Source organism: Pelagicoccus mobilis (assembly GCF_016595505.1).
GTDB lineage: Bacteria > Verrucomicrobiota > Verrucomicrobiia > Opitutales > Opitutaceae > Pelagicoccus > Pelagicoccus mobilis.
Genome location: NZ_JAENIL010000002.1, coordinates 115,343 through 173,013, shown reverse-complemented (window position 1 = coordinate 173,013; position 57,671 = coordinate 115,343). Strand labels below are relative to the sequence as shown.

At 51.9% G+C, this 57,671-nt stretch carries 33 protein-coding genes (2 of these 33 running past the window's edge); 13 read left to right on the top strand and 20 right to left on the bottom strand.

Annotated elements, in window-relative coordinates; all coding sequences use genetic code 11:
- A protein-coding gene (locus JIN87_RS01415) for a hypothetical protein (RefSeq protein ID WP_200353719.1) crosses the window boundary here: on the bottom strand, positions 1-948 show its 5' end (the start). It extends 1,017 nt beyond the left edge of the window; only the first 948 of its 1,965 coding nucleotides appear in the window; its start codon is at positions 946-948; its stop codon lies beyond the left edge, outside the window.
- A gap of 55 nt (positions 949-1,003) precedes the next feature.
- On the opposite strand from JIN87_RS01415, the gene JIN87_RS01410 reads away from it, so the two are divergent.
- The gene (locus JIN87_RS01410; protein ID WP_200353718.1) at positions 1,004-2,869 is read left to right on the top strand and encodes a sodium:solute symporter family transporter; all 1,866 of its coding nucleotides are present in this window, start codon (positions 1,004-1,006) and stop codon (positions 2,867-2,869) included.
- 118 nt (positions 2,870-2,987) lie between these two features.
- Positions 2,988-3,998 (top strand): nucleoside hydrolase, encoded by a 1,011-nt coding sequence (locus JIN87_RS01405; RefSeq protein WP_200353717.1) that lies wholly within the window; start codon positions 2,988-2,990, stop codon positions 3,996-3,998.
- A gap of 13 nt (positions 3,999-4,011) precedes the next feature.
- Here JIN87_RS01405 and JIN87_RS01400 read toward each other — a convergent pair whose 3' ends face one another.
- From JIN87_RS01400 to JIN87_RS01385, 4 genes are all read right to left on the bottom strand, one after another.
- Positions 4,012-4,776 carry an SDR family NAD(P)-dependent oxidoreductase gene (locus JIN87_RS01400; RefSeq protein WP_200353716.1) on the bottom strand — a complete coding sequence of 255 codons (765 nt, stop codon included), beginning with the start codon at positions 4,774-4,776 and terminating at the stop codon, positions 4,012-4,014.
- 79 nt (positions 4,777-4,855) lie between these two features.
- Complete coding sequence (gene manD, locus JIN87_RS01395; protein ID WP_200353715.1) at positions 4,856-6,067, bottom strand: D-mannonate dehydratase ManD; 1,212 nt, start codon at positions 6,065-6,067, stop codon at positions 4,856-4,858.
- Between the two features lie 90 nt (positions 6,068-6,157).
- Positions 6,158-9,151: an alpha-mannosidase gene (locus JIN87_RS01390; RefSeq protein ID WP_200353714.1), complete on the bottom strand. Its 2,994-nt coding sequence runs from the start codon at positions 9,149-9,151 to the stop codon at positions 6,158-6,160.
- A gap of 85 nt (positions 9,152-9,236) precedes the next feature.
- On the bottom strand, positions 9,237-10,943 hold the full coding sequence (locus JIN87_RS01385) for an ADP-ribosylglycohydrolase family protein (protein WP_200353713.1): 1,707 nt from the start codon (positions 10,941-10,943) through the stop codon (positions 9,237-9,239).
- A 121-nt stretch (positions 10,944-11,064) separates the two neighbouring features.
- Between JIN87_RS01385 and JIN87_RS01380 the strand changes: the two genes are divergently transcribed.
- Positions 11,065-12,117 carry a LacI family DNA-binding transcriptional regulator gene (locus tag JIN87_RS01380; RefSeq protein ID WP_200353712.1) on the top strand — a complete coding sequence of 351 codons (1,053 nt, stop codon included), beginning with the start codon at positions 11,065-11,067 and terminating at the stop codon, positions 12,115-12,117.
- 64 nt (positions 12,118-12,181) lie between these two features.
- Here JIN87_RS01380 and JIN87_RS01375 read toward each other — a convergent pair whose 3' ends face one another.
- Together JIN87_RS01375 and JIN87_RS01370 are read right to left on the bottom strand one after the other, a co-directional pair.
- The gene (locus JIN87_RS01375; protein ID WP_200353711.1) at positions 12,182-13,591 is read right to left on the bottom strand and encodes a sulfatase family protein; all 1,410 of its coding nucleotides are present in this window, start codon (positions 13,589-13,591) and stop codon (positions 12,182-12,184) included.
- Positions 13,588-15,111, bottom strand: a complete 1,524-nt coding sequence (locus JIN87_RS01370; RefSeq protein ID WP_200353710.1) for a sulfatase family protein — start codon at positions 15,109-15,111, stop codon at positions 13,588-13,590. Before JIN87_RS01370 ends, JIN87_RS01375 begins: the two co-directional genes overlap by 4 nt.
- Positions 15,112-15,258: 147 nt before the next feature.
- Between JIN87_RS01370 and JIN87_RS01365 the strand changes: the two genes are divergently transcribed.
- Together JIN87_RS01365 and JIN87_RS01360 are read left to right on the top strand one after the other, a co-directional pair.
- Positions 15,259-16,212 carry a nucleoside hydrolase gene (locus tag JIN87_RS01365; RefSeq protein ID WP_200353709.1) on the top strand — a complete coding sequence of 318 codons (954 nt, stop codon included), beginning with the start codon at positions 15,259-15,261 and terminating at the stop codon, positions 16,210-16,212.
- A gap of 13 nt (positions 16,213-16,225) precedes the next feature.
- Entirely contained in the window at positions 16,226-18,568 is a 2,343-nt protein-coding gene (locus tag JIN87_RS01360; RefSeq protein ID WP_200353708.1) for a WD40/YVTN/BNR-like repeat-containing protein, read from the top strand.
- Positions 18,569-18,573: 5 nt separating this feature from the next.
- Here JIN87_RS01360 and JIN87_RS01355 read toward each other — a convergent pair whose 3' ends face one another.
- The 9 genes from JIN87_RS01355 to lacZ all read right to left on the bottom strand — a co-directional run bounded on the left by JIN87_RS01355 (position 18,574) and on the right by lacZ (position 31,661).
- A complete protein-coding gene (locus JIN87_RS01355; protein WP_200353707.1) occupies positions 18,574-20,817 on the bottom strand; it encodes a glycoside hydrolase family 2 protein in 2,244 nt (747 codons plus the stop codon).
- 36 nt (positions 20,818-20,853) lie between these two features.
- A complete protein-coding gene (locus JIN87_RS01350) occupies positions 20,854-21,981 on the bottom strand; it encodes a carbohydrate kinase family protein (protein WP_200353706.1) in 1,128 nt (375 codons plus the stop codon).
- A 17-nt stretch (positions 21,982-21,998) separates the two neighbouring features.
- Positions 21,999-22,565: a D-lyxose/D-mannose family sugar isomerase gene (locus JIN87_RS01345; protein ID WP_200353705.1), complete on the bottom strand. Its 567-nt coding sequence runs from the start codon at positions 22,563-22,565 to the stop codon at positions 21,999-22,001.
- Positions 22,566-22,577: 12 nt separating this feature from the next.
- Positions 22,578-23,654 (bottom strand): beta/alpha barrel domain-containing protein, encoded by a 1,077-nt coding sequence (locus JIN87_RS01340; protein ID WP_200353704.1) that lies wholly within the window; start codon positions 23,652-23,654, stop codon positions 22,578-22,580.
- 32 nt (positions 23,655-23,686) lie between these two features.
- Entirely contained in the window at positions 23,687-24,439 is a 753-nt protein-coding gene (locus JIN87_RS01335) for a DeoR/GlpR family DNA-binding transcription regulator (RefSeq protein ID WP_200353703.1), read from the bottom strand.
- Positions 24,440-24,557: 118 nt separating this feature from the next.
- Positions 24,558-25,580, bottom strand: a complete 1,023-nt coding sequence (locus tag JIN87_RS01330; RefSeq protein ID WP_200353702.1) for a family 43 glycosylhydrolase — start codon at positions 25,578-25,580, stop codon at positions 24,558-24,560.
- A 143-nt stretch (positions 25,581-25,723) separates the two neighbouring features.
- Positions 25,724-26,383: a response regulator transcription factor gene (locus tag JIN87_RS01325; RefSeq protein ID WP_200353701.1), complete on the bottom strand. Its 660-nt coding sequence runs from the start codon at positions 26,381-26,383 to the stop codon at positions 25,724-25,726.
- Positions 26,380-28,470, bottom strand: a complete 2,091-nt coding sequence (locus JIN87_RS28685; protein ID WP_200353700.1) for an ATP-binding protein — start codon at positions 28,468-28,470, stop codon at positions 26,380-26,382. Before JIN87_RS28685 ends, JIN87_RS01325 begins: the two co-directional genes overlap by 4 nt.
- A gap of 44 nt (positions 28,471-28,514) precedes the next feature.
- Positions 28,515-31,661: a beta-galactosidase, LacZ type gene (gene lacZ / locus JIN87_RS01315; RefSeq protein ID WP_200353699.1), complete on the bottom strand. Its 3,147-nt coding sequence runs from the start codon at positions 31,659-31,661 to the stop codon at positions 28,515-28,517.
- A 215-nt stretch (positions 31,662-31,876) separates the two neighbouring features.
- On the opposite strand from lacZ, the gene JIN87_RS01310 reads away from it, so the two are divergent.
- The 5 genes from JIN87_RS01310 to JIN87_RS01290 all read left to right on the top strand — a co-directional run bounded on the left by JIN87_RS01310 (position 31,877) and on the right by JIN87_RS01290 (position 41,751).
- Positions 31,877-33,862: a sulfatase-like hydrolase/transferase gene (locus JIN87_RS01310; RefSeq protein WP_200353698.1), complete on the top strand. Its 1,986-nt coding sequence runs from the start codon at positions 31,877-31,879 to the stop codon at positions 33,860-33,862.
- A 7-nt stretch (positions 33,863-33,869) separates the two neighbouring features.
- Positions 33,870-35,276, top strand: coding sequence for a hypothetical protein (locus JIN87_RS01305; RefSeq protein ID WP_200353697.1), 1,407 nt, complete (start codon positions 33,870-33,872; stop codon positions 35,274-35,276).
- Positions 35,277-35,501: 225 nt separating this feature from the next.
- Entirely contained in the window at positions 35,502-38,627 is a 3,126-nt protein-coding gene (locus tag JIN87_RS01300; protein ID WP_200353696.1) for a TonB-dependent siderophore receptor, read from the top strand.
- 110 nt (positions 38,628-38,737) lie between these two features.
- Complete coding sequence (locus JIN87_RS01295) at positions 38,738-40,192, top strand: arylsulfatase (RefSeq protein ID WP_200353695.1); 1,455 nt, start codon at positions 38,738-38,740, stop codon at positions 40,190-40,192.
- Between the two features lie 98 nt (positions 40,193-40,290).
- Entirely contained in the window at positions 40,291-41,751 is a 1,461-nt protein-coding gene (locus JIN87_RS01290) for a sulfatase (RefSeq protein ID WP_200353694.1), read from the top strand.
- A gap of 40 nt (positions 41,752-41,791) precedes the next feature.
- Here the strand turns inward: JIN87_RS01290 and JIN87_RS01285 are convergent, their stop codons facing one another.
- Positions 41,792-44,203 carry a hypothetical protein gene (locus JIN87_RS01285; protein WP_200353693.1) on the bottom strand — a complete coding sequence of 804 codons (2,412 nt, stop codon included), beginning with the start codon at positions 44,201-44,203 and terminating at the stop codon, positions 41,792-41,794.
- 125 nt (positions 44,204-44,328) lie between these two features.
- Positions 44,329-45,288, bottom strand: coding sequence for an IclR family transcriptional regulator domain-containing protein (locus JIN87_RS01280; RefSeq protein ID WP_200353692.1), 960 nt, complete (start codon positions 45,286-45,288; stop codon positions 44,329-44,331).
- A 615-nt stretch (positions 45,289-45,903) separates the two neighbouring features.
- On the opposite strand from JIN87_RS01280, the gene JIN87_RS01275 reads away from it, so the two are divergent.
- The 3 genes from JIN87_RS01275 to JIN87_RS01265 are packed head-to-tail and all read left to right on the top strand — an operon-like array spanning position 45,904 to position 52,860.
- On the top strand, positions 45,904-48,525 hold the full coding sequence (locus JIN87_RS01275; RefSeq protein WP_200353691.1) for an alpha-L-rhamnosidase-related protein: 2,622 nt from the start codon (positions 45,904-45,906) through the stop codon (positions 48,523-48,525).
- Positions 48,512-51,433 carry a glycoside hydrolase family 2 protein gene (locus JIN87_RS01270; RefSeq protein ID WP_200353690.1) on the top strand — a complete coding sequence of 974 codons (2,922 nt, stop codon included), beginning with the start codon at positions 48,512-48,514 and terminating at the stop codon, positions 51,431-51,433. Before JIN87_RS01275 ends, JIN87_RS01270 begins: the two co-directional genes overlap by 14 nt.
- A 23-nt stretch (positions 51,434-51,456) precedes the next feature.
- On the top strand, positions 51,457-52,860 hold the full coding sequence (locus tag JIN87_RS01265) for a sulfatase (RefSeq protein WP_200353689.1): 1,404 nt from the start codon (positions 51,457-51,459) through the stop codon (positions 52,858-52,860).
- Positions 52,861-54,220: 1,360 nt separating this feature from the next.
- On the opposite strand, the gene JIN87_RS01260 is transcribed toward JIN87_RS01265, so the two are convergent.
- Entirely contained in the window at positions 54,221-55,687 is a 1,467-nt protein-coding gene (locus tag JIN87_RS01260; protein WP_200353688.1) for an enolase-like domain-containing protein, read from the bottom strand.
- Positions 55,688-55,826: 139 nt separating this feature from the next.
- On the bottom strand, positions 55,827-57,671 hold the 3' portion of the coding sequence (locus tag JIN87_RS01255) for a sodium:solute symporter (protein ID WP_200353687.1). Its footprint extends 600 nt past the window's final position; 1,845 of the gene's 2,445 nt are visible here — the last part of the coding sequence; its start codon lies off the right edge, out of view; it ends in the stop codon at positions 55,827-55,829.

Genomic DNA, 57,671 nt, shown 5'->3' with positions numbered 1-57,671 from the left:
GGCGTCGACATGGTCTCGGTTTAGGAGGGGCGGGATGTTGAGGTTCCAATTGCGCCGGCGAGCGTTTTGGTCGGGGGAGTGCGCTTCGCCGCCTATGGCGCAGATTTTTGCGTCGGGGAACCTGGTTTTAAGTTTAGCAGCCCAGTCGTTTGCGGCGGAGGCGTAGGAGGTTGGGTTTTCTCCAGGGAAGGTGCCTTTGACTCCGACAAGTGGTAGTCCCTGGACGTAGGGTTCGCCGCCCCCGAAATGGTATTCGTTGCCCAGCTCGATGTAGTGGATGGGCCAATCATGGATGGTCTCAGCGGTTTCAAGTGCCCCGAGGCAACGATCGTATCGGTCGTCGAGCATGTCCCACCAGTCGACTGACTCTGGTGTTGAGTTGACGCTGCGTTCCCAGGCGTCGGCGTAGAAATCGGAACCGGGGGTGGCGAGGTTAAGGCAGAAGACGGGGGCGAATGCTCCGAGGTCTGAGTGTTCGCTGTTGTGCTGGTAGGCTTTGTGGAGATCGGCTAGCGGATTGGGCGCTGGGGTGGTGAGGGCGGATTGAACCCAGGAGATGGCGGCCGATTTTTGGAGGACGTTGCCGGAAGTGGCGTCCACTTGATCTGCTCCCTTGAAGAGTTTGCCGGAACGGAAATCCCAGTAGGTGCTAACGGTGCCGCCGGGGTAGCGGAGGTGGCTAGGGCGGGCTAGAGCCAAGGAGTCTCGATTGTCGGCGTTGTTCCAGGGATTCCAGGAGAAGGCGGTCTGGTTATTGTACCCGATTAAATGGGGTTGGATAGTGATTTCAGGGCCGCTTCCTGTAGCGGTTAATTGGGAAGCCAGTGCACTTGATAATCCGAATAAGAACGTTGATAGGCTAACTGCGAATATGTGTAGTTTGGCAAGCGTCGCCATAAATAGGGTGGGGTGGAGTTCGCGACTATCTCTGAAATAAGAAATTGACATCGATGTAATTTGAGAGATTCATGTCAATCGTCAAACCTCACACCCCTCGTATTTCATGCATTTAATCGATTGGATCATTGTCGGACTCTTTATGGCCTTCCTTTTGTGGTTGGGCTTCAAGCTTTCCAAAAAGGCGGGAACTAGTACCGAGGAGTACATCCTAGCGGGACGAAACATGCCTTGGTGGCTAGCCGGTACGTCGATGACAGCAACGGGGTTGAATGCCTCAACGTTCCTACAGGACTCGCGCAAGGTGCGTCAGGATGGATTGGCCGGACTTTGGTTTACGTGGCAGCACATTCTAAATGGAGCGGTGGCAGCGGTTTGGTTTACGCGCTTGTGGCGTCGTGCGGGTTACATGACGCAGATGGAGTTCTACCGCGACCGCTACACGGGCAAGAAGGCGGACTTCGCTCGATTGTTTGACACTGTCTTTTACGGGATCGGTGTAGGGGCCGCGTGGGCATCGATTGGTCTGGTGGGAATGAAGAAGATCATTTCGGTGGTGCTCGATTTGCCGCCGACGATTAGTGTAATCGGCTTCTCGCTACACACGGACATCGTGATCGTTGCGGCTATGGTGATCATCGCTTTGGTTTACTCGGCAGCCTCAGGGGTACACGGAGTGGTGTGGACCGACTTTGTGGAATTCTTCATCGCGATGGCCTGCTCGGTCGGACTCGCGGCAGTCGTGTTTGGGGAGGTCGGATGGAATACTGGCTTGCGTGATAGCATTCAGGGACTGGGAGAACGCGGCGATATGCTGTTGTCGATGGTCCCTGCTTGGGGGCCGGTCTTGATCTACTATTTTTTCGTGCACCCGATCTTCACCCAAGGTGGGTACAATCCGCACATTCAGAGAATGTTGGCTCTGAAGAATGAGCGAGAGGTGATCTACATGGTGCTTTATAGCCAGATCATCAACTTCGTCTTCAAACCGTTTCCGTTCTATGTTTGCGGTTTAGCGGGGATCTTTCTCTTCACCGATGAGCGTATCATTGCCGAGCTGGGGTCGATCGTCTCGGACACTGGCATTGTGATTCCAGACTATGAGCGGGTGTATCCAGCTTTGGTTACGGAATATCTACCGATTGGTATCACAGGTTTGATGATCGCTGGTTTCATGAGCGCGTTCATGTCATCGTTTGATACGAACATTCACAATGCGGCGTCGGTGTTCACGAACGATTTGTACCGCGGCTACATCGCCAAGGAGAAGAGCGAGCATCACTACGTTTGGGTTTCGCGTTGGTTCATGGTTTTCCAAACTGTATTTGCCTCCGTGATCGGCATTATGGTGGATGATATTTTATCACTCATGATGATCGGTCTGGCTCTGCCAATTGCTCCTGGGATGGTGAAGCTCGCTCGTTTCATTTGGTGGCGAGTAAACGGACTCGCAGAAGTGGTTGCCCAAGTTATGTCCTTGTTTGTGATCGCGTTTGTGATGAGTCCGATTGGCAAGGAATCGATTCTAAGCCTGATGGAGACCATTGGTGTAGAGGGAAATGATGGCTTCTTCGTGACCAGACAGCTCGTACTCATTCTGTTTACTTCGATTGTATCCTTCCTCGTAATACTGATGAGTAAGCCTGAACCGATGGATCGACTTGTTGCGTTCTATAAGCGAGTTCGCCCTTATGGTTGGTGGGGACCCGTTGTGGAAGCTGCTGGCGAGGAGTATCGTAATCGTGAGTCGCGACCTATGCTAGTATTACTCACGATCGGATTGATTGGTTCGGTGTTTGGGGCGATTTTTGCTGTTATTGGTTTGATCCTCGCCCTTTGGGGATTGCTGGTTCCGTCCTTGGTGATCGCGGCTCTCTCGTTTTGGGCCTGTTTTTACTCGACCAAGAAGTTGTATCCAGACGGCGGAGAAGTTGTGGGAGCGAATCAGGTTGCCGAGTTGAGCAAGCGTTAATCCCACTCTCGGGAGGGGCGTGATTGAACGGCTTCAAGCAATGACTGGGGGCGAATAGCTGTAGTTGCTTGAGGACTTGATGACATTCTGTTGAGAGTGTTATCTGGATATGAAGGGCATGTTGAAAACTCTAGTCGTGTTGTTCCTATTGGTTGGGACGAGAGCCTTGGTCGCGGATCCAATCAAAGTCATTCTGGACACGGATATGGGTTCCGATTGTGACGACGTGGGAGCGATGGCATTGCTGCACAGCTACGCTATCGAGGGAAAGGTGGAAATCTTGGGAGTGATTTACAGTTCGGGGCGGGTGCCGTATGGCGTGGGATTGATCGATGCTATCAACACCTACTACGGTAAACCGGACTTGCCGATTGGAGCGTACAAAGGAGATGAGGTAGGTGATCCGGTCGACAAGATGCAGGCTGAGAAGCTCGCCAAGGACACTGCTGCATTTGGGCATGATCTGGTCAGTCGAGATGATGTGGAAGATCAGACTCGATTGAATCGTAGTTTATTGGCAGCGGCCGAAGATGAGAGCATCCATTATATCACGATTGGTCATACAAATGGGTTTAGCGAGTTGCTAGCTTCCAAACCGGACGAGTTTTCGGACCTAGACGGTGTTGAACTTGTACGCAAGAAGGTGAAGCGCTGGATTGCGCTAGGAGCTTTGAATGCGGATCGTTCGGATGGAAAACGAAGTAAAGACTGGAATTTTTTTAACAACGGGAGCGCTTCATTTTCAAAGCACGCCGTGGATACCTGTCCGGTTCCGGTTGTTTACGTGAATGCCGGGCACAGAGTAATGACGGGGCGTTCTCTTATCCCTACGGAGTCGGGTAACATTGTACGAACGGCCTATCGCGACTGGCTCTGGAATTATAGCAAAAAGACTCTAGAGGATCAGCGGCCAAGCTGGGATTTGGCTGCAGTGTATTACGCGGTGGAAGGGCTTGGTCCGTATTTGAAGGAAGCTGATCCTGGACGCCTGGATTTTGATCCAGTGAATGGCTGTCGTTGGGATACGGATACGGTAAACGATCGAGAGCTGTATGTTAACCAACTTGATGGAACAGATGCAGCATTCGCTCGTTATTTAGATGAGCTTATGTGCAGGTATGTGAAGTAGGTGCAGCTCGTATCTACCGTTTGCTGCCTTCGATCTTTATTCCGATACCGCCATCGCTGCGGATGGCTTGCCCAGTGATATTGGCTGCGAGATCACTCGCTAGGAAAAGGATCAGCTCTGCAATTTCTTGAGGTTGGGCGATTCGCTCGAGCAAATGCATATCGACACATTCGTCGTAGATTGCTTGCGGATCAGGAGATTGCTCCATGGCCCAATGGAGCATAGGAGTATCGATGGTGCTGGGGCAGACAGTGTTGCAACGGATCGTTGGTGTGTAGTCGACCGCAATGCTGCGCATAAGACCGAGAAGGGCGGTCTTGGAGGCGACGTAGGGAGCGACCTTCTCCTGGCTCATAAACGATTGCGCGCTGCCCACGTGTACGATCGATCCGCCTCCTTTGCGAAGCATCGACTGGATACAGTACTTCGACATGAGAAAAGCTCCGGTTATGTTGACGCCCATGACGCGGTTCCAATCTTCGAGGCTGGTTTCGTGAACGGGTGAGTAGGCGAGTACTGCTGCGTTATTAACCAGGATATCGACTTCGCCGAACGTATCGATTGCTTTGGTTACAGCCGATTGGGTGTCCGCTTCGTTGGATACATCCGTCTTGATAAAAATGGCTTTTTCACCGAGTGGAGCGATCGCTTCTCCACCTTGGTCGCTCCAGTCGAGTACTGCAACGTTCGCTCCGCGTTCAACGAGCAGCTTAGCTGTTTCGAGTCCGACGCCGCTAGCGCCTCCGGTAACGACGGCTGTTTTGTTTTGGAATGTCATTGAGGGGAGGAGGGGGACAATGTGATGGTGGGCAGTGCGGCAACGATGGAGCGTTGCCCTCCGATCTTGTATCAGGGTATTACCAGTGGAACATGGTTCCGTCTTCGAGACGGTTGATGGGAAGGTACGCTTTTTGATAGGGGTGTTTTTCGGCGAAGTCCTTATTGAATTCGACACCGAGGCCGGGGGCATTGCCTGTGTAAAGGTGCCCGTCTTTGTAGTGGATTTCGTGTGGGAAGGCTTCGGACATCTTGTCTGAGTATCCCATGTATTCGAGGATGCCGAGATTGTTGATGGCACGGCTGACGTGGAGGCAGGCTGAGAGGGCGATCGGTGAGACGTCGCTCGGGCCATGCATGCCGATCTTCACATGATAGATCGCGGCAAAGGCAGCGATCTTCATCATAGGAGTAATGCCTCCGCTATGTGAAACCGTCATGCGAAGGTAGTCTATGAGTTGCTCGGTGATCAGAGTTTGGCAGTCGTAGACTGTGTTGAAGATTTCCCCAATCGCTAGTGGAGTCGTGGTGCGTTGACGGATGAGGCGCAGGCCCTCCTGGAGCTCGCCGGGGACAGTGTCCTCTAGCCAGAAAAGTTTATAGGGCTCGAGATCTTTGCCGAGTTGAGCGGCCTCATTTGGAGTGAGTCGATGATGACAGTCGTGCAGGAAATGCAGATCGTATCCAAATTCGTCACGCGCTCTTTGGAAAAGACTCGGTACGAAGTTTAGGTATTTTGAAGTGTTCCAGGATTCTTCTTCCGGGAGTTCTCCTTTTTTTGCCGGCTCGTAGCTGTCTTTTTCTTTGGAGATTCCGTAGATGCTTTCCATTCCCGGTACTCCGGACTGGATGCGAATGGCTTTGTAACCAAGCTCTCTCTTTTTGGCGACCTCCTCCATGGCGTGGTCAGTGTCGCGGCCACTGGCGTGGCAGTAGACAAGGACCTTTTCGCGGCTGCTGCCGCCAAGAAGTTTATACAGGGGAACGCCGAGAGCTTTAGCTTTGATGTCCCAAAGGGCGATATCGATTGCTCCGATGGCTGTCATGGTGACTGGCCCGCGACGCCAGTAAGCGCCGCGATAGAAGAAGTTCCAAATATCCTCAGTATCGAATGGATCTCGTCCGATTAGAGAAGGGAAAAGGTGCTCCTTCAAGTAGCTGTAAACAGCCAGTTCCCGTCCGTTTAAAGTGCCGTCTCCAAGACCGATCACACCTTCGTCGGTGTGGATCTCTATCGTGAGATAGTTGCGACCAGGAGAGTTTAGGTAGATTTTGGCATCGGTGATCTTCATTTTGAAGGATGAAGTATGAGGGGTGAATTATGAAGATCAGGAGGAGAGTAGGAAGCTTCGGACCGGACGAAACCGTGAATGGTTGGACGTTCAGTTGGCTGTAATGAGGAAGCAGTTGAGCTTGTATGGAGTGGCTTGAAACTCGTTGTTCTCGAGGGCGGTTCCTAGTGGGGTCTTGAGTCCGTCGATCGGAGTGGCTCTAAAGCCTTCGTCTAGGAGAAGTTTCACGGTGCCGCGTGCCCCCATCGTCTCTGTCGTTTTGACGATGAAATTTCCGTCCTCGCATGGTTGGATCCAGGAAATGAATACGGAATCTAGACCTTTTACACCGTGAATAGGGAGTTTTGTCCCCTGAGTCGCTGTGAGTGCTTCCGTGAATGCGTAGTCCGCAAGGGCCGCGGGGTGTTGAGAGGCCTCTGTCTTGCCGGATTGCCAAGGCGCGAGAATGAGTTTGAAGCTGTGGCGTCCGAGGTCGGCACAAATATTCTCTGGTATGTCTTCGCGCAGTGAGTTTGGAAATGGGTTCTGGAACCCGGGGCCTTCCCCGGTTGTGAGCGGGCTGGAGAGGAGTGACACGCCAATCGTTCCGTGGCGAGCGGAGAATCCGTATTTGTTTTCTGTGACAACGCTCAGACCTTCGCGCTCGCCATCGTCAGAAATGAGTGCCCAGCGTGAACCGGGAACTTCGAACTGAGCTTCATCCGTTATGGTCTTAGGGTTTTGGTTCCGAACCGTACTCCCGACTGCTTGGCCATAGCGAACATTGTCGCCTCGATACTCGGTGGGCATAATTGCCTTGAGGTAAGAATGTTCCTCCTGCCAGTCGATGTCGTAGGAGATTTCGAGATATGGCTTGGTGGCATCGCAACGGTACGTGACCAGGACAGAGCTCTTTTCGGAAAGTTTGCGTTTGAAGCAGAGTTCTACGAGTCCGTCGTGTGTACGATTGATCGATACATCTGCTTGGGATGTCTCTTGCTGCCCGAGGCTAAGAGCGGTGCGGTCGATTTCCCACGCTTGGTGGTCGTGTGGTCTGTTTGGGTAGACCCAGAGTTGGTTGAGTGGAGCTGATGAGGCAACCTGTGCTCCGCCAAATTCAAGTGATTCGATTTCTCCCTTGTTGTTGAAAACAGCTTTCAGATGCTCGTTGCCGATTGTACTTTCGGTAACATTGACGGCTGGGCCTTCGTAGCTCTCGGCAAGTGCGATTTCAGCGCTTTGGTAAGCTGGGATTTTGAGGAGTTTTCCGTCTTCCGTCCATGCTTGTGCGTCGAAGGGGCTCGTATTGAACAGAGCGGAGCCTTCTTCGCTCGAGAGTATCTCTGAGGTGAAGGCCTTCGCTTCATCGATGATTTGATCGAACTCTGCTTCGAGCTCGAGGTAGGCTCGCGTAACGGATGAGCCAGGGAGAATGTCGTGGAACTGGGAGAAGACCACGCGTTTCCACCACGTTTCGTTGATCGGGCCTGAGCCCTTTGTCGCAGCTGCAATTTCTGCGAGCTGGAGAGCTTTTTCAGCAGAACGGTATCGGGACTTGAAGGTGGATCTGCTGGTGTAGGTGCCGCGGTGCTTTTGGATGAGGATCTCTCCGTGAAAATTGGGGAGATCGTCGCGGAGTGTATCGAGGCGGTCGTAGAAAGGCTCGATGTTGCCCCATTTACAGCGAGGCATGCTTGCGAGGTTCTGAAGACGCTTGATGCGTTCACACATCTCTTCTGTAGGACCGCCGCCGCCATCTCCATATCCCGTTGGGATCAGGACCTCTTTGTGGGTATCCGCCTGGTGGTGACGATTCTGGGCGCGTTCAAGTTCGTCGACGGTTGCACAGCCATTGTAGAACTGGACCGTTTCGCCATGGATATGGGTGAGGATCTCGGATCCGTCTGAGCCAACCCATTTGAAGCTATTGAGCGGAAAAGCGACTGATTCGCTCCAGGTCACCTTGTTGGTGAAAAAGTACTCGACCCCATAGTGCTTCATTAGCTGTGGGAGGGAGCCTGAGTAGCCGAACACGTCTGGGAGCCAACAGAGTTTTGAAGGGGAACCGTTTAGTTCGGCAAATCCTGCCTGACCGAGTTCGAAGCTACGAGCTAAGGCTTCACCGCAAGGAATCAATGTATCGGATTCGACGTACATGGCACCGTAGGCCTCCCATCGTCCTTGCTCAATCCGGTTTGAGACTCGGTCGAAGAGGGCGGGGTCAAGGCGCTTGACCGCCTCGTAGCTTGCGGGCTGCGAGTATCCGAACTGAAACTCTGGATACCGGTCCATCAGGTAGTCGACGTTAGTAAAGGTGTGTACTGCCTTGGTTTCTCCGATCGACTCAGGCCACATCCAAACGAGATCGATGTGGGAGTGCCCGTTGACTGTTGCGTCCAGATTCCAAGCTTCGGACGGGAAGTTCTCGAAGGTTTGGTCGAGAAGGGCGGATGCGTCGTCGAGTTTTTTGAGATCTAGGAGATCGCAGGTAGACTCGAGTGCTCGGGCGAGTTGGCGAGTGAAGGGAGTGACGTTGTGATCGTCGGTAGGAACGCCCTTGTGCTCAAACCAGTTTGAGAGCTCCGGAGATTCTTTGCGGGCGGCTGCGGCGATGAGCTCGATGAGAATTTGAAGGTCGTGGATGAGCTTCCAGTGAGCTTCGGAACGACGGATGAAAAAGGCTCCCTTGAGTTCACTGCCACGTGGATCGATGCCGGTGGCCTCTGGATGCCAAATTGCGGATTGGATACAGTAAGCTCTTATTTCGAGTGAACTAAAGCTCTTAGGGAGCAAGCACTCGCGGTGAGCAACATCGAAGCCGAAGAAGGGCTTTCCGTCTATGTACAGTGTAGATTCCCCCTGATCGATCCAGCGGAGCCAGAGTTGGCCATCATTGTCCGCGTTTGGTAGATCGATTGTGAAACCTTGTTCGCCATAGATCTTGCCCCAGTAGTGCGGAGTTTCGATCGAACGGGGTTCGCCGGATGCTGTTAGCTTATTGATCGAAGCGGTTTCGACCGTTTGCCAGAGATCTCTCTTGAGGAGCTTGAGATTGGTGAGGGCGCGCCGCGGAGCGAACTTTAGGATATGGTTGCGGGGAAGCATGAGTGTAGAAAAGGGTAAAGTCCCTCCAGTGGAGGGACGGAATAGAAAGATGCAGCCAATACGGAAAGCTGCAAATCAAAGCGGCCTATAAAGTGGCGGCTTCGCTCGGTTCGTTCAACGGAGTCCAGTTAAGGTCCGTATTGACGAAACACTGGTGCCAGTGGCGTTTGCGATGCTTCTTGAAGATGACCACAGCCTCGACTGGCTGTGAGGTCTTTTCCAGCTTTAGCACGATACGGTTGGTGCCGGACTGGAGCTTCAGGTCTGCTTCGAATGTGCAAGGGTTTAATGGCTGATAGGTATCGCTTTTCAGGATACGCTTTCCATTTAACCAAATTTCGATTGGTCCGGTGCAGCCTGCGAGCATCCAATTGTGAGAATCCTCAGGCGACTCGAATTCAGAGTAAGCGTAGTAGCTGCAGGGACTGCCTGCATCCGGAAGCCCGTTCAGGATGAGACGAGAGTCTTTTGCGGGCAAGAAGTGCGCGTGCGGATCGTTGGCGGTCGCGTCGATTGTGAGTCCCGTCTGAGATAGGGTGGCTGGGTCTTTGAAGTCGGTGTCGAAGCCGGAGTGCATCTGAGTCATGTACCTGAGCGAAGGCAGTGCATCGCATCCATGATCCGGATACTCGGTATTTTGAGGGCTGACTTCCTTCCAGTCTCTCGAATAGGGACCGAAAACGACCCAGTCGGGGAAGGCTTTTTCAACTGGCGAGATTTCAGCGAGGTCCTGTTTCTTGACCACCAAGGCTGGGATTTGAGGGACTTCTTGCTCGACCGGAATGTGGAGTAGGTCGGGATTGCGAGAAGCGATCTGCAGGCCAAAGGAACAGCTGGCGTGGGTGAGCTCCTTGAGGGAGCCGTCGCGAGGGAAGCCGAGCATCCAGTCGCTGATTTTATAGTCGTCGGTCAGGGCATCGCGGATGGATGGAGGGAGGGCCGCAGTTCCGCTGATCGCATTCAGGATCGCTCCCGCCGAGGCTGCGGTACAATCCGTGTCGTAGGCGCAGTTAATGGCGATGTTCATCGTCTTGACGAAGTCGCCATCGCCTTTGAGGAGGGCCAGGATGGTGAATCCCAGGTTTTGTGGGGAATTGGTAAAGTCAGGGTGTCCGAAGTCCCGCAGGATAAGAGCTCGAACCTGTTGCCAGGAGTTCGATTCGCACCATTCGATCACTTTCGGGACCATTTGAGCGAATCGGCTCTCAGGGTCAATGTAGCTGAGTCCGGTTTCGATCAGCTTCATGAGATCTTTTTCGAGGAAGGCTGCCGCCTCCAGCGCCGCAAGGAAGATCTCGGCCTGTACCGAATCCTCATGGTGATCCAGCTCGGCATCCTGCTTGGCGTAACTCGCTGCGAGTCCTGGCATTCCCGGGCAGATTATGCCCCAGATCTCGGAACGGATAGGGCAGCCCATGCCATTGCCGAAGAACCAATTGTCTACATCGCCAGATTTTGGCGGCATGATGCCGCGTTCCCAATTGGCGATCGCGATTCCGTACTCTGACCAAGGTGCGTCTACGTGCTCGCGCCACTCGGCGACCATTTGCTCTGAATTCAAGTCGATGCCATGCTCTTGGAGGGCGTGAAGCCAGAGGATTTGCAGATCCGTGTCGTCGTTCTCGACTATGTTGAGCGGCAGGAGGTCCTCTACATTGACATCCAAAATGTGCTTAAAACCTTCGTAATTTGCACCGAAAGTTCCACCGATGAACTTTCCGAGCCACATGTCGTATGCGGTCGTAAAGTACTCGCTGTAGGGGAGTGTATGGGGTTTGGAAAGTTTTGACATTTGTTCTTAGTGGCCGGATTTTCGACTAAAACTGACAACGATGTCAAAACAAATGATACATCTCCAAAAAACTGCGATTTGGGCGATTATTGACTGAGAAGGATTTAGGAGCGGAAAAGCGATGGAAAAAGGGTTCGTCATCGGTCTCAAAAATGGTCAACAGTCTAGATCGATGGCGACCATATACGAAGTTGCGAAAGAAGCAGGTGTATCTCCAAAGACTGCAGCCCGGATCCTAGCGGGATCTAGCTCGCGTCCTAAGAACAAGGAGCTGGTGATGGCAGCGGCCAAGAAGCTTGGCTACGTGCGTAACCAGCAGGCGGCGAATTTACGCTCGGGCAAGTCCGGCCTGATCGGTTTGATCATCCCGTCGATCACAAGCCCGTTCTATCCTTGGTTTTTCCAGACGATCCACGATACGGCGCTCGCGAAGGGCTACCAGGTTTTGCTCTCGAGCGTTTCGGGCGGTCACAGCGAGGTTGTGAAGGCTTTGCAAATGATGGAGGCAAACCGCGTGGAAGGCCTGCTTTTCAACATGAGTGAGTGGGACGACAAGGAGTCACTCGAGATTTTGAATCGTTTCGTAGAGCGCAAGCAGCCTGTAATCGTCGGCGGAACCAACCTCGGCAAAATCCAGGCCGATGAGATCGTCATCAAGAATATCGAGGCGATTGAAAAGGCTACCAGCTATCTCATTAAGACGGGGCACAAGAAGATTGCTTTCATTTCAGGACCACAGGCCGCATTGGGTAACCGTGAGCGCCTAGAGGGCTATCGCAATGCGATGGACAAGGCGAAACTGATGGTCAAGGACGGCTGGGTCTGCGAAGGAACAGGAGAGTTTGTCGAGGGCTTGGACCTCGCGAAGACTTTGTTGCGGATGAGCGATCGGCCTACCGCTATCGTGTGTGCGACGGATCTTATCGCTATCGGTGCGATGAAGGCGGCTCAGGAAATGGGGCTGTCGGTTCCGAACGATTTAGCTGTAACGGGCTTCGATGACATTCCTTGGGCAAAACTTTCAGCTCCGAGTTTGACCACTCTACGCCAACCGCAGAATCGGATCGCTCGGGAAACGGTCAATCTGCTGATCGAGCGCATCAACTCGAAGGACATTTCGAATCCGCGCCGTCTGGTGTTCGAGCCGGATCTGATTATTCGCGAATCGGCCTAGTCGCCAACGGTTCGCCGTTGGCGGAGTGTTGAGCGTGGATAGTCGAGTGGTGAATTACTTGCCGCTACCGCTTTCGGTTTTCGCGGAGAGTAGGCTCGAGCCAGTAGTTTTTGAGAGGATCGTTCGTTTTCTCCAGCCAATCGAGTAAGCGTATCCGAAGCTTGGATAGCGCTTGGGCATACTTTGGGAGTTGGGCGAGATTGCACTTCTCGTGCGGATCGTTTTCGAGATCGTAGAGTTCGTCCTCCCAGGTGGCGTTGAAGACGTATTTCCAGCGCTCGTCGCGTACCATCCGTTGGCTGCAAAGGCCGAACTGATTGCCGTTGTAGCTGGAGTAAATGTCTGTGCGTTGCGAGCGTTTGCCCTCTGCCTGAAGGGCTGGAAGCAAAGGCAAGGCGGCGCTTTCTTGGGGCGTTTTGGCTCCGGCTATACTTCTAAGGGTGGCTGGGATGTCGATGCCGGTTGAGACGAAGTCGTTTACGGTATTGCCGGATTCGATACTGTTCGGCCAGCTGACGATCAATGGTACGCGAACCACGTCGTCGTACATGACGTAGTGTTTGTCGAGCATTCTGTGACCGCCGCAGAGATCGCCATGATCCGAGGTGTAGATGAAGAGTGTGTTGTCGAGTATGCCGCTTGTTTCGAGGTGATCGTAGACGCGACCAATTGCGGCGTCCATCTCGGTGATTTCGGCGAAGTAACGTGCAACCACCGGTTGCCAATCCTCCCAGCTCATCGATTCGATATCCCATGTGCGAAGCTGCTGGCCTTGCATGTAGGGCTTCTTTGAGAGGTCGTCATCGAAGCTGCCCCAGGGAGGAATGGTCGCTGGATCGTATTGATCTGCAAACTCTTGGGACGGTCTGCAGGGGAGGTGAGGTTGCAGGCAGTCGAGGCGAATGAGGAAGGGGGATTCCGATTTCAGTCGCTTGTCGATTCGTGAAATCGCTTGGTCGGCGAGCCAGTTCAATTGGGACTGGTCGGTGGGGATTTCTGCGTCGATCTCCCCGAAGAAGCCTACTTCTGGATCGGGAGAAGGGACCTGTGGCATTGGTGGGTGCCCTTGTTTTTCACGCCATGCGTGGTAGTCGTGGTCGGAAATGAAGCTATCGTATCCGTAGTCAGTGGGTGAATACTGCGGATGAACGTGCCAGCGACCCACGTAGTCGAGACTCCAGCCTGCTGCGGACAGGTCTTTTGCCCAGGTAGAAACAGTGGGTTCGATTGGGTTTGCGAGTTCGGAGTCGTAGTTGCACAAGGATCCATGTTGAACCGGCCATTGACCGGTTTCGAGCGTGCTGCGTGCAGGAACACAAATAGGTGTCGGCGTGTACGCATTCTCGAAGCGAGCGCCACGAGCTGCGATGCGATCGAGGTTGGGAGTTTTGACGATGGGGTGTCCGTAGCAGCCGAGGCAGTCCGCTCGATGCTGGTCGGATTGAATGAGGACGATCGCGCGCGGAGAGTTCATGATTCCTCGTCCATCTCCGGCATGTGGTCGAAGATCGCTCCGTAGCTTGCATCCCATGCCGGGTGTTCACCGCTGTGGTAGGGCTTTATGGTGTCCAGCATTTCTTCGATACCCTCGGGGTCTTGTTGGAGTAGACCGTAGTCTCGATCTTCTGGCCAAGGCATCGGTTCGTGCTTCCTCCAGTTTCCGTTTTCGACAGCTTGTGTCTTCGGGAATTTAGCGAAGTGCTCAATCGCCTGCTCGCCTAGTTTAGATGTCGCTTGGCTGGAGTCAGGTGTGTCGCGGAGTGAGTCGTCGATTGTGAAGCTCCAGCTCTTGTCGTCTGCGGCTGAATACAGAAATTTTCGCTTCCCATCGGTTGCCATGTAATTACCCATCCAAGCGTGCTGAAACTGGGTGTGGACGATGCGGCCTTCCTCATCTCCGCGAGCGATGTCGAAAAGGTCGGACCCAGAGCGGGGACCGTAGGTATCGGAGGGAGTCACTTCGGCGATTTTTGAGACAGTGGTAAAGATATCGGTAAGTGTGACAGGTGTTTGAATACGAGTGCCGGCTTTTTCTTGTCCCGGCATTTTCATTATGAAGGGGATCCGGTTGGATGCTTCCAATAGGCAACGTTTTCCAGCGCAACCGTAGTCACCCATCATTTCACCGTGGTCGGAGGTGAAGATTATGAGTGTGTTTTCAATCTCGTCGCCTAGGGCTTCCAGTATGCGTCCGACTTGGTAGTCGATGAAGGAAATGGCCCCGTAGTAGGCGGCTTTGGTTGTTCTCCACGTGAGTTCGTCCTCGCAGGCTTGGTCTTTGTATTTGTAGCGATTTTGGACGAGATTGATGCGGGAGTGAAAGTCAGTGTAGTTCTCGGGACGATACGGAGGGGCCATGTCTTTGGTGCGATAGAGGTAGGACCAAGGCATGGGATTTTCAAAGGGGGGATGGGGCTTGATAAAGTGGGCGTCTAAAAGGAATGGACGGTCTCGATCGCGAGATTTTAGGAAGTCGATACAGCGGTCCGCAACCCAGTGGGATTCGTGGAGGTGGGATGGAAGTTGGGAGGGTTGCGGAAGGTAGTACATTTCGCCCCGTATGCCGTGTGGGGAGAGTACGTGTCCGTAGCCGTTGTCTTTGAGGAACCTGTCGAAATCGCCGCTTTTTCCCTCCTCTGAAATGTCTCGAGTGTCGTAGCCCCAGAGGCGCGTGTGGTCAGGCTCGAAGTGCATTTTTCCTACGCCATGAGTTTGGTAGCCTGCTGTTTGGAGCAGCTGCATGTAGCTAGTCGCGTCCACTGGCATAGGGTTGTTGTCCCAGCAACCCGTTTGGGCGGGCGACAGACCGGTTGCGAGAGCGGCGCGAGCGGCCATGCAAACGGGGGTGGGGGTGTACGCTCGAGTGAAGGATACCCCTTGCTCGACGAGACGATCGAGGACGGGAGTCCGGATTTTTGCATTTCCGAGGGCTCCAATCGTGTCAGCCCGTTGCTGGTCAGTGACGATGGTCAGGATATTGATTGGGGGAGGCATGGATGGGAGTGAACAGTGTTAAGTGTAGGCGTCCAACTCTGGGAAGCGAGCGTGGTGGTGGGTTTGAGGGTAGAAAGCGGGGTTTTTGATCCTGGGTCAATAAATATTGACATCGATGTAATTTGAAGACCTAGATCAAACACCCCTATGCAAAACCTGCTTTCCCATTTCGCTCCTGGTCGACGCCTGAAGGTCGTAATCGACACTGACACCTACAATGAAATCGATGACCAATTTGCCTTGGTCTACGCTCTTTTGTCGCCGGATCGGATGGCGGTGGAAGCGATCTATGCGGCCCCTTTTGAAAACAGTCGGGTTGCGAGTTATGCGGAAGGGATGGAGTTGAGCTTCCAGGAGATTCTGCGTGTCATCGGCCTGCTAGGATTGGGCGGTGCGGGGCAGGTTTTCCGAGGAGCGACCTGCCGAATTTCGGAACACGGTGATTCGGGAAGCGCAGCGAGCTCGGATTTGATTCGACGCGCTCAAGCTCTACCGGATGGTGAGCGCCTAGTGGTGATCGCGATTGGAGCAGCGACTAATGTTGCGGCGGCCCTGGCGACGGCTCCCGAGATTTCTGAGAAGATCGTCTTGTTGTGGTTGGGTGGGCACCCTTCGCATTGGCCGCACAATCGGGAGTTTAACCTGCGTGGGGATCCAGAGGCGGTGCGGATAATTCTCAAGTCGAATGTGCCCTTTGGATTATTCCCCTGCGCAACTGTTGCGGAAGCTTTGACGACGACAGTGTCGGAACTGGCGCCCAATCTAAAAGGGCGGGGTGAGATTGGAGACTACCTCTTCGATATCTTCGCTAACTATGATCACGAGAACCTGCAGGCGATCGCCGCTTCGAAAACGATTTGGGATCTCGCTCCGTTCGCCTGGGCCATTGAACCAGAGTGGTTTGATGTAAGGGAGACTATTCGACCAGATCTTTCAGAGGACTTGAGTTGGAAGAATGGTGATACGCAAGAGACATTGCTGGAAGCGATTCGTCTGCAAAGGGATCCGATTTTCCGTGATTTCTTCAGTAAGATTCAGGCATTCAAGGAAGGGCGTATTGTCGCTCGAATGGTGGATCCTGGTCTCAAGAGAATGATTTAAACTGAGAACGATTATGATGGTGAAGACGCTCGCTTGGATAAGCTTTCTATTAATCTCTGTATCCGTTTTCGCAAACGGTGATCTGAAGTGGGAGAATCTTAATCCCGGTGCGGGGGGACAAATTCAGGATATTGTTTTAGATCCTGAGAACCGGGATCGTCTTATCTACTGCTCTGATGTGGATGGAGCTTACATTTCTGAGGACGCCGGAACTACCTGGGAATATGTGACTCCAGAAACATTCAGCAGCAATGTGCTCACCGCAGCCTTTGAGCCGGGGAATGCATCGAGAGTGTATTTGGGAATGCATACAGGAATCGCGACCAGCGATGATAGCGGACGAACTTGGAAAAACGCATTTGGCTCAGATGTGATGCATGATCCGATCATGGCGATTGTGGTTGATCCTAGTGATACGAACATCGTGTATGCGGCTCCCTCGAACCGAAACCGCTGGACAGACAAAGAAGGACGACAAGGCGAGCGTGGAATATGGATTTCACGAGATCGGGGAGAGTCTTGGGTGTACACCGTTTACAACAAAAAGAAGGGGGCGCGCGATGTGTATTCGATTTCAATCGTTCCAGGACGCCCAGGCTATGTTCTTCTAGGTGGATTTGATGGAATGTATCTGAGTTCTGACTACGGTAAGAGATGGGAAAAGGTTCGCTCGCCAATTGGGAAAAACGCCGTGTGCTGGGGGACTGAGGTCTCTCCGGACGGAGAATGGGTGTACGCTTGTTTCGAAAAGAAGGCGAAAGAAAGCCGCTTGTATGCAGCTCCATTGGAAAGTCTTCAGAAGAAGGCTAGTTGGACGGACCTATTTGCGATAGGAAAGGAGCCAAAGTCCGGCACGTATTGGATTCCTCGAATCGACCCAAGATCTACAGATAAAAAGCATTCCTTGCTAACGTCTGCTCCCGACAACGCTCCGTTTGGATTGTTGGAGTTTAGTGTTTCGCTGGAAGGCCAGAGTATCCCTGATGTCGAGTGGAGGCAGATTATGAGCTGGGATAGCGGCAAATACGGCCGAGACTTAGATCACTCGAACCAATACACGAAGGATGTTGGATGGGAGCAGTATTACACGCGGCCCCTGAGTTGGCGCTACACTCCTGTTGAATGGGGAGAAGAGCAGCGAGGAATTTGGACGACGAAGGATCAGACGCTCTTCTATTCGGACACCTTGGATGACGCGTATCCATATAACTGGGATCAGCGGTACTGCGATTTTGTGAGTGAGATTGACGGGGTTCGTACTTATCGGACGAGAGGGGCAAATTGTACGGTTATTTTCGATTCCGCGGTCTACAAGAATTACGCGATCATGTGTAATGCTGACAATGGAGTGACGGAGAGTTGGGATGATGGCTATTCTTGGTCCGTTGCATTGAGACCCTTGGGCAATCTGGGATCGCGCTCGAATGCTGCAACCATCATTGAAGTAGGTGATGATGTTTATGCACTCGCCCATGTCGCAACCGGCTGGGGTGCGGCCTCCTACAATGGGCGTATCTTTGCCAAAAAACTGGATACCCTATCACCCAAGGACAACTGGAAGCAGATTGCTGGAGGAAAGAAAGAGCAAGCTGGGCTGATCGATCACAAATTTTGTAGCATTGTTAGCGACCCGAATAAACCGGAGCGGATATATGTGGTAGCTGCCACGAAGATACACTCGTACTCGCCATGGAAGGCGACACCTGGGGCTGTTTATGTGTGTGAAGACATTGTTGCCCTTATCGAACACGGAAAAGGTGGTTTTGTAAGGATGGGAACTGGGGATGGACCAGAGCCGACGATTCCTGAGGATCAGAACCGCGGACTGTATGTGGATCCTAACGACGAGAACACGATCTATTTAGGGAGCGAGAAACTGGTTTGGAAGGCGACTCGTGACCCGATCAAAGGCACTTGGAAATGGCTCCCCATTATGAAGGGGCGTTGGATCGTCGCTTGGGATGTGGATGGTGAGACGTCGCTTGCAGTGAGCAAGGATGACGCGATCTATTGGTCGCCTGATGCAGGGAAAAACTGGTATGGCGTTTTTAGAAAGAAGGACGGGGAGAATCTACGCCAGCCCGCTTGGTATCAAGATCAAGACTTAGTTGTGAATGCTATGGTCGAAAGTGAGGGCGATTTGTATTTCACCTTGAATACGAAAGCAGGCCACGAACACCGAGGGCTTGGTATCTTTAAACTCTCTTTTGTCGCCGGAAAGGCTGCGAGTTTGTCGGACGTTACGGGTGACCTCCCGCTACAGCGTTTGATGAACGCGGAAACGGTCGAGAAGGAAGGTCTGAGATACCTTTACGTTTCGACTTGGGGGAATGGACTCTGGCGATTGAAATTGTAGCCTCGCTATTGATTCATCGCTCGTGGTCCTGAGTCTTTCGCCTCTGCCTTTTTGTAAGCGAAGGTGTAAACCGAGTTTCGCTCAGGATTGCGAGTGTCGACGAGTTTTAGGTCGAAGGTGTTTTGTTCGCACTTCGGCAACTCCCAGCGAGCGCTCGGCCCGGCTAGGTTCTTGTTGGCTTCGATTTCTGGGTAAGTCCACTGAAGCACTTGGATTGTTTGGTCTGGGAACACCAGTTGGGCTTCGAGTTGTCCGCCTTCAATCGCTTCATGATGATCGTTCAAAAGCCACAGGTTACAGACGAACGTTTCGCCTTCAGACCATTGGAATTTGGATACAGAAGCGCTTAAGAGTACCGGGCGGCAGCTCTCCGCTACAGCGTGATAGGCTGGTTTGGGCCGGTGAGGCCAGTTGATGAGGCTATTGTTCGCAGCGCTTGGCCAGGGCTCGTTGTAGCACCAGTTCAAGGCCATGGAGCAGACGGGCTTTTGTCGTCGTGCTTCTTCGTAGATAAATTTATAACCTTGGGCTTGGAGGAGCTGTCCGTATTTCACGAGTTCCTCCAGTGTTTGAGGCTTTCCAAAATAATGGTCGATGACGCTGGGGCATAGCCAAGAGTCACCTTCGACACCCCAAGCTCCGAATGCGTGGTGAGCTTTCCAGGAGCCAGAAGCTTGGGGAGGGAATAGTTCATCTTCGGGGATGAAGGTCTTCAGGTATTCAACGTCGGAAGGACCAGGACATCCGTATTCGGTGTAGGCAGTGTTGTTCGCATTTCCGAATGTCGAGTAGACCTCCTCGCCATTGGATTGGTCGCGAAAAACGTAATGGCCGTGAGCCATACCCATTACCGGTGACGTCGGCAGGAAAGGGGTGCGCGGATCAAGATCGTAGCAATTCCGATTGAGAAGTCTCAATGCTGGATGCTGATCAGTCATCATCGACCAGGCATTGAAGAGCTCGTTTCCGCCGCACCAAATGGCGAGGCAAGGGTGTTGCCGACCGGCTTCAATAATCGACTTTGACTCCTGGTTGAGGGTTTCTAGGTAGTGGTCTTCTTCGCTCATGCGGTTGCAGGCGATAGGGAATTCCTGCCAAACCATTAGCCCAAGTTCGTCGCATTGATCGAAGAAACTCTCTTTGTTGATGATTCCGCCGCCCCAATTGCGTAGCAAGTTGAAGTGGGCTTTCTGGGCCATCTCTAGCAAGGGGCGATAAGTATCCTGATCTATGATACCAGGAAAAATCTCTGGAGGAACCCAATTGGTTCCTTTGCAGAAGATGGAGCGACCATTTACTTCGAGGGTTATAGGTGGATTGCTACGGCCTTTCGGAAAGGTTGAAGGCTCATCCCAGGCACCCTCATGCATGACGAGGCGAATACGGCGAAATCCCACGCGTTTCTTTAGCGTGGATTGGGCGGTACCGTCCCCAGACTGCAGTTCGGCGATTAGTTCGTATCGAGATTGTGGACCATGCTCGTTTGGCCACCAGAGCTCTGGATTTTCGATTGTGACCGTATGAGAGGCACTTCCACTCGCGAGCGATAGAGTAGATTGATGAGCAACCGCGCCGGATGGCGAACGCAGGGTAAGGTTTAAAGGCAACTTGGTGGGTTGGTTGCTCTCTGTGTTTATCGTCAATGTCGCCCGTTGGCAGTTTTCATCAAGGCGCGTTTCGAAACTGAGATTGAAGAGATGCACAGAGGGTCGCTCCTCTATGAACGTGTCTTTCCAGATACCTAGGGGAACAAGTCTCGGATGCCAGTCCCAGCCCCATGATACCGGCGGTTTTGAGCAAGCGTTGGCTACAGAGTGGTGAGTGGAGTCGTCTCCGGAGTCTGGAGCGGGGTAAACGAGTATTTCGATTTGAATACGTTTTCCGATGTGATTCTCGAGTGAGAGTTCGAAAGGCGTGAACATGCCCTCTTGCGAGTGCACGGTAGTGCCTTCGATTTTGACTTCGAATTGATAGTCGACGCCACCGCAAACAAAGTAGGGGATCGAACCATTCGCGACTCTGCTCAGGTCGATGTTTGTCTTATAAGTCCAGTACGAATTTTCGGCCCACTCGAACAGTTTGGGATTTTCCGCTTTCCAGTATTCTGGCTGTCCGGTAGCTTTCGCCCAGTCAAGTTGAACAGCTCCAGGTACAGTTGCCGGAAAAAAGGTGTCGGGTTTATTGTCGCGAGAATCGTGATACCCAACGAGCCATTCAAGTTCGGTTCTATCTGCGGATGTGGAAGTCATGTTGCCTCTGTTGTTTGGAAGCTCGATTGCTTGTGCTTAGTCCGTTAGTTCGTTTTTGGACCAGTTCTCTAAAAGGTTGGAGATTTCTTCGACGGATCCGCTTCTTGCATTCCGGACGAAGAAGCCGGAGCTAGCTGATCCGAGAAGGCATGATTGGTTTAAATCAAGTCCGAGAGTGCGGCCGAGTAGATAACCCGCATTGTAGCGATCACCCGCTCCAGTGCTCTTTTTCGGAGTAGGAGTGTAGGGGCCCTCGATCCATGCTGTTCCATCTTCGGCAGCGGTTGCTGCTCCGGCGATGCAGTGAATGGCGATTTCGCTAATCCCCAATTTTTCACGAAGTGGGACTAGGTGCTCGGTCAGTTCAGGACCTTCCTTTTCGATCCGTGGTAGGGAAAGGCGCTCGCAGAGCACGTTCGCCTCATTGAGATTACCGCCAAGAATACAACGACCGGAGTGCTGGAACTTCGTTAATGTTTCCAGCATGCAATCGATGTCTTTAGCGGAACGGCTTCTAGGATCTACCAGATCGATGAAGATCCAAGGTCTGTGTTCCAGTTGGTCGAAGACTCTGTTTTGCAGGATTTCCCAACATTCCGTCATGTGTGGGTACAAGGACCAATTGGTAAGAGCTATTGCCTCGGCCTTGGTACAAGCTTCTAGAAAACTTCCATTTTGCAGAACGGTATCCAATAGTTGGGGATTGAAGTCTGCGAGTTGGGTTACCGAAGAAAGCATGTATTTGCCGTCCTGAAATTCGAGCGCCATCGTCATTCCTGGTTCGGAACCCCATGCCGTTGCGGAACGGCACTCCGATCGGAATGTATCGAAGGCTGGATGTGGCGGAGAACCGATGGTCCCGAAGTAGTCGAGTTTGACTCCTAGCTTGTTTAGTCCGTCACCAAGATTGACAGCGCAACCTCCAGCTGCGGTGGAGTTTACAACAATCTCACGTAGGCTCGAACGACCCGCAGCTTGTCCGATCAACTCGGAGAATCGTGTCATCGAATTAACGGGTGTGAAGCTGTTTAAGTTTTGGCGTTCTTCGACCACTGAAATGAGTTGGTCGACAAAACCGTCAAAACCGGAAACAACTGATGTCTCCTGGATTTGGGATACGTTTTCTCGAAGCGTTTTTGCTAAAAGGAGACGGGCGTCGCTCATGTTCGAGTCCATTGCTATTATTCGCTTATAAGGTGGACGAGAGCCGGCTCGTCCTCCTCGATGCCGGGATAGCGTCCAATTTTTGGGTCGACGAAAATATTGTCGTTTGTGTCGTCGTTGGCAGTGGATACTTCTCCGATGATACATTCACTGCTGGTGGGCCAGAAAGAATGGTAGATGCCGGGCTGAAGGGTTACGCGTTCTCCCGATAGCAAGTGGAGCTCGTCGCCAGAACGATGGGTTCGTGGTCGCTGGTTTACTTGTATGGTGAACTCGTTTCCTTCGGATTTTTCGGGCAAACCGTCCCACAGTTGGAGAGTGAGTTCACCAACTCTGCAGATGATGTCCTCCTTCTTCCTTGCATGAGTATGGGCAGGTGTGGTCTGCCCCTGCCGAGCGTACATGAGTTTTTCGCAGTATTCAGGTTCTTCCGACAAATTGATAAGTGTGAGTCCTGTGCGGTCGAAATCACCCAAGCCAAAGTCAGTTACGTCCCAAGACGGGTTAGGTGGGAGGTGCCAGTGGTGCTGCTTGAAGCATTCGGACGCTTGCTTGAAGACTCGGTTGATTTGGGAGCGGTTCATTTGAATCTAGAATTAGCTGTAGCTGAGGGTGTTCTCTGTGAGTTGTTGATCGTCCTCGAGAGAGCGAGCAGGGGCGATGCCTGCCTCTTGTAGTTGTCCATGATAGGCACGCACCGCTTCTTGGGGCGTTATGTTTCCATCGGTGATTGTTCGCAGCATCTCGATGAACGCCAAAGGGTGCTCCGACAGGTTGATCTTGCGCCCGAAGAGAGCGACTTTGGCTCCATACTTTTGAGCATCGTGGATGAGCTGGAAGGCGTCGCGTGTCGTTCCGGCACTGCCACCCAGGATGCCCACGGTTAGACTTGGATCGTAGGAGACGAGCTCCTCAAGAGGGCCTGGACCGTTGTAAGGGATTTTGAGGAACTGTGGTCGTCCGGCACGCGTCACGCCGGCTAGGCAGCGTATGATGCTGTCGTTTAGGAATCCGCCGAGTTTGCGAGGATCGAAGCCTGGATCGACGTTTGGATTGAAGACTTCTAGGAAATAGCGGAAGCGTTTCTTTTCCGCTTCGATACGGAATTCTTGGAATGCTTCGAGCGCGGCGTAGTCCCAGTCGATGTTGTTTGTGAAAGTGATTGAGTAGAGCCCAAGGTCAGCACCCTTGAACTGTCCCTGCACAGTCGATCCCATCTTTCCATTCATGATGTGATCAAGGGTTGCCGTGCGGAAGTGTCGCGACGGCATGCTGGGATATTTGCCTTCGCGTACCGCCCAGACGTCAGTCGTGTCGTTGGCTCTCGCTGCAGGCGTGATGGGGGAGTTGCGAAAGAGCCCTTCATCCATCGCGATACGCTCGAGATTGGAAGCGGAGAGAAGAACGATATCGACAAGCTGCTGCTTGATTACGGCACGAATCTGGTCGAGGTAGTTGGAGAGAGTCTTATAGCAACCAGAGTCCTTGTTGTATCCATGGGGACAAGTACCCGCTCTGTTTGGACCTGGCGCGGTAATGCCGAATGCCATATCGGCGTCCTTTGCGTCGGCGATAATAAAATCCTGTCGCGTGTCGGTACCGGACTTAATACGGTTTAACTTCTGATCGAGTCGCTTCTTGCTGCTTGTGTAGCTCATATTGGACATGTGCATAGCTGCTTGTTGTATTTAAAAATTTGTGACGCTTAGGCCGTTTCGATTCGCGTACCCTTGTGTGTCTTGATCGTCTTCTTGGCTGAGTCGCTCAGAGAGGTATCGCTGATGAGCAGATCGACTGCTTTCCACGACGCGAACTGCACTGCTGCAGGAGTGTCCCATTTGCTCGAGTCGGCGAGGACGATGGTTTGCTCCGAGTTCATACATGCTGTCTTTTTGACCGCTGCCTCTTCTTCCTCTGTAGTGAAGAATCCGGCTTTGGGATGTAGGCCAGAAGCGCCCAAGATCGCCCTGTCGAACCAAAGTCCAGCTAGCCATTCGGAGGCGGCAGCGCCGACGATTGCTCGGCTTAAAGGGCGCAAACGGCCCCCGACAATGTTGATTGGGTAATCGAGTTTGCAGGCGAGTTCGAAGATGGGAAGGGAGTTCGTGTAGATTTGATAATGACCCTTCTTGAGAATTTGCGTCGCGAATTCGTAGGTGGTGCTTCCGGAGTCGATGAAGAGTGTTTCTCCCTCATTCGGCACTTGTGCGGCGTAGCTGGCTATTCTCCGTTTGGGATTAGATTGGGTGTTTTGTTTGGCGAGGAAGTTAAGTTCGCCCGCATCTTGAGGAGCTGGAATGGCACCGCCGTGAACGCGAATGAGTTTTCCTTTTTCTTCTAAAGCGTTGAGTGCCCGTCGGATAGTAGCAGGGGAGGAGTTGAGGCTACGGGTCAGGTCCTCAACCGACACCTTCTCCTGCTCGGATAGTAGTTCTAGAATTTGCTCCTCTCTGGTCATTTCGATCGGACTCTTTGTGATTAATAGAATCAAAACAATCAAAAACGATCATGAGCAGATAATTATCCTCCTGTACTACAGACTGGGGAGTCCTCCGATGAATTTCAGGTCGAGTTTCTCAGGGTAGAGAAACTGACGCATCTCGATCGCATGTAAGCTGCCCGTCTTTGATAGTGAGTTCAGCCATTTGGAGGTAGGAGATCTTTTGGTGAGGAGTACGATCTTCGGCTTTGGGCGATGGGTAAGGGCGATTCGGTTCGGTGTGGTAGAAGATAAAAGCGCGGTCGTTGACGATAGCTACGCTTGGATGGCGAGCTCGGGTAGCGTCTGAGGGAGCAGAACCGGGGGCTTTCATTATGCTATCTTGCTGAGTCCAAGTTAGGCCGTCTGGGGAATGGAAGACCGCGAGCCCTTTGTGAGGGTCGGTGATCATCCAGTACTTATCTTTCCAATGAAAAACGTAGGGAGCTTCTTGATAGCCGAAGCCACGTTCATCTGGTGGGGCGTTTACCGCACCATCACACTTACCATGGTTTGTCCACTTTTTGAGGTCTGGACTTGTTGAGTGCTGTATCCCGTTTTTGCCTACGCGATAGTAGGCACGGAACTGTTTTTTATGTCGGATGATTGTGGCGTCGATCGGATCGGGCTGCTGAAAGTTGGGTATGCCGGCCAATGTCCATCCACTTAAGAGATTATCTGCCGGCGCGATGTAGTGCCGGATAACGCCGTCTCCTCCCCAGGGAGGGGTAGCGTTGTCTTTGTAGGTGACGAACATATGGTAGTTATCACCGTTGCGGATAACTCCAGGTGCCCATAAGGTGACGTCCATGTCAGGAGCTCCGGGGATTCCATCGAAAGAACAGTAACCGCGGAACTGCCATGTTTTAAGGTCCTTTGAAGTGACTACTCCGATGGGAGTACCGACATAGCTGGCATTCTCTCGCTGAGCTCTTCGAGCTGTGTAGAAAATCCACCATTCTTTAGTCTGCTCGATCCAGACGATCTCTGGATCGCAAGAGCCGTGGTAATTTGGATCGGCGAAGAGCGGGCGATCAATGTCTCCGAATGTTTGAGATGGGTAGGTTGTTGTCTGGATGAAGATGAGGGCGAGAATGACAAGGGTGAGTAGCTTATGCATGTTTTTGAACGTTTGGGGACGTCGGGGGAGGAGTTCTTTGGGGTCGCATCTTGAATGTCGCCTCAGCGCGGCGACCTACAGAAGTATCACGAATTCAATCTGTAGGTCCGGGCGGTGACCGGACATAACCGCCTTTCCAAAATTTAGATAAGGCCCTGTCTTATTCCTCTGGATACGGCCGCTGCTTGAGAGTGGACGTCGAACTTCTTGTAGATGTTGCGAAGGTGAAAACTCACCGTGTGGGCGGAAATGTCGAGCGCGTCAGCGATTTCCTTGTTACACAAACCTTCGCTGATTTTATAGAGCACCTCAGTTTCCTGTGGGGAGAGTGGATTCTTCTTTGGCTTCTCTGTTCTAATGCGATCGAGAATGACTTGGGCTATTTGGCTATCGAGGGCGGCTTTGCTGCTCAGAACGTCGTGGATCCCTTTCTCTATTTCCTCGGTAGAGGCATGCTTGAGGAGGTAGCCTGCTGCTCCTGCGTCGATGGCTCGGAGCACTTTTTCCTCGTCGTCAAATACAGTGAGAACGATGACTCGGACGTTGGGTGCGACGTCGGCGAGTTGCTTGATTCCCTCGAGGCCGTTCATGCCGGGTAGGCCGATGTCCATCAGGATGACCTGTGGGTGTGGTTCGCTTTCTATCGCAGAAAAAAGATCGTCACAAGCGGCGAAACTGTGCGGGCACTCGATACCTGGACGTTCGTTGAGCAAGGAGTGCATTTGCTCGCGATACGGCCCGTCGTCCTCAACCATCCAAACTTTTACGGGTGGAGTCTCGGTTGTGTTATGTTCGTCGCTCATCGTTTTTTAAGTTCTTTGAATGGAATACGAAGGGTGAGGCAACTACCCGAACCTTCATCAGAGGTGATGTCCAGTCGACCTCCCATTTGGGTGGCGCGTTTAGACATAGTGGAGAGTCCCCAGCCTTTGCGTTTATCGGGAGAGGTGCTAAATCCGACACCATCGTCTCTGAGTTCCAGGATTAACTCTTCCTTGGGGTCTTGCCGTAGGCTGATAAACAGGATTTCGGCTTGAGCGTGCTTCACGAAATTGTGCATGGCCTCTTTGAAGAGGAGAAGAATGTTGCGCTTGTGGATGAGGCTTATGTCGATGTCGGGCAACTCGCTATCCATCTCGAAGCTGACTCCGGTCTTGCCGAGTATGAAGTAGGCTCTCTCTTTCATCATCTTCCCAAGGTCGTGCAGGGAGATGGAGTTTTGGTCCGTTAGCCAGACAGCCTCTCTCAAGGCGACGGCGGCTTCTTTGGAGATCAGCCTGAGATCTTGGGTGAGTTGAGTGACGGGCTCACTGTGTTTGTGGTTTTTCAGTCGCTCGAGGCCAAGCGTTAGAGCTCCGATGCTACTGCCAACATCGTCATGCAAGTCACTGGATATCTGGCTGCGGATTCGCTTGAGGTCTTTTGAGTGGGCGAGTCGAGAGTTGGTGTAAAGGCCCAGAGCAGCTCCGCTCACCACTATGAGAAGGAGCCCGATCGCTAGGTTGCGATTGCTTCCTAGGCGTTGCTCGAGCTCGCTTAGCTCTAAATCTATTTGTGCTGTTCTGGTTTCTAGCTCGTAGCGTTTGGCAACACCTTTGAGCCATTCCTCTGGGGGCAGAATTTCCTGATTGAAAGCATAGTTGTCTACTAGAAGTGACGGGTCCGCATCTGCTTGATTGAGACCAGAAATCGTTACCGGACGATTATGGGAGAGGAGGGTGCCTTGCTGAAAGACGGAGATCTCGCCGATAGCGAAAATGCGGGAGTTGTCATGAATGGGCAAATCGCGAAAGAGGAGTCGTACATAGCGGATGTTCCTCCCGCGCAGGGGAACGGCGAAGAAGATGTCGCCGAGAATCATGGATTTTGTTTTGTCCCAGCTATCTACGATTTCGCGAACGTCTATGGGGTGCTGGCTAAAATCCTCGTTTGAATAGCCTTCAACTGTGATGCTTCCCGGATAGCCAAAATGGGGCAGCGAAATCTCCCATGGCGCTTTGGCAGGGAAGAAGGCTACTCGTCCCGTTTGCTTCGCTCGGCCAAGGTCGATTACGACCTCGATTGGCTCTTCTCCCCCCTGTACAGGAATGATGGATACGAAGTCTGTCTCTTGCTTCGAACGAGAGCCAAGTGTCATGTTAAGGGCAGAGAGGCGATCGACTAGATAGTCCTGACTCCAGGTGGGGGGCGATTCGAATCCGTCCGAAAAACTTGGGCGAGAGTAGGGGGCGACGTTGGTGAGTTTGCCGTCTCGGTTTTCGGTGATGATGTAGACCTCTCCGAGGGCGAAGTATTCTAGGCCGTCGTCCACGACACCTTTTTCGACAACAAGGCGGACCATATTGCTGGCGGTGTTCACCTCAGACAGGATGAGCGGCGTGATGGCCGGAGTGGGATAGTCCTCCTCTGTGAAGTCGTAGACTTTTAGCGGTTCGCTATTCGGGTCGTCTCTCAACTCGATGCGAAAGCGTTTGGGGAATCCGTATGAGAGATCAGTGCCGAGCTTGGGATTGTAAGCCGGCATTAGGGCTATGGTGTGGATTGGCTGGCTCTTCTTTCGCTGCAGGTGGAAGTCGATTCGACGCTCCCTCTCGCTTGATGAACGATCGACTGGAAGCAGTGCGCTGTGGTAGCCAAGGAAGCCATTCATGGCTTTCACTTCACGAGGAGGCAGTTCGGGCAGTTGCTCCGCTAGACTAGACTTTTCCGCCTTGAGTTGAGCGATCTTGGCAGAGGGAAACAGGCCGGCATCATCCGGTCCCGCTCCGCAGGCGAAGAGGGCAAATCCAATTGTGGCGAGGCAGCTGGCGATCAGGAGTATTCGCACCCAACCGAGATCCGTCCGACTTTGACGGTTTCCTTGGCTCGGATTTGCTCTGTGTAGATGCACGGTAAAATTCTCTACAGTATTTCCATTCCGTCAACGGCCTCTGCTCAGTTTGCTTTCCGGAAGGGAGCGATGCTGAATTGGTAGCGGTAGTCGATCCACGGTAGAGTGAACTTGTAGAGCGGTGATTCGCCCCAGGAATTTGTGCCACCGACGCCGCGTTGGCGGAAGTCGATATTAAGGAAAAGCCGATCTCGTTCTGGGATTTGATACGGGTGGAGCTGCTGCTTTTTGTTAGAGTCCATGTCATCCTTGTCCTGGTAGCTCGCTCCGAAGCTTATGAGTTCGTTTCCTTCGAAGCGCAGTCCAACCCCGTTTCGGCTGTTGTAAACATCGACGCGTCGTACGTCGGTACGGTAACCGTTTTCCTGTGGGCGAACGTAGTCGAAACCAAGATCCGCAATGGCGGAACTGTATGCGCCAACCGGAGCTGAATTCGCTCGGTCAACGTAGTTTTCGTGGGGGCCGCGGCCGAACCAGCTAACTTGATCAAGTTCCTTGGTTAATTCGAACAAGGTGCCCATTCGGGGCAGCTCAGACTGGCGCTTGTGCGGAGCGGCGTAGAAGTAGCAATCAACGTTTACCACCCCATTGGAATCCATGGTGTAGGTGGTGAAGTAACGACTTTCTACAAGTGGTAGAAAGTGTTCGGTCGAAATGGATACGCTACTGCTGATTTCTTTGTTTACCTTGAAATCAACGAGTTCGCGTTCCTTGCCTGCATTTTGCCAGATGATTGCTTTTTTGGCGAAGCCTTCTCCAAAATCGTTGTCAGTAGGAGCTCGCCAGAAATCGGGACGAGGTGAAGACTGCAGGTATTCGCGATTCAAGTACTGCAGGGAATCCATCGTACCAGTGTGTTTGCTGAAGGTAGCGTAGAAGCCGTTCGCGCTCAGGGTTACTTGGTTTTGATTTTCGCGCACGGTGACTTTTCCGGAGATTTCGGTTTCAGTAGCTGGCACTTCCAAGTGTGGAAGACGAATCTGTTCCCAAGCAACGATTTGCAGGGTGTCGGTCATGTCTGTGCTTTTCTTGGAAAGGGCTTCAATCATGAGGTGGTACTCCAGGCCAGGTTCTGGCTTAATTGTGTCGGTCGGAATGGTAACGTAGTCAGTACTTTGTGGTGGCGTATTAAGAGAGAACTTGCCCTCTGCTACCGATTGTCCGTTTGCCTCTATTCTCCAACGGAAATCAAGATCGCTGAGGTTCTTGAAAAAGCGCTTGTTGAAAATTGCGAATTCTCCCGCGGTCAGATTCGAATCCGAGAATCCAATATTTTGATACACCTTTTGGACTTCGAATGCATGAGGATTGGGTGTGCGGTCCGCTGCGACTAGCCCGTTCGCGCAGAAGTTCCCGTCGTTGCGGGTTCCTGCGGGTTCGATGTCGCCACCATAGGCCCAGTACTCTTGGCCGTCCTCGGTTTTGGCTCGGACTGTTTGGTCGACCCAGTCCCAGATGAATCCGCCTTGTAGTGAGGGCTCGGCTTCGATGAGGGTCCAGTACTCTTGGAGATTTCCACCTGAGTTAGCCATGACGTGCTCGTATTCGCATAGGATGGCGGGGCGTCGTGGATTGGTGGATGCGTACCATTCGAGCTGGCGAATGGGAGCATACATCTGAGCATAGATATCGGTATGACGGCGAAGGTTTGCCTGTTCGAACATGACGGGGCGGCTGTCGACGGATTTGAAGTAGTCGTAGCAAGCTTCGAGGTTGATGCCGTCTCCGCATTCGTTTCCGATGGACCAGATGACGACCGAAGCGTGATTTTTGTCGCGTTCGTATAGAGCGGATACGCGGTTGAGATAGGCCTCTCTCCAGTCCGGGTGGTTGACGATGTGTTTTTCTGGTTTGTATGAGCCGCGTTGGTTTGCGGCTCCGAGGCCGTGGGACTCGATGTTAGCTTCGTTTACGACGTAGAGGCCGTATTCATCGCAAAGCTCGTAGAAATAGGGATCGTTGGGATAGTGGGCGGTACGGACGGCGTTGATGTTGTAGCGCTTCATGAGCTGTACATCGCGGAGCATGGTTTCCCGGTCGATGTAGTGAATCGTGTCGGGATGGTGCTCGTGGCGGTTGACGCCCTTGAAGAGAACGGGTTGCCCGTTGATGTGAACCTGGCCGTTCTTGAGCTCGGAAGTGCGGAATCCGATGCGTTGGGACGTGTGTTCAATCGGCTCTCCCTTGGCGTCAGAGAGGGTGAGGACGAGGGTGTAAAGTTTGGGTATTTCGGCGGACCATGGCGTGATGCCATCGAGGGTGAGCTTGGGAAAACGGACCTCAGCGATTTTGCCGTCAGCGATGTTGGGAACGTCGATGGATTGGCTGGCGAGCTCTGTTTGGCCGTCGAGAATTTCAGCTGTGAGGGTGAGTTTCCTCTGGGGCTTGTTGCTCTGGTTTTGGATCTCGGCGCTGAGCTCCAACTCGCCGTTTTGGTAGTTTGCGTCGAGACCTGCATTTGCAAAGAAATCGCGGATCCGTGTTTTTGGTGTGGAAAAGAGCCAGACGTCGCGTTCGATGCCGCTGACGCGCCACATGTCTTGGGCTTCGAAGTATGAACCATCTGAATACCGGAAAACTTGGAGGGCGAGGGTGTTGGAACCGGGGTTGACGTAGTCGGTGATGTTGAACTCGGCGGGGAGTTTGGAATCCTCGGAGTAGCCCACTTGTTGGCCGTTTATCCACAGGTAGCAGGCTGACTTGACGGCACCAAAATTGAGGTAGATGGCTTGGCCGGCCCAAGACTTAGGGATTTCGAATTTGTGGCGGTAGGAGCCGACTGGGTTGTTGTCCGCCGGGAGCTCAGGTGGTCTCGGCTTTTTGCCGAGAGAGAACTCGTGAGGGTGGTTTACGTAGTGCGGAATTCCGTAACCTTCGAATTCCCAGTTTGAAGGGACTGGGATGCTGTTCCACTCGGTGTCGTCGAAGTCTACTGCAGCGAAGTCGCGTGGAGCTTGGTCGGGAGTGGGTACCCACTTGAATTTCCAGTCACCGTTCAGGAGCTGGTAGTTCGACTGGCTGGCAGGGTTGCGAGCGATGGCCGAGTCTCGGTCTGGAGCGGAATGGAAGGAGGCCCTAGCGGGCTCTTCGTTGACCTGGAAAACGTTTGGATCCTGCCACTCAGGTGTCGCGACGACGGTGCCAGACAGAAAAAGAGTGCCCAGAATGCTGGATATCGATAGTACTCTCATTGGTGATACGGGGTGACGATTACTGGGGAAAGTGTGCCCCGCCGCGGGGCTGTAGGATGTCAGATGTGGGCCGTTAAACGCGAGTCGTCGATAACAATGAGCCGAACCTACACGAACGTGCAGGGGACTAGGATCCACGGTCCTACATGAACGTGTAGGCTGACGTTTGGGCGAATCCTTGGCATACTCGGAACCTACCATTTCCGATCTACCCCATGATTCCCCGAACTGTTTCAAACTCGCTTATTCAAAGAGCTGTCCTGCGTCTGAGTGTGCTTAGCCTCTTCTCTGCCATTGCTATAGCCTTCCTGGGTGCGGCTGAGAAACCGAATATCCTTTGGCTGACGATCGAGGACACGAGCGCTTACGAATTCGGGTGTTACGGCAACGAGGATGTTGAGACGCCGAACATTGATGCGCTGGCAGCCGGTGGTCTGCAAATGATGAAAGCCTGGTCATCCGCCCCGCATTGTTCGCCTGCTCGTTCAACCCTGATCACGGGGAGTTACGCAACGACTTACGGCATGGATAACCATCGTCGGCGCTGGGACACGCCGGCAGGGATTTTCTACCCTGAACTTCTGCGTGAGGCAGGCTACTACTGCACAAACAACTCGAAGACCGACTACAATACGACGCGGAATCGCAAGGGGATTTGGGATGAGTGTTCCTCTTCTGCCACCTACAACAGTTCTGATCGGAGGCCGGGGCAGCCGTTCTTCGCCGTTTTCAACGCGAACATCACGCATATGAGTCGATTGACTAGCGTGACCACTGAGGGGAGGCGTGGTTTCGGCAAGGAAGGGCTAGACCCGCAGAGTTTGGATTTACCGACTTATGTCCCGGATTTGCCCGAGGTACGTTCCGATTATGCCTTCCACTTGGAGGGGGTGCAGGATGTCGATCGATGGGTGGGTTTGTTTTTAAAGGATCTGGAAGAGCGTAGTTTATCTGAGGATACGATTGTATTTTTCTACTCTGACCACGGCGGGAGCCTGCCGCGCGGAAAAGGCTTTCTCTACGAGAGTGGATTGCGTGTGCCTTTTCTCATATACGTTCCCGAGAAGTTCAGACATCTTGTCGATTTCAACCCGGGCACGCAGTCTGATCGTTTGATCGGTTTCGTTGATGTTGCTCCGACCTTGCTCAGCCTGTTGGGGATAGAGCCACCGCAGTGGATGCAGGGGCAGGCGTTTCTTGGCGAGTTTGAACAGCCTGCTCGTGAGATGCAGTTCGCGTTTCGAACGAATCAGGAGCGTCATTACGATCCCTGCCGGGCGGCGACTGATGGCCGTTGGAAGTACATTCGTTCGTATTTGCCGAGCAGAGCGTATTGTCTGCGAAACGACTTTCAGTGGCAGATGCCTTCGAACTTGGCTTGGGACGCGTACGCAGCCGAACGCAGCGAGATTCCTGAACGAAGTCGTGCTGACGCCGTTTGGCTGCAGCCATTTACCGCTAAAGGGGTGGAGATGCTCTTCGATCTTGAAGCTGATCCTCACGAGGAGAAGAACCTCGCGGGCGACCCTGCGTATGAAACGATTCTGGCTAAAATGAGAAAGGCTGTTTCGCGTCATGTGCGAGAGACGCGTGATTTGGGATTTTTCCCGCCTACCTCAAAAGTGAAGCAAGAAGGTGTTTCGCTTTACGATTGGGTGAATCAAAATCGGTACGATTTGGAGGCGTTGATCAGTTTGGCCGAAAAGGCTTCCCTGCCAGAGCGGAGTGACCTTGCTGAGTTTCTTGCGGCAATGGAGAGCGAGTATCCCGAAATTCGTTTCTGGGCGGCGGCTGGAATTTCCGAGCTGGCTGCAAGGGGAGAGTTGAAAGAGGTTCCCAGAGAGTTGGGTAAGGCTCTGTATGATTCGGATGCTTATGTATCTGCGACTGTAGCGGAGGCGTTATGTCTTGCTGGTCAATCGAGTATTGGACTGCCGGTATTGATCGAGGGAGTACGGTCAAACTCTGGAGAGAAGATGGCACCGTTCTACTCGGCTTTGGAAACGCTAAGCCGAAATCCGAAGCAGGTGGATTCGCTGCGGGCGTTCAAGGAGGAGATCGCAGCTCTCGGTGGTTTTTCGGCTCGCTCCTTGCTGGTGAATATAGGCGCAAAGGAGGTGGAAGAACTGTATCCACTGTCAGCGAAGAAAAAGGGGAGGCAAGTTAACGAGACGCGACGTCCATTGAAGCCTTTGCCGTAGGAAAGTAATGAAAAAGATGATACGAATTCTATTTGCCGGTCTTGTGACAGGTTTGTTGGTCAGTGCCGCTTATGGGAATGGCAGCGACAAATACGCTACCATTTATCCGGATGAACAAGGGCAAGTGATCGATACTGTGTTCTTCGATCTTAAGAGTCCTTACGCGGCGAAGCAGGTCGCGGAAGGCGATCCTCTGTACAATGCTCACACATTGTTCGCCGATGATGGGTTCAATGGAATCCGCACTTCGATTTATGGAACGAGGGATCATCCCCGTAAACCACGCCCGGGGAAACCGGCTCACCCCGCTCCGGGCGAAGTTGACGGCAAGTATTACGAGCAGGAGGTTACGGCACTGAAAAACGCGCTCGCGGTGAATCCAGATCTGAAGATTTTCGCGAGCAAGAAACTCAACGGTCCTGCCAGCTTTCCTCTGTGGACTCTGAAAACGGATAGCGACGGGGATGGGGTTGCTGATCGCGGAGTGGACCCTCGAAAGTACGCCATCCTGCTAGTCGACTATATTGAATACATGTTTGGTCACGGCATTCCCACTCACTTTCTAGGATTGGATAACGAGTACTTTTTCAACGAAGGGCGTATTAATCCGAAAGTGCACGTTAGGATCGTGAAGGCATTTCGAGAGGAACTGAAGCGTCGCAACAAGGTTCGCAGTAAAGGTGGTGAAGAGTCGCTTCCGGTACCATTGTTAATTGGTCCTGAAGATTACTATCCGAACTCAAATGGATGGATGGATAAACTGATGGAACGCAAGGGCGGGCACAGTATGGATATCTATGGGACTCACTATTACCCCGAAGATCGCGATAGCCATCTGAAGTTGCTGGAGCATGATCTGGCTTTAGCGGGCGAGCGGCCTAAGTGGCATACGGAGTTGCATTGGAATACCCGTCCCAATGCAGATGATTTTGACGAGTCGGAGGACGCGATCGGTTCACTTTGGGATTGTATCGACCTTGGTATGACAGGGTTCATCTGGTGGCACTATCAGCGCGAGTTCGATAGTTTTCGAGGCGATGTGATGAGAGAGATCACAACTCACTTGCTTGGATATTCGCCGGTGAAAGTCACGGATTTTGACGGAGAGGAGATTTTGACCAATGGAAAACTCCACACCAGGGCTTTAAGGAAAGGAAACACGATACGGTTCTACGCTCTGAACATGAGCGAGTTGGAACATGACGCGTTCACCATCAGCCTGGCGAACGGATCGCTTCGTGGTGACGCCTATTTCGACCAGTGGGTCGATATCGATCCTGCACTCAACAACAAGCCCTTGGAAGGAACGAGCTATGTTAAGGCATCAGGGATTCCTGCACGAATTTCTTCTTCCGATATCGAACTCAAGATCCCTGCTAGGTCGGTCACCATGGTGACGCTGGTGCTTGATTAATGAACATGAATTAGCCCGAGAGTTTTCCCCGCAAACATCGCCCTACACGAACGTGTAGGATGACGAAGACGACTCTCCATGAGATACTTCATCTAGAACAAAACAAAGAACCCATACCGATCGAGAATACCCCAATTAATTCGAATGGCCCAGTTTTGTTGCCCTGGCGGGTGCGAACTTAGCGTCTCTGGTGTATTATCGACCAACCCCAAAATCCCAATCGAAATGCTTAGACATAGCTACAAAGGTGACACCAAGGTAGTGTTCACTCCAATCGCAGCAGCAGCCGTTGCTTTTTCACCGTTTGCTTCGGCTCAAGATGCCGGCGAAGAGGATATTTTCGAACTTAGCCCATTTGAGGTAAAAGCTGCGGAAGATGAAGGCTACCGTGCAGAGAGCACGCTGTCTGGAAGCCGCCTCAACTCGTCGCTGAAGGACACCCCTGCAATGGTCGAAGTAACGACCTTGGAGTTGCTCGAGGATTTGGGAGTAAACGACTTTGAAGAGCTGCTGGTTTACCAAGGCAATGTGCAGACGGAAGAGTTCGAATCGCAGGGAGCGGCGAATTCCGGTACGTTTAATAGCTCACTCCCCAATCAGCGTAACAGTTTTCGCTCTCGCGGTTTTTCCGGTTCAAGGACGCGAGACTTTATAATGTGGAATTCTCCGGACGATGTTTACAATGTTGAGCGTTTCGATTTTTCTAAAGGACCAAACGGAGTGCTTTTTGGAGTTGGATCGATTGGCGGTACTGCGAATGCAACTACAAAGCGTGCGATCACTGGTAAGGATCTTACTAAATTGGAACTGCAGTACGGTAGCTGGGACCATCGACGGGCATCAGTGGACTTGAACAAGGTCTTGATTGAGGATAAGTTGGCGATTCGCCTGAACGCTCTTGAGCAAGATAAAGGTGGGCATCGCAACTTTCAATTTAAGGACACCAGTCGTGTTGCTCTCGCTGGTACTTTTAAAGCGTCTAAGCGGACGAGTTTCCGATTCTCTTTTGAGGACGGAGATTTGTCGCGGTCTAACCACCGTCCGTTCGGTCCTTCTGACCAGTTTTCCGAATGGCTCGGAGAAGGGCAACTAGAGCCAAGCTACGGGGGCAATGGACGCGGTATTGCTCAGTCGGGTAATGGCATTGATGTCTTGAATGGAAATGCTCGCATTGTTGCGATCGAGAATGCGGATGGAACCTACTCTGCTTATAATTGGCGTCACTCTCCCCGAAGTTCTGTCTATAATGATAAAAGCACGGACGATGATTTTACAGCAAACTACGCGGGGCGTCGCTTGTACGATGACTCGAGTGTCTTTGGTGAATACGCAATTCCAGATATCGTTGCGACCGAAGGACCCGACGCAAAATTGAGTTCAGATTGGGATCAATTGCTCTTGGCTGCTGAACACAGCTTCTCGGAAGATTTCCGGATGGAGATTGCTTACTACGACGAGACTTTGAATACGTTTGGCACGAATCCAGGAGGCACGGAAATTCGTGTGGACTTGGTAGAAAACTTCGGGTCTAGCGTATCAGGAAACCCATACAGGGAAGCTAATCTTGTTGGGGATAACTCGAATTATGGTGAGTTCTATATGGAAAACACATGGCGAACTGATTCCAACCGCAAGGAGTTGGAAGGTTTGCGAGCTACTTTTTCTTACGACCTGGACTTTCGTGAGATGTTCGAGGGGAAGACTGGAGATATACTGGGACGTCATCGCCTTGCTTTACTCGTAGAGAAGCAAGAGGAATTGTTTAATCGCGAAAATACTTTTGAAGTCTTCACGGCCGACGGTCTCGCGTCCTTCGGGGGGACTCATGCGAATCCTGAACACTCCCGGAATCGTGTGTTTCGTCGCAACTACGTTACATTTGGTGAATGGGATACTTTCTATACCGGACGCTTTCCAACTGACATGAGCATGGGCGTTCCCATGCCGGATGGTTCGGTGACGCCAGTTGAGACGACGTTTGTTCCTACTGGTGAGTTTGCTATTTCCAATGACGTGACTGACGACGACATCTTCATGATCGCGAACCAGAGTTATTTCATGGATGGTCGTCTTGTTACGACTATGGGTTATAGAGTCGACGATCTCGTAATAGATCAGGCCGACTCCGTGCGTGATACTTTGGCGAATACGGGCGTAGTAGATTATGATGGAGACGGTATGGTGAACGAATGGGTTCTTCTTGATGACGTCCGAAACGAGACTACTGTGAAAGGGATCAGTCGCAGTTTTGGTGGTGTGTTCCACCTGAATGAGACGTTTAGTGTTTTCAGTAACTACTCGAGTGGTCGTTCTCTGCCGAAAATAAACGAGCGAATCGCTCCTGACGGACGCGTTGCCCCTGGACTCGTGGGTGAGTCGTACGATGTTGGTATTTCGTTCGACCTGATGGATGGGAAGATCTCCGGCCGTCTGAGTCACTTCAATATCGATGAGCGAAATCGATTCTTCTTCCAAGACGGTAAAGCCGACCAAGCGGCAACGCGTATCATGGACGCTCTTGTCGGACTCGAGGATGGTGAAGGGAACCCATTGAACTTAATCTCCCCAGAAGAGTACGATGTGCGTACTCCGAGCTTTAATGGAGGCTTGGGAGACGGTGAAGGCAAGGGATACGAGTTACGCTTGGTGGGCAACATGACAAAGAATTTGCGCTTCTCTTTCAACTACAGCTACAGCCAGAGAGACTTGGTGAACGTACTCGACCAGACGCTCGATTGGATGGAAGCCGAAAGCGAGTACTACGCGGACGTTCTCGCCCAAGCGGGTCTCGACCTCGATAGCGATCTTGGCATTGACTGGAAGGTTGACGGTTCAACCCGTAACAGTGCCCAGGATGTTTTAAACGTCGTTTATGGAAACGTGATAAAGACGAAGGCGCAGAAGTCGATCGGGTTTGGAGAACGTGCTCACAAGGCGAACTTCAGCGGAAACTATACCTTTAAGGAAGGTAGTCTGAAGGGCTTCTCCTTTGGTGGTGCCTTGCGTTGGCAGGATCAAAATGCGGTGGACGCGATTGTCGACTTTGAGGATCTCAACGGAAACTTCGGTATCGATTTCGGCGAAGCTGCCCTTGGTGCGGATGGTGAACCGATCGTTATGGATACGGTCTACGGTACTGACACTTTCATGGCTGACCTTATGGCGCGATACCGCTTCAAGACAAAGTTCTTTGGAGAGAAGACCGAGATGGATCTACAACTCAACATCAAGAACGTCTTGGACAACGACGACATCTTGCCGATGAGCTTTAATAACGCGTTTACCGGGTACAACCAGTACCGGTATCAAGAGCCGCGCAGCGCTCGCGTGACAATGCGTCTGAAGTTCTAGCCCCGAGAAAAATTGAGAAATGCGGGCAGTCGAGCTTTCAATAGTCTTGGCTGCCTTTTTTATACAATTGGCAAAGCCAAAAAACGGTTCCCAAGATTTATTATAAACGAATGAAACGACAACGATTTGTATCCAAAATTTGCTTCTTTGCTTTCGCGAGCATTATCCTTCTCGGACAGGCTCGAGAATCTACACAGCCAAATATTGTCTACATCTTGGCCGATGATCTGGGCTATGGTGACTTGAGCAGCTTTGGGCAAACGAAGTTCCAGACCCCTGAGGTCGATCGCTTGGCGGAGCTCGGAATGGTATTTACGCAACATTATTCGGGGAGTACCGTTTGCGCTCCTTCGCGTTCCTGCCTTATGACAGGTCTACACACTGGGCACACTCCGATTCGCGGCAATTTCGAAATACAGCCCGAGGGGCAGTTGCCCATGCCCGCTGACGTTCAGACGCTCCCTCAATTGTTGCAGGAATCTGGATACGTTACTGGCGCATTTGGAAAATGGGGGTTAGGCTACCCAGGATCTGAAGGGGATCCGATGAATCACTTCGATGTATTCTATGGATTCAACTGTCAGCGTCTGGGGCATCACTACTATCCTTACCATTTGTGGGACAATGAGGAGAAGGTGATTCTCGAAGGAAATGCAGGTACGGCTAGTGGTGAATACGCTCCGGAGCTCATTCACCAGAAGTCGCTCGAGTTTATCGAGAAAAACAAGGATGTTCCGTTTTTTTGTTACATCCCAACAATCATCCCTCATGCGGAGTTGGCGGCGCCTGAGGAGGATATGGAGCGATTCCGTGGGAAATTCGAGGAAGTTAAGCCTTTTGAGGGAATGGATGATGGCCCGAAGTTGAGAACTGGGTACTATCAGTCTCAGGCTGAACCACGCACCGCATTCGCTGCAATGATGTCGGTTTTTGATCGGCACGTTGGAGAGGTTGTCGCGAAGCTAGAGGAACTAGGAATTGCTGAAAACACGCTCGTGATTGTGACTTCGGACAACGGTCCGCATTTTGAAGGTGGCGCAGACCCAGATTTCTTCGACAGCAATGGCGTGTTCCGCGGTAAGAAACGTGACTTGTATGAAGGTGGGGTTCGTGTTCCGATGATCGCATACTGGCCGGGCAAGATTGAGGCCGGAGAGCGTAGCGATCTCATCTCAGCATTCTGGGATATGATGCCGACTTTTGCCGAAATGGCTGGCGCTGAGTCGTCAGCAAAAATGGACGGACTTTCGATGTTGCCGACATTGTTGGGAGACGTGGAGAATCAGAAAACGCATGAGTATCTGTATTGGGAGTTTCATGACAAAGGCGGCCGCCAGGCTGTACGTCTCGGAAATTGGAAAGCAGTGAAGTACGATGTGTTGAAACACCCGAATCGTCGACTGAAGCTCTTCGACCTTTCGTCTGATCCAAGTGAAAGCGTTAACCTTGCTGGAAGCTATCCGGAGGTTGTCGAGCGTATGGAGAAGATCATGAAGAATGCTCGGACTCATAACGAGAACTTCACTTTCAGCTTACGTCAGTACGACGCGGAAGCGAAAAAGTAGTACATTCGAGGATCTTTGCGATTCTGGTTTAAGCGTTTAATGGGGAAATGGTTCGCTCTTTCAGAAGGCTCTGAAAGAGTGTTGCTAAAATTTTTGATATGAGTATCAGGCGTTTGATTAATGTTAGCGTGTTCTTGGCGACGATCGGGGCTGTTTGCCTTCCTCAAGAAACGCACGGGCGGGATCAGCCAAACATTCTCTTTGTCTTTTTAGATGATTTTGGCTGGCGGGACGCTGGCTTTATGGGCTCTGACTTTTACGAGACACCGGTTATTGACCAGCTAGCGTCTGAGGGGACGGTGTTTACCAATGCGTACGCCGCCTCAGCGAACTGCGCCCCAAGTCGAGCGTCCTTGCTGTCAGGACAGTACACTCCGCGTCATGAGGTTTACAACGTTGGAACTAAGCCACGAGGCAAAGCAGAACATCGTCGACTGGAGCACATTCCTGGAGTTGATGTTTTGGATACGGACATCGTAACGTGGGCTGAGTTGGCTCAAGAAGCTGGTTATGTCACTGCGATAATGGGAAAGTGGCATTTGAGCGACGACCCCTTGGACTATGGTTTTGACGTGAATATAGGCGGAGATCATCGCGGAAGTCCTCCGAAAGGCTACTATTCTCCACACGTCGATGCACCGGGATTAGAAGATGCACCGGATGGCGAATACATTACAGATCGGCTGAACGACGAGGCCCTCAAATTTATTGAGGATAACAAGAAGGAACCTTGGTTGCTTTATCTCTCCCACTTTGCGGTGCACACGCCGCTCGATGCAAAGAAGGAGTTACTGCAGAAATACGAAGAGAAAAAGCCGGGAGAACTTCATTCGCACGTAGAGATGGGGACGATGATCGAGTGTCTCGATCAAGGGATTGGTCGAATATTGGGAGGGCTCAAAGAGCTGGAACTGGACGAAAATACTGTTGTGATTTTGACTTCGGACAATGGCGGTTATGGGCCTGCGACTGACATGTACCCTTTGAAAGGATACAAAGGTACTTACTTCGAAGGTGGGATTCGAGTGCCTCTGATTGTGAAGTGGCCTGGAGTTGGAAACCCGGGAGAGAAAGTCGTGGCTCCGGTGTCCGGGGTGGATATTTATCCAACCCTCTGCGATATCATGGAGATTGATTTACCGGACGAGCAGGTGCTCGATGGCGAGAGCTTAAGAGGTTTGGTCGGCAGGGAAGCTGAACTAAAGGTTCGTCCGCTCTTCTGGCATTTCCCGGCTTACCTTCAATCCTACAGAGGGGTTACTGATGAACAGCGTGACCCGTTGTTTCGATCCCGTCCATGTACTGTTGTTCGGCTTGGTGATTGGAAGCTTCACTACTACTACGAGGATCGCGAGCTCATGCTTTTCAATTTGAAAGAAGATGTGGGTGAGGAGCGGAATCTGGCCGAGAGCCATCCTGAGAAGGCGCGTGAGCTTTTGAAGCTAATCGAGGACTGGGTGAGAGAGACGGATGCGGCGGTGCCGGTTCGGCCAAACCCCATGTTTGATGGAGCTCTCCATTCAAAAGCGATCCAAGCTGTTCGGAATTCGAAAAAGTGAGCATCTGAAGACCAATGGCGGGTGGATGCTCGGAGTGGCTTTAGTCGACCAGTTCCACTTGGATTCGGTAGAAGCCCTCTGTAATTGATTCGGGTAATGTCCAAGTCATTGGATCGTCCGTGGTGCTGTCAGTTGTGATGTAGTCCACTAGCTTCCATGCCGATTTTAGGTCATTGGAATGCAGCAAGAGATAGCGTCGGCCTGCTTGGATACTGTTTTCAGGGATCGTGATTTCGGATCTAGAGCTCGCAACAGCGATGCTTGGCGAGATCAGTTCGCTAGCTGCAGACAAATCTGTACCCAAGACATACTCCACGAGATTGGATTTGCTGTCTTCGTCTAGATCGAAGGAAGCGTCAGCGGGGTTGCTAGGATCCAAGCCGTGCGTGCTTTCGACTGAATCAGGGATTCCATCGTTGTCGAGGTCGGGAGGTAGATATTGGGCTCCTCTAATCCGATACAAGCCTTTGCCGATCGATCTGGCAGCTGTCCTGGTTTCTGGATACGGCGAATCGCATAAATCGACAAGGCCGATTTGAAAGTTCTCTCCGTCTTTGCGTCCGGTTACGGCTTGGGAACGGTACTGGAACCAGTGTGCTCCTACAATTCTGTCATGTTGCAGAGCGTCCCGAAGATAGTGATACATCGCTTCCGCTCGATCGTTTTGATCACCCACGGCTCGCAGGCCTGTGTGAAAATAGCCACGCTCCACAGCTCCGAAGTGAAACTCTCCGATAATTATTGGCTTATCTATTGTGGAGACGGGAATGTCGTTCGGACTGTAGCGATACCAATTGATTCCAATAACATCGATGTGTGGAGCGGCGGCATTCATGATGTGGAAAGGCGTAAAAGCGATGAATCGGGAGCCTAGGAAGAGGGCGGGCGATACTTTTTGTCCCTCTTCTTTGATTGTTTGATACAACCTATCCGCATAGGCTTCCTCCCAAGCCATCGCATCTACGTCGCCGCCTGATGGTATTTCATCGAGAGCCCGAACGTTAGCCCAGCTACTGTATTGCGTGCCCCAAGCTGTATTTAGGGCGCTGATACTGGTGTGTCGTTTTTGCAGGAAGTCGATGATCGCTTCTTTGGCGTCGGATTCATCGTCGGCCTGCATGTAAGCATATGCGACTCGATAGCGAGAGTCGCTGTTGTTTTTCCGGAAGTGGTATTCGTTCTGGAAGAAGTACCCCAAGCACCACTCGCTGTTTAATAGATCTCTGGCTCCGTTTATCCTCCCGTAGACTGTGCTACGAAAATCTGAATCGAAGGGGTCCGGGAACTCGATCATGCTGCCGTTTGCGTCGACACTTAGAGTTGGCAAGTTCCAGCCGAGGAAGAGAGTGTAGGGGACAGGATTGTCCTGGTCGTTGAAGAGTCTGGAGTCGGACCAGCAGCCCATGGTGTTCATGCCCCAGCTCTTAATTCGGCGAAGGGAAAGCGCTCCTGATTGCTCGATCCAGCTGTCTCCGAATTTACGATACAGGTTCGACGGGCCAAATTCGTAGGTCCTTCCTCCAAAGGAAGCGCTGTTGGGATCTACGAATTGTCCGAAACCGGAGTCGGTCGACTCTGGTAAGTTTTCGAAGAAGTTCTCCCGACCTTCAGTCTTTGTCTCAGCGAAGCTGAACCCGAACCCTGTTGCTCCGTACGACCAAAAGAGACATCCACTCGGGTCTATTAGCCACCACTTGCCGTCTATCTTTTCGACTCGGAAGTGCCCGGTTGCTTCACGTTTGGGACCGGTCGCCCAGCCTCCGTATTGATTCCGATTTGCGGGTGGGGGATGGTTATCGAGTTCTAGTTCCTCGATCGCGATTGACGCCAGCAGCTCTGTCTCGTTGTGGATTTTGCCAGGCCAGTCCTCGTGTTTGTATTGGCCAAACTGGTCGATGAAAGGAAAGAAATCCTGTTCTGCGGCCATCTCTTGTGGCGATCGGTAACTTCCGTAAGCTCGTAGGTTCGTTAGCTCGAGATCGACCGGCGACTCTGCGAACACGGCGAAGCTGACAGTCTTGGAATCGTTCTCGAGGTCGATTCGTGCCCAGTGATCAATAGTCCCGCCCGGCATGGCTCGCATATCTGGAAACAGGCTGGATGCATTGCCGAGGAAATCGTTGTGCCGTGTCAGGTGCAGGGTTAGGTCGCGCGTGGAACCGGGCGGGAGATGAACGGCGCTTTGCACGTTCATCCACTTTTCCATGAACCAGCCCTCGACACGGCAATATGTGTCGGAGGAATTTTCGACTGTCACTTTGATTCCGAGCGCGTTTGAGAAGTCGCGAACCTCGTCAAGAATCTGGATCGTGTGTTGTTGTCCATCGGTGAAACTGTTCAGTTCGATTGGACCCTCGACGAGAGTCGTTTCAGCTCTAGCTGCAACGACTAGAAAGAGAGTGCCTAGTAGTGATGGGATCGAACGCGGCAATTCGCTAATTTGGAGTCTCATTCGAAGAGGAGTAACGTAAGCTCACAGTCGGTGCGCGTTTGTGGATTGTGAAAAGCGAAACTTGGTACTCGCTGGTCGAACATCGATCTTGGAACGTTCTGTTTTTTGGGGAGGGGCTGTGACGACTAGCATGCTTGTTGGACTTTGCTGTCGAACGACGGATGCTGCTGGCTGTTTGCTGGCGCGAGTCCTGATTTTCTGAGTTGGGTGGGGGCGAACCCGACGTAGTTCTTGAACGCTCTTGAAAAGTAGTAATGGGAGTTGAAGCCAAGGTGTATCGAGATCTCTTTTACGCTTAGGTCTGTGAGACGGAGAAGGTCTTTTGCCTTGTTGAAAATAAGCTTGTTCCGGTACTGGGTGGGCGTAGTGCCGAACTGCTCTTTGAAGCACTTACGGAACCAGCTGCTACACATCTCTACCTTTGCCGTGTAATTGATAATAGCTGACTCGTCGGCGTAGCTGGAGTCAATGAATTCCTTTGCTTTTCGGACCGCTTCGTAATGCGAGTTAGAGTGTTGGTCTCTCTGAAGAATTCTTTGTCGAATTGCTCCACAGGTTTTTTGCGTTTCGTGAGATAACGCAGAGGTTCGTTCAGCTGGGAACTCTCGTTTAAAGCCAGTGATGAAAACCGCTGCAATCGGAACGTCCTTATGGTCGGTTATGCAACTTGCGACGGAATTGATTCCGGCGAGGAATTCTTCAAGTTCTTCGGCATACCCTTGCTGCCGGTAGATTTCCAGCTTTCGGGTAAGCAGCTCTTTTCGGGGTAAGGTTTGGGGTGTAAGGGGTTCGAGCTTTAGCGACTGCAGCAGTTGGATCTTTTCATCGTGAGGGAGGCGGGCGAGCAGCGCTTTTCCGATCGCGGTGCAGTGGAGCGGGATTTTGCACCCGATTTTTGGGGTGTAGGAGTGGTCGCCTTTGCTGGGAACGGCGGCTATGATTTGTGCGCGTAGTTCATCCTTTTGTAGAATCGCTAGCCCGGTCGTCAGTTGTGTTTTGTTCCCTAGGTCGGCAAGTAAGTCGTTGCTGTCTTGGAGGAGTGAATTGAAATCTGTGAGGACGGGGTGTTGCTTGTCCGTGGGCATAGGACTGAGAGAGTATCATTTTCTGGTCCGCTTAGGGGTAGTAGTATTGTTGCAGGACGTTTAGGAATTGTTGCTGGGATAGGCTAGGCTGGTGACAGGAAGGGAGAATTGTCTTGGCTGCTTTCAGATCGGGAATCGGGAAGTCCTTGTGCAAGGCTGGCGCATGATTGTGCGGCAGTTCACTCTGCTGCCTTAAATTTGAAGGCTGCTGCAACAATTTTACTACCCAGTAGCTGGTATCAGCTGCTATACTCCCGCTTGCTTTGCCTGATTCGAAGAAAAACTAAACATTCGAACACTCCCCATCTCACCTCAATGAAGCCAAGCCTTCTGTTGATTCTCATATCCTCTTTCATTGCTCATCTGGAAGCTCTGCTTGAATGGGAAATATTACTGAAGATCCGATTCCAAGCGCATAGGGGGTGGAGGAGTCTCAGGCCCGCACAATTCCGTTTCGGGTCCCAGTCCGTCGGGTGAAAATCGTGAATGTCAATTTCGCCCTGACCGCGACTGTCGGTGACATCAGTCTCCGGGGGCGTCCATTCCCAGAGGGGCATTCAGATAATAGAGCGTATTTGTTTTGCTACTAGGCTTCTCCAATCCTCGATAAAACAAATGAATCCTTTCACTTCTGCTCAATACATGTTGGTACGAAAAATCATATCCGGGATCTCGCTTGGGGTAGTGTTTGCGTTGACATTGAGCTGCCAAGGGAAGGAAAGGGAGGCTTACTCGCAGATGGAAAATGGAGTTGTCGGCGTTTGGTCAGATCGCCCCTCAGAGCCTCGTTCGGTTCAAAACTGGGAGGCCCGTTGGATCTGGTTGGACGAAGGCCTTCAAAGTTCATCTCTTCTGGCGAGAAGAAGCTTTGAGTTGTCGGAGCGGCCAAGTTCCGCTCGCTTGAAGATATCGGCTACCTCGATCTACGAACTGTATGTAAATGGGCAATACGTGGCACGTGGACCGGCTCGCTGCGCTCCGCATCACCAGTCTTACGACGAGTTTGAGGTAGCTCCGCTCTTAGCCGATGGGCAAAACCTGATAGCGGTTCGTTCCTTGTTTCAAAAAGGGACTGTTTCCTACCATCATAAAGCGCGGGCAGGTCTGCTGGTGCAGTTGGATGTTGGACCGAAGGCAGGTGAAGGTCGCACTTTGCTTTCAAGTGGCAGGGGCTGGAAAGTTTCTCCTGATGCCTCATGGGATGATGGTTCTCCTCTTATCAGTCGCTTCCATCTCGAGAGCAGGGATCGAGTTGACTTGGGAAAAGAGGAGCGTGGATGGAATCGCATCAAGTTTGATGATTCCGCTTGGGCGAACGCTACAGTGCTTCATCGAAGAGTTGGGTGGCCCAGTCAGCAATCTAACGATGAGGGAAGTGTGCTCACGTCGCCTTGGACGGCTCTTTATCGCAGGGATATTCCTTATCTAGAAGAGGAAAAGAGAAAGCCATCGGAGTTGCTCCAGGCTCAACTATTTCCTTCTGGGGAGGATGTTGAAAAAGCGCGTATCCAGATTACCAAACGAATAGACTCTTCCCTCGTGCATGAAAGCGAGGAGAGCGTGCAGAAGCATCTTTCGGTGAGGAATGATCTAGCAGGGGGGGATGGGGTGTTCTTGCTCTATGATTTTGGTGAAGTTGTTAATGGCCTGCCCTATTTCGAGATCGAGGGCGCGGAGGGTGTTGTCGTCGATGTTTTGTGCTCTCCGTTTGTTGTTGATGGGACATTCACTTCGAATGTTATCGACTCTCTTTTGCACGATCGTGTGACCCTTTCGGGAGGGGATGATAACTGGAGATCCGCCTATTTCAAACCAACCCGCTATCTGGGATTGAGAGTCTCGGGGGGGAGTAGGCCAGTTGTTCTTAAAGAGGTGGGAGTACACCAAATCTCGTACCCTTTCAGCAAGAAGGGTGGTTTTCACGTGCCGGAGAGTCCGTGGCTGGAAGCGGCCTGGCACGCGACACTCAAGACGCTGGACGTTTGTACGACGGATGCCTTCACGGACAACTATCGGGAGCGTCGCCAATACGTTCAGACGACATACTACGCAGCATTGGGAAACTACTGGAGCTTCGCGGACTATGCCTTGGTGAGACGCTGCCTGTTTCAGGCTGCTCAAGAGCAAGTGGCGAGCGGCTTGATGCCCGCCTACGCTCCCCAGCATGGAGACGACTTCATGGTGATTCTCGATTCGAACACCGCATGGATCCGTTTGCTACATGACTATTTTCTGTATTCGGGAGACAAAGACAGTGTGCTTGAGTTATTGCCGGCAGCTCGACGTTTGATGTCGTTTTTTGCTATATATGTGGATGAGCGTGGCCTATTGGACCGGCCTTCTTTTTCCTATTGGATAGATCACTCCAATCTAGATCGTCGTGGGGCGAATTTCTGTATCAACGCCCACTACTTGGGAGCTTTGGAGGATTTCGCTGAGTTACTAACTTGGTTGGGCGATGAATCAGGGGCTGAATTCTCGGGGAAGGCGGATGTGTTACGAGATTCATTGCGCGGACTGTTTTGGAATGAAGATCGAGGCTTGTTTTGTGACGCGGTGATGGGTGAGGAACAGTCGCTTATGTTTAGCGAACACGCCAACGGCATGGCTTTGGCGTTGGGGGTCGCTACAGTGGAGCAAGGTGAGCTTGTCGCTCGGGAGCTATTGGCGGGGGATGCTCAGGAGCTGGCTCGGCGGGAGTCTGGCTTGACGGTTGTTACGCCTGCTGTGTCTTACCTCATGCATAAGGGGCTCGCTCAATATGGCTACACTGACGAGTCTTTAGCTCTCCTTCAGAAACGTTTTTCGCGTATGTTTGAAGTGGGTACAAATGAAACCCTGTGGGAGGAGTGGTGGCTACACGGTACCGGACGAACGGGTAGGTTTGTCGCAGGCAAGACGAGAAGCGATGCGCAGACTGAAAGCGCTTTTCCTACCGCGTTGTTCGGAGAGTTCTTGCTCGGACTTCGTCCTACGTCCCCGGGGCTTAAGACAGTGGTCCTCTCCCTGCCAAATACCGAGCTAAAGGAGATAAGCGGCTCGCTGCCCAGTCCGATGGGGAATTTGCTCGTAGATTGGAATTTAGAGGCTGGCACTTTGAGATTGGACGTTCCGGAGGGAATGCAGGTGCAGCTTGACGAATCTAGTTTCCGCGAGGCCGGTCGCCGGCTCAAAAAGGCTGCTGGTACCTCTGGTATTTTAACTCTGTCACATGGACTTCACAATGTTAGGTATTAGATCCCTGTTGTTTGTAGCGTTCTCTGCTACTTTATCGCTTTCAGTATCTTCTGGTGCTGCAAAATCGGCCCCAACCGACACTCTCTCCCTTGATGGAAAGTGGGAGATTGTCTTTGACGTAGATAACGCTGGCCGAGATGGGGACTGGCAGCTAGAAGAGAACTTCAATAGAGTAGAAGGACGTCGCGCAATCGACGTGCCGAGCGCGTGGGAGCGAATTGAGAAAGACTACGAAGGCGTGGCCTTCTATCGTCGTGAGTTCGAGGTTCCTGCTGATTGGAAGGACAAGGTCGTCCGGATCCAGTTTGGAGCGGTCAATTATCTGAGTGAACTTTGGATTAATGATGAGGCGATTGGCGTAAATGAAGGAGGTTTCACTCCCTTCGAGTTTCGCATCGACCGTGTATTGAAGCCGGGAGAAATGAACTCAGTGGCCTTGAGGGTCGTCGGTCCGATAATGCTTCAGGATAAAAATATCGATGGTATTGGGCAATTGGAGACAGTGCAGTGGCGGGGAGGATTGACCGCAGGTATTTGGCAGTCGGTACAACTCGTAGCTACTGGAGATACTTATGTTAAGGACGTTTTCTTAAGACCAAATTTGGGTGAGTCTTCAGCCACATTCGAAGTTGAGCTGGATCAAACGGGTGTGAAGACGGAAAAGGTTGATCTTGAAATCGAAATTTTCAGCACGGAGGAGGGAAGCAAAAAAATAGCGGTTTTGAGGGAAGACTTGGATCTACGTCCTGGAACTACACGAAAGAGCTGGACAATCAAAATGCCAGGGGCACTACCCTGGTCACCCGAATTTCCGAATCTATACAAAGCCCGCCTGACAGTGAGCACGGAGGGGCATCTATCAGATAGTTGGTCACACCGATTTGGATTACGCCACCTGACCCTGGAGGAGGGTGGTTTCGAGCTCAACGGCGAGCCGATCTATATCAAAGCGACTTTCTTCGAAGGTCTTTATCCGCGCGGTATTGCCAATCCTGACAGCGAGGAAATGATCCGTACTGAGATCCGGTTGGCGAAGGAAGCTGGCTTCAACATGATCCGGCCTTGGCGTCGTCCGCCGGTGCCTCAATGGCTGGATATCGCAGATGAAATGGGAGTACTCGTGATCGCAAGCCCGGCGATCGAATGTATGCGTCTGCCGCACTCGACTCCCTACCTGCCTCGGCGTATTGAGAATGAAATACGAGAGACCATTCTGCGTGATCGGAACCGAACCTGTATTGTGCAGTGGGAACTATTCAACGAATTGCATCGCCCGATTTTGATGCAAGCGATGCGTCCAATGGCGATGATGGCTCGCGATCTTGACCCCACTCGCCTCATTTTGGACGAGTCTGGCGGTTGGGCGTTTGGAGCGAATATGTATCTACCTTACGAATACGAGCCGACAAAAATTAATGATATTCACAATTACCCAGGTCCATTCATTAACAATCAATTGTTTGATGGGTATCTAGCGATCGGGATGAGCGATGATGAGAAGAAAACCTCCGGCTTTACGGGCAATACGCCAGGGCGGAATGTGGTCGCGGGTATTCCGTCATTCATTTCTGAAATTGGGTATGGAAGCCTGCCTGACCTATCGTCGGTTAATGAGTTATTTCAAGAAAAGGGCGAGCCTCTTGCTCCAGCTTATCGCTATCATGCTCGCTTGCAAGAAGAGCAGGAGCGGATGATCAAGGAGAGCGGATTCGATTATCTCTTTCCGGATTTTGATGATTTCGTTGAAGCTCAGCAGGAAATTCACGGTATGGGGAACAAGCGAATGCTTGAGGCGATCCGCAGCAATCCCAATGTCAGGGGCTTTTGCGTGCATGCATTGACTGGAGGGGACTGGGTTTTGGGAGCAGGTCTATTGGACATCTGGCGGCAACCTAAAGGTTATGTGTACGAAGGAACTAAAGCCGCGAACCAGCCACGGATTCTGGCTTTAAGGGCTTATCCTCGCAACGTCTACTCTGATGAAGGCGTTAAGATCGAGGTTACCGGTATCAACGATTTGGATTCGATTCCGTCTCTTTTGGAGGTCGATGTCCTCTCAGAATCAGGGAAAAGTGTCTTCAAAAAAGAGCTAAGCTTCGATTACACCCATGGTGTATCCCGAATTTTTGAAAAGGAGGTCGATGCTCGTAGGCTTTCTGGAACTTACACGATTAAGGCTCGAGCTCTTTCGGAGAAGGGAGATGTGTTAGCTAAAAATGAATACGAAATTGAGGTGTTCTCTTCTGCTTCTTTGAAGGTTCCGGCCGCCGAGATCGCAGTGTTGGATTTGGGGAATACTTTAACTCCTTTTCTTGAGGAATCTGGAGTTCGCTATTCAAGCTTCTCGAAGGACACTGCTGCGGATATTCCCGTTTTCATTACAAGTCTTGCCGCTAAAGAGGCCAAGGATAAGGCTTTGCTGAGTGAGTTAGTTGATTTCATCGAATCGGGAGGCACCGCCGTCTATATTCAAGGTAGCGGTACGAAATTCGATCGGTCGAAATCGACTCAGATAAAGAAGCTAGGGCTTCCGGTGTCGGGTAACGTTGAACACGCCATGGGCCTCTGGTCTTGTATTCCGCATCTTGTGAGAGATCACCCGATCTTTGATGGACTCCCGAGCGATACGGTAATGCGAGACATTTACCAGAACGTGTATCCTAAAACCACGTTGCGCGATTTAGGTGGTGAAAGTGTTGCCAGCTCTATTGGTTACGAGTGGTTTTCGCACGAGGACGATCTTCAGTATTCTGGTCCCGGAGAGTCCTGGTGGGGGGCAGATCTTGCGATCGTCCCCTTCGGAAAGGGACGTTGTGTGATCTCAGAATTGCGAATTGTCGAGAACCTTGGAAAAGATCCGGTCGCGGATATGATCTTCTTCAATCTTGTAAACTTTGCTAGCGAGTAGTTCGCTTCTTTTTAAGCCCAAATATGAAAACGCTCCTCTGCACCCTGACCCTTGCCTTGTTTATCCCGTTTCTTCGAGCGAGTGCTGAAAAGCCAAACGTTCTCTTGATCGCGGTTGATGATTTGAACGACTGGATCGGCGCCCTCAATGGGCATCCTGATACGAAAACTCCGAATATAGACCGGCTTGCGAAAAGAGGTACTCTCTTCTCGAATGCACATTGCCAGGCTCCGATCTGTAACCCTTCGCGGACGAGTTTGATGTTTGGTATGCGTCCCTCAACTACAGGCTTCTACGACAATAAGCCAAACTCGGCCCAAACACCTGCTTTCTATTCTAAGCATGTGAGCTTGCCGAGGCATTTCGCCGCGAATGGCTACCTGACCATGACGACAGGGAAGCTTTACCATGCGTCGAAGTTGCCGAAGGGGGACTTTGAGGTGGAAGGACCTCGTCCTGGGCAATGGATCGACTTGGATGAGGCTGTGCAAACAGAGCGGCCCGATCATATGCACTGGCTATGGGATTTTGGACCGCAAACCTACAATGAAGAGAAGTTCGCCGACTACGTAGATGCATCCTGGGCGATTGACCAACTTGGAAAGGAGTATGATCGTCCCTTCTTTCTTTCCCTCGGTTTTTACCGACCCCACGTTCCGTTCTTTTCGCCCGAACGTGTTTACAATCACCCGGATCTTTCAGGTGAGTTGCGTCTGCCGCTGGTGAAAACAGATGATCTCGACGACATATCAGAGCATGCGAAGAAAATAATCTATAGCCCGTATCCAGCATCTCAGGACTGGGTTGAGAAGAACAGTAATGAGAAGTGGTACGAAGCGATGCGTTCGTATCTGGCTTGTATCCGCTGGACGGATGAACAGGTGGGTAGGGTGCTTGATGCCCTGGACAAGAGTCCCCATGCGGACAATACGATCATTGTGTTTTATGCTGATCATGGATTCCATCTGGGTGAAAAGCGTCATTGGGCGAAGTGGACCCTCTGGGAGCGATCCACGCGCGTGCCGTACATCGTTAGTTACCCAGGAGGTGACGAGGGCAAGGTCGTTGATCAACCTGTCGAATTGTTGAGTATCTATCCTACGTTGGTCGATCTTTGCGGTTTGTCGGAGAACCCGGTAGTGGAAGGAAATAGTGTCGCTCCTTTGTTAGTGGATGCTGATGCTGATTGGCCGCATGCTGCGATAACGACTCTCTTTCAAAACAATCATTCGGTGCGCACGAAAGATTGGCGTTACATCAGCTATGCAGATGGCAGCGAGGAGCTATACGATCACCGCGTGGATCCGAACGAGTGGACAAACTTGGCCTCGGACCCGAGGAAGAGCAAGCTCATCGAAAAATTGAGGAAGTTGTTACCTCAAAAGAACGTGAAGCAGTTTACACTTCCCAAGAAGAGCAAGTCTTAGGCGGCTAGACCTGCTTCCCTGAGAGCTCTATACTTTTTCCAATAACGGCTTCTTGCTGTTTTGGCTTTCCAGGATTTTTGCTCTGCTTGGCTCTTGATGTTCTTGCAGGGAAGGGGCAAATGCGGAGTCGGAAACTCTTCGTATCCATTGCTATATTACGACTGGGTGCTCTTCGACGAGCTGACTACGGCTTTTCTTGGTTTTCCAAGTCGGCGTGAACAGCGTTTGTTTATAGTAATCTAAATATATCCTTTCGATTCTGCTGATAGCGGAAGCTCGAACGCCCTCAAAAAACTCAGAGCCAATAGAGCACGTGTGTCAGCTTCCTCGTAATTCGCCTCGAACGAAGAGTTTGATGACATCCTTGATTGGCATGTACTCGATTTCGTTGTATTTATCCTGTTCAGCTGGTTTGATTCACTGAAAAGGGGCTTCCGAAGTGGGGCGGTGTCGGTAAGCCCAAGAAAAGAGCTGTTTGTACTGCTCGTAGCTTATTGATCTCTTTGTCTTTGGGTGCTGAATGAACGGAAGACAGGACGATGCCGAGTGGTTCCGCTTTGTGCCCCATTAGAGGGTAAGTGTGTCGTTTAATTTCATTTTTCTGAAAATCGAAGAAGAACACTGGATGTGTCGCAAAATATTGATATTCAGAAGAATACGTGTGGTTTGGGTACTGAAAAACCGAAGCATCGCCTTCTTGCTTCGGTCAAAATGGTGGGAGATCCGAGATTGGTTGAGCTTTGCTCAAGTCCTTCGGACCCATGCGTTGCATGTCCCTTCTCCAGTCGCTTTGCTCCTTTCGTCAAACTCTCCGAGTTCGCGTCTCGGATCAATTCGGTTTACTCGCCAGAAACGAAAAAGCCGAAGCTTCGATATGTTGCTTCGGCAGGAAATGGTGGGAGATCCGAGATTGGGACGGGGCTTTGTCTATCAGTAGTTTAAAAATAGGATAGGTGTCGGTAGGTGTAATCGAAAGTGGGTTCGTCGAGTTGAGAATCGTTTGAGTATTCGCTATTCGCGAATCGTGAATATTGGCCGATGACAATGAATTCTGAAGATGTTGGGGTCGCGTTGATGCTTCTATTTGAAGAATAGGAGCTTCCTAACGCTGTGCTCGCAAGCGAGTTGAGAATGAGCACTTCTGAAGTTTACGGGGCAGCGAAGCGACTGTTGGAAGGGCATTTTGTTGAATTCGATTAGATAGTAGTCATGCGACGTGTTTTTGAAAATCTCGTTTCTGGGCGCGACTGTGAGCCAGGTGATTGGGCTATCGGTCTCAACTGTGGTCGTTAGAATATTCCGGAATATTAGGAAAACTTGTATCTATGAATTAGAGATGAGCGTTTTGTCTTGGCAGATCCTAATAGCCGAAATGACTGTCATCCGTTCCGAAAGGTGTTGCGGTGAGGTCCTTGGTAGGGAGTTGCCCATTTTTGATGTTGAGACGAACGTAGCCGTCATCCGACTGGGTATAGAGTTGGGGAAAGCTCCTAAGCGCGTTTCGTTGCAATTGGATATCGAATACGGATATTCCTTTGAAGTAGTGATGCCCGTTCCGTTCTACTGAGGCATTGCCGAGAGAGGCTTGGACTAGGCAATCTTGATGATTGGCGATTGGGCCGATATTGCAAAGGTCTTCTCCGCTCATGAGATGGCGCTCTTTGCCGCAATTGCGGTTCAGCAGATTTATGTGAGCCCGATTGATGATGCCTTTGAAAACGCCTTTGCAGTTCTTGTGGCTCGTCCCTCGATAACCCAGCTCGAGCGCTCTCGGCATCGATTCGATTTCGCCGTCGGACTCGTCGATGATGATGGGAGGGGCATCGATCCAGGCTTTTAATGCGTCGCCAATAGAGTCATTCAAAGCGACGTCTCGGTGAAAGGGCTGTTCTATGAAGAGCAAAGCATCGAGGAAACTCCTAGAGTCGTTATTGCTCCTCAGCGTCTCCCAAAACGACTTGAAGGTCGCGACATCCTTGAATTGTTCATTCCCATCTACTGAAAATGCGAAGTCTTGGATTCCTAGTTCCGAGAAGGTCTTTGCGATTGCTTGGAGTCGCTCTATGTCGGAGTCGACCTTTCCATTCACCTTGATCTTAAGGTCTTTTGTACCGTAGAACCGAATACAGTTCTCCAGGGATTGGGGAAGACCGTCGGACAGACGCTCGGATTCGGGGATGTCCGATTCGCGTATGTAATCGCCGAGTCCGACGGTATGGCGGATGGAGAGGGTTTCCAGAGGACGGGAAGGCAATAGATCCTTGGGAGAGGATTCGGCGAGTTCGGTGCGAATCGAATCCCATTGTATCCCGAACGCGTTTTCAAGAAGGAGGGAATGGAACGGTTGTTCGCGATACCTGCAGAAGGCGTCGATGAGCGCTCGTTCGATGAGCGATGTTCCGAAATTGGCGAGCAGGGGTGGGATGTTCTGTTGTTTGGCCCAAGCATCTTGGCGATCGTAAAGCGTCTTCCAAAATGCAAAGACGCTTTTCTCCTCGATCTCTCGAGCGAATTGGCCTGCTTTTTCGATGACGCACAGCATTTCATCGATTTCGTCGATGGGGTCCTTTTCGGGTTCTTTTGTGAACCACTTTGGAGGCAGATGATCGGCTGAAATGCCTTGCGCATCAGCTCCATCGATGTCGGCTGTCACGCGGATGAAACAGTGTGGCAGGTCTGTCATCGTTGCTATGCCGTATTTGAATGGCATGCGTGTCCTTACATCGTGTCGTTCGATTGAAACGGAGCGTATTGAAATCGACATAAGGGAGTGGTTGAGAGCGAAGGTTTTTGAAAAGACCTTTGCGATGGGAAGGTGATCTGACATGGCTTCGGTCGGAACCATTCAGGTCGCCACAAGCCTAGAGCAGGTGAGTTTGACCTGCTTGGTAAGTCATGAGATGCGAATTGATAGGTCGCATGCTGTCAGGGGGTAAAGTAAAAGTCGTATTGCGCTGAATCGATTCTCAATCGTCGAGGCCGCCTTTGCGGTTTTTTAGGGTGGCGAGCGTGAGGCCTTCGATGTCTTTTCGGTTACCGCCGGTGGCAAGGCTTACCGCGTAGCCTACTGCCATGGTGACGAGGGATCCGTATACTGGGTAGAGCCAGAAGATGATAGCCTCGTCTTGGGCGACGAAGTAGGTGGCAATCATTCCGGCAGCGATTCCGGCTAGGACGCCTATCTCGTTTGCCTTTTGCGTTAGGAGCCCGAGAGTGTAGATTCCGATTGTAGTGGCAGATATGATACTTGCCACTCGCAGGAAGAGATCCCATAGGGAGGGTGTTTCGAAGGAGTTGAGGTAGAATGCGGATGAGACCCCGAATACTCCGATGAGCAGTATCGCCCAACGTCCGACGCGAACGGCTTTGGCATCGGTAGCCTTTTTCGAGAACCGCTTATAGTAATCGTCGACGATGAGATTGGATACGCTGCATAGGCTGCTGGATATCGTCGACATGGTGGCGGCGAGCAGGGCAGCGATTACGAAGCCGGACACGCCTGGGGGGAGTTGCTGAGCGGCGAAGAAGGGGAATATGCCGTCGGTCTTAATCGTGGGGCTTAGTTCAGCGGGCTGAGCTTTGTAGAAAATGAAGAGGGCGGTGCCGAGCGCGAAGAGGAGGAAGTTGATGGGAATGGCGACTCCGAGTTGGGTGGCGATCGCCTTCTTCGCTTCGCGGAGGTTACGGGTGCATTGCACGCGTTGCACGAAGTTCTGGTCGCCTATGTAGAGGAGAGTCAGAGCGATCACTCCGATGAAGACGGTGGTAACGTTTTCCGTGCTCAAGGAGGCTCCCCAGTCGAACACATGCAGTTTCGATTGGTCCTGCAGAGTCGTCCATATCTCTGTTGTGGGCATGTCGATCTTCGTCCAGGCGAGTATCAAGCATCCCAATACGGAGGCGATCATGACGAATCCTTGGATGGTGTCGGTCCAGATTACGGCCGAGAGTCCGCCCATGTAGGTGTAGGCGATGGTGACGATGCCCATGACCGGCACGCTCAGCTCCATGGGGATCCCGGCGATGGCGTCGAGGGCAGCGGCTGGAAAGAGGAGGATAGTGCCCATACGACCAAGGATTTGGCCCAAGGCAAAGATCGTGCTACCGAGCATGCGGACTGAGAGCCCGAAGCGGTCTTCCAGGTATTCGAAAGCGGTCCCGTAGTTCAGTTTGCGAATGAGGGGCGCGAGAAGATACATCGCGATAGGCAGCGCGATGAGGAAGTAGAGGCTGATGGCAAAGAAGGCCCAATTGCCTGCGTAGGATTTTGCAGGCATGGCCATTAGACTCAAAGCGCTGGCGCCGGTGGCGAAGAGACTCATGCCGGTCGCCCACCAAGGAATACGGTGGCCGCCACGGAAGTACTCTTCAGAGCTCTTCCCTTTTTTGGTGAAGTAAAAACCGATGTAGACGAGAGCGATGAAGTAGAGGGCAACCGATGTGTGGTCGTACCAGCCATAATTCGTGTCCGGTGCAGGAAGTTCGACTTCGAGGGCTGCGTTTTCATCTATGATGAGGAAACTCTCTCCGCTGGAAATGAGCTGCGATCTGTTGGATAGCGGCGGCTGAGCTTCAGTGGAGCTGATCCAAGTGTCGCCAATCATATGATACAGATTGAGCGCGGTTTGGGTGCCGTCATTTATCAGAGCGATGGCGTGGGAGTCGCCGAGTTTTGCGGCGTCGAGGATCCTTCCTTGAGGAGACGTCGAATCGTTCGTTCTCCAGCCCTTAACCGGATGGAAAACGGGGCTGTCCGTGGTAGGCGAACCATCGCTTCCGATTCCACCGATTAGGGAAATCGTATCCACGGA

Excerpts from the sequence above, each read along its gene's own strand:
- JIN87_RS01410 (WP_200353718.1), top strand. The coding sequence starts at position 1,004 with ATGCATTTAATCGATTGGATCATTGTCGGACTCTTTATGGCCTTCCTT.
- JIN87_RS01405 (WP_200353717.1), top strand. The coding sequence starts at position 2,988 with ATGTTGAAAACTCTAGTCGTGTTGTTCCTATTGGTTGGGACGAGAGCC.
- JIN87_RS01400 (WP_200353716.1), bottom strand. The coding sequence starts at position 4,776 with ATGACATTCCAAAACAAAACAGCCGTCGTTACCGGAGGCGCTAGCGGC.
- manD (WP_200353715.1), bottom strand. The coding sequence starts at position 6,067 with ATGAAGATCACCGATGCCAAAATCTACCTAAACTCTCCTGGTCGCAAC.
- JIN87_RS01390 (WP_200353714.1), bottom strand. The coding sequence starts at position 9,151 with ATGCTTCCCCGCAACCATATCCTAAAGTTCGCTCCGCGGCGCGCCCTC.
- JIN87_RS01385 (WP_200353713.1), bottom strand. The coding sequence starts at position 10,943 with ATGTCAAAACTTTCCAAACCCCATACACTCCCCTACAGCGAGTACTTT.
- JIN87_RS01380 (WP_200353712.1), top strand. The coding sequence starts at position 11,065 with ATGGAAAAAGGGTTCGTCATCGGTCTCAAAAATGGTCAACAGTCTAGA.
- JIN87_RS01375 (WP_200353711.1), bottom strand. The coding sequence starts at position 13,591 with ATGAACTCTCCGCGCGCGATCGTCCTCATTCAATCCGACCAGCATCGA.
- JIN87_RS01370 (WP_200353710.1), bottom strand. The coding sequence starts at position 15,111 with ATGCCTCCCCCAATCAATATCCTGACCATCGTCACTGACCAGCAACGG.
- JIN87_RS01365 (WP_200353709.1), top strand. The coding sequence starts at position 15,259 with ATGCAAAACCTGCTTTCCCATTTCGCTCCTGGTCGACGCCTGAAGGTC.
- JIN87_RS01360 (WP_200353708.1), top strand. The coding sequence starts at position 16,226 with ATGATGGTGAAGACGCTCGCTTGGATAAGCTTTCTATTAATCTCTGTA.
- JIN87_RS01355 (WP_200353707.1), bottom strand. The coding sequence starts at position 20,817 with ATGACTTCCACATCCGCAGATAGAACCGAACTTGAATGGCTCGTTGGG.
- JIN87_RS01350 (WP_200353706.1), bottom strand. The coding sequence starts at position 21,981 with ATGAGCGACGCCCGTCTCCTTTTAGCAAAAACGCTTCGAGAAAACGTA.
- JIN87_RS01345 (WP_200353705.1), bottom strand. The coding sequence starts at position 22,565 with ATGAACCGCTCCCAAATCAACCGAGTCTTCAAGCAAGCGTCCGAATGC.
- JIN87_RS01340 (WP_200353704.1), bottom strand. The coding sequence starts at position 23,654 with ATGCACATGTCCAATATGAGCTACACAAGCAGCAAGAAGCGACTCGAT.
- JIN87_RS01335 (WP_200353703.1), bottom strand. The coding sequence starts at position 24,439 with ATGACCAGAGAGGAGCAAATTCTAGAACTACTATCCGAGCAGGAGAAG.
- JIN87_RS01330 (WP_200353702.1), bottom strand. The coding sequence starts at position 25,580 with ATGCATAAGCTACTCACCCTTGTCATTCTCGCCCTCATCTTCATCCAG.
- JIN87_RS01325 (WP_200353701.1), bottom strand. The coding sequence starts at position 26,383 with ATGAGCGACGAACATAACACAACCGAGACTCCACCCGTAAAAGTTTGG.
- lacZ (WP_200353699.1), bottom strand. The coding sequence starts at position 31,661 with ATGAGAGTACTATCGATATCCAGCATTCTGGGCACTCTTTTTCTGTCT.
- JIN87_RS01310 (WP_200353698.1), top strand. The coding sequence starts at position 31,877 with ATGATTCCCCGAACTGTTTCAAACTCGCTTATTCAAAGAGCTGTCCTG.
- JIN87_RS01305 (WP_200353697.1), top strand. The coding sequence starts at position 33,870 with ATGAAAAAGATGATACGAATTCTATTTGCCGGTCTTGTGACAGGTTTG.
- JIN87_RS01300 (WP_200353696.1), top strand. The coding sequence starts at position 35,502 with ATGCTTAGACATAGCTACAAAGGTGACACCAAGGTAGTGTTCACTCCA.
- JIN87_RS01295 (WP_200353695.1), top strand. The coding sequence starts at position 38,738 with ATGAAACGACAACGATTTGTATCCAAAATTTGCTTCTTTGCTTTCGCG.
- JIN87_RS01290 (WP_200353694.1), top strand. The coding sequence starts at position 40,291 with ATGAGTATCAGGCGTTTGATTAATGTTAGCGTGTTCTTGGCGACGATC.
- JIN87_RS01285 (WP_200353693.1), bottom strand. The coding sequence starts at position 44,203 with ATGAGACTCCAAATTAGCGAATTGCCGCGTTCGATCCCATCACTACTA.
- JIN87_RS01280 (WP_200353692.1), bottom strand. The coding sequence starts at position 45,288 with ATGCCCACGGACAAGCAACACCCCGTCCTCACAGATTTCAATTCACTC.
- JIN87_RS01275 (WP_200353691.1), top strand. The coding sequence starts at position 45,904 with ATGAATCCTTTCACTTCTGCTCAATACATGTTGGTACGAAAAATCATA.
- JIN87_RS01270 (WP_200353690.1), top strand. The coding sequence starts at position 48,512 with ATGTTAGGTATTAGATCCCTGTTGTTTGTAGCGTTCTCTGCTACTTTA.
- JIN87_RS01265 (WP_200353689.1), top strand. The coding sequence starts at position 51,457 with ATGAAAACGCTCCTCTGCACCCTGACCCTTGCCTTGTTTATCCCGTTT.
- JIN87_RS01260 (WP_200353688.1), bottom strand. The coding sequence starts at position 55,687 with ATGTCAGATCACCTTCCCATCGCAAAGGTCTTTTCAAAAACCTTCGCT.